Genomic DNA, 57,671 nt, shown 5'->3' with positions numbered 1-57,671 from the left:
CTGAAGAATTTGCTCGCAATAGTTTGTCATATTCATATTCTATACCTGCTAGCCCTTGTGCATCATATCCTGTAAAACCTAAAAATCGCGATAAAAGCGTGCCATAAGGATAATCCCTTGAGTAATCCACTCCACTATATAATCCCTCAATTTGCATGCCTTGTAGTTGAACAGCTTTCTCGTAGGAAATATTTTTCCCTTCAGGTGCTAGCTTTACTAAGTACGCCTTTTTCTGCATCTTTTCCAACAGTTTTTGTTGGTCTACTTCGAGTACCTGTGCTATTTTTGCGGCTGCTCCTGCAATATCTTTACTTTGCGAAGGCATAAAATATAAGGTAGGCGCCAGCTTATTGGTCACAATACTATTACCATCCCTGTCCGTAATATGTCCTCGCTCATTGGCAAATGGAATTTCACGATCCCAGTTTTCTTCTGCTTTCTGTGTCAATTCTTTTTGATCAAATACTTGTAACACAAATAACCGAATAACTATCGCAACAGCTACACACAAAAACAAAACATATAAAATACGTAAACGTTTTTTGGAATGGATAGAAATCCACTTCATTCGACATCACACCTTGTTTTTTACAACGTATGAAATAAAGTGGACTTCTATTCAATGGCTATTCATCATCTACCTGTTCAATTTCTCCTTCGGACGGTGCTTCAACGTCTGGTACGAAGCTTTCAGCAGGTGTTTTCAACTTCACTACAATTGGCGCACTATCTGAAATCACTGTACCTGCAGATACACTTTGACTGACTGCAAAGCCCTCTCCAACAACTTCAATTTCTAGACCTGACATGGATTTAAAAACTAATAGATTACGTAATGACCAGTTTGTAAAGTTTGGCAATGCAATATCCCCTGCTGTTTTCAAAAAGACAAAACTACCTTTGACAAGTTTTTGGCCGCTTTTCGGATATTGTTCTAAAACTTCTCCTCCAGCTCCAACAATTACTGGATTTAATCCATCGTTTGCCAGTTCAACTTGAATAGCTTCTGCATGCTGACCAGTATAATCTTGTATAGCTGTATGATTTACATGCTGAACATCAGCAGGGCTGATATTTAAATGTTTTAAACTATTTTGCATAACTGGCTTAAATATTTTGGAAACTGGTACAGAACCTAGCTCACCTTTAAGCTTTGGTTTTTCCACCGACACATACATAATGAGTTGCGGATCATCATATGGCGCCATTCCTAGGAATGAATACAAGAACTGATTGGCTCCCCATGAATAGGTTCCGTTTGCCTTTGGTATCTGGGCTGTACCCGTTTTACCAGCTACTTGGTATTCATCAAGGATAAAGTCCTTCGCTGTCCCAAACTCTGATGTTAATGTCGAAGCAAGAATTTCACGTACTTGTTTTGCTGTATCTGCTGACACTGGTTGACCTTTTTCTTCCGGCTCATGTTGTTGGATAATTTCACCAGTTGATGAATCTACAATCTTATCGATAACATACGGCTGCATCATCTTACCGTCATTCGCAATCGCTGTCATCGCTTGGATTAGCTGTATCGGTGTCACGGTTGAACCTTGTCCATAAGTCGTTGTCACGCGTTGAATTGGATATTTCGATAAAATCGTACCCGTTGCTTCATTCGGTAAATCAATGCCTGTTTTCTTACCAAAACCGAATTTACCTAAGTAATCAACAAATACATCATCACCAATACTTTTTAATAAATTGGCCATTGCTGTATTAGATGAACGTTGGAAACCTTCTAGATACGTAATTCTGCCCCAACCAACTTGGTTATGATCTCGAATTGTACGATCATGCACTGTATATTGCCCAGAACTAAATTTATCGTACGGCACCCATTTACCAGTGTCGATGGCAGAAGCAAGCGTGAATGTCTTCATCGTCGAACCTGGTTCAATGGTTTCTTCAATTACAGCGTTAAGCCACTTCATATTCGTACTTTCACGTGTATCGGGATTAAAAGTTGGACGCTGTGACATCGCTAATATTTTCCCTGTTTTCGGTTCAGCTACAACAACAATCATGGACTCGGGATTATATTCTTTCTCAACTTGTGTCATAGCATCCTCTACGAAACTTTGAATCGTTTTATCAATTGTTAAAAAGATATTATCGCCATCTTTTGCAGGTGTCACCATTTTTTCACTGCTTGGTAATAAGTAACTAAAGGCATCGGTTTGATATTTTACTTTGCCATTAACACCCGTTAACTCCTTGTCATAGGTAAGTTCTAACCCCATTTTCCCTTTCGTCGTTACGGTGCCGTCCTTATTGTCTTCTTTCAGAGCAAAACCAATTAAATGTGAAGCAAAAACACCATTCGGATAATAGCGTTTTAAATCGCTAACAAACAAAATCCCAGGTAATTTTTCTTCTTTAATTTTGCTCATGACTTCATGGTTAATGCCTCTACCTGCCACGCCAAACTCCACCTGATATGGCAAAGTTCCATCACTGCGGAGCTTCGTTAGCCTTTTATAAATATCCTCTTTATCCATTTTGATATATTCACTTAAGATTTCTGCCGTTTTTTTAGGGTCTACAACATGATGGGGTCTCTTTTCATCTGTAGTAGCCTTATCACTAACTACGGCAATGAGTCGATAACTAAGCGTATCTTCAGCTATAACTTGTCCATTTCTATCAAAAATTTTGCCTCGGTTTGCTGTGATTGCACTTTCTTTGTTATATTTAGCCGCTGCTTTTGCAGCGAGCGCTTGTCCTTCCGCTTCACCTGTCGCCTGTAATGTAATCATTCGCGTGAATAATAGAAAAAAGAGCCCTCCATAAAAAACTAGTAATAGAAAGGCTCCCCATTGGAATCGAAATCTCTTTTTTTTCATTCTCCCGGCACTACCTTTACATTTTTCTCATTTTGAGTTAAACCGAGTTCTTTTGCTTTTTTCCATATATTTTCGTATGTAGAAAGTTCACTTACACGAACTGTTAAGTCAACATTCTGTTTTGCAATCTCATCTGCTTCTGCTTCGATTTTTTGAATGTCCATACTTGTCGTTTGAATCGCTGCTTGATTATTCAAAACTAATACTGACAATACAACTATGATACTCACTAAAGCTAATAGCATCATTTTTTCAAACTTCTGGTTCGTTTTTTTACGACGTATGATAGTGGGTTGTGGACTAGGTGGTGTTATTGGTTGTTGCACATGTTGCTGTTGGTGCTGCCTTACACGTACTGCTGCCATTTACTCACGCCCTTTGTCGTTAATTTTCTCCACCACTCTAAGCTTCGCTGAACGAGCTCGATTGTTAACTGCTAATTCTTCCTCAGAAGGTAGAATCGGCTTTCTAGATATAAGCTTTAAAGTTGGCTTCATGTCATCTGGAATTACAGGTAAATTTGGTGGTAATTCCGGTAAAGATGACGCTTCTTTAAAAATCGTCTTGCATAGGCGGTCTTCCAACGAATGGAATGTAATCACACTAATACGGCCACCTACATTAATCATATCAATCGCATCGACTAATGAATCCTCTGCCGCGCCTAGCTCATCATTTACAGCAATTCGAATTGCTTGAAATATGCGCTTCGCAGGATGTCCACCTTTACGGCGAGCCGCTGCTGGTATACCCTCTTTTATAAGTTCTACAAGCTGTCCTGTTGTTTCAATCGGAGCCGTTTTACGAGCCTCTTCAATTTTACGAGCAACTTGCTTCGAAAATTTTTCTTCCCCATAACGGAAGAAAATACGAACTAAATCTTCGTACGCCCAGTCATTCACGACATGATATGCTGTAAGCGCTGCCGTCTGATCCATGCGCATATCGAGTGGTGCATCATGATGATAGCTAAAACCACGCTCCGGCGTATCTAATTGCGGAGAAGAAACGCCTAAATCATATAAAATGCCATCTACCTCTTGGATACCAAGTGCTAGTAGCTCTTCTTTTAAATAGCGGAAATTCGAATGAACAAATGTTACACGCTCTAAATAAGGAGCTAATCGAATTTTCGCATTTTCAATGGCCGTCGTATCTTGGTCAAAACAAATGAGACGACCTTTATCAGATAATTGTTGTACTAAATATTCACTGTGTCCTGCTCCACCAAGCGTACAGTCCACATATACACCATCAGGATCGATGTTCAACCCATCAACAGTTTCTTTTAATAGCACGGTTGTATGATCGAACATACCAATCGCTCCCCTCAGGCCTTAACCTTTTCAGTCGACGTTTTCACGTCTCAAGCAAAAATTAAAAATCAAAGCCAATCATATTTTCTGCAATTTCATTAAAAGATTGTTCAGACTCCGCAAAATAAGTTTCCCAAGCATCTTTTGCCCATATTTCAATCCGATTCGAGACACCTAACACAACACATTCTTTTATTAAATGAGCATGTTGCATAAGAGTTGAAGGAATATTAATACGACCTTGCTTGTCTATTTCTACTTCCGTCGCCCCTGAAAAGAAGAACCTCGCAAAAGCACGAGTATCTTTCTTTGTCATCGGTAAACCTTTTAATTTTTCTTCGAGTTTTCGCCATTCATCCATAGGATAGCCAAACAAACAATTATCAAGTCCGCGTGTCACAACAAAGGTTTCACCTAAGGCTTCACGAAATTTCGCGGGCACGATTAATCGTCCTTTTGCGTCAACAGAGTGTTGATATTCTCCCATGAACATGCTAGTCACCCCACTTTATTAAATAATGTACCACATCGCCCCACTTTCCTCCACTTTTTTTAAAAAAAACTTGACAATTTCATCTCATATGTGTGTTTAGACCTTTAGACAAGTTTTCATTTTGTGCTAAAGGGCATAAAAAAAGAACTACCCTTAGTAGGATAGCTCTCTTTTTTCCTGTAAAACCGACAGATTTCTTCAAATCTATGTTTACACCCTAGCTATTAATAGCCCTAAAGGCATACGTTTACAAGATTATAAATAAAGGAAATAGTGGTGATTTCCAATATGGTATGTTTTCTTCATCATTTCTTCAATTAACGTAGGTCCAAACTCATTTATATATTGATACGGATTATAAGAACGCTCTTGGAACCCATCATTTGGATACAGCTCATTTTGAAGTGTCATAAATTTTCGAATAGTAGTCTCATGCTTACTTAGCACCGTTTGTTCTACCTTTTGTTGTAAATACTCAAACTGTCTAACATGATTTTCTTTGTTTTTTTCAAGTATTTTATCTAATGACATTTGTTGTTCTGCAAAATAGCGCTCAAGTGTAGCGTATTTTTCTAAAAGCAGTTGTTGCATGTCTGAAATTTGACGCTTCGCTTCAGCATCTTGCACTTCAGCAATAAATTGCTCCTTTAAAGCGATTGCTTTACCATTCCATATATCTTCAACCGTTAAATGATATTCACGCAATAGTTGATCTGCATGGCGCGTAATCATCGTAATATTGAGACGTGGCGCAAAAATTGGCATTTGTAAACCTAATACAGCAAACGCATCCTTTAATGTCGCCCAGTATGCAAGCTCACCAGGTCCACCAACAAACGCTAATACTGGTATCGTCATTTCCTGCATTAACGGACGTGTCACAACATTATTACTTAAATTTTCAGGGTGTTGCTGTGCAATCGTTAAAAGCTCTTCTTGCGAAAGCTTAATATTTGCTGCTAAATTAACAAATTGATGTTGTCGTCTTTCTAATAAAAAACGCTCTCCATCTCTAACATAGAACAAATTAGCTGCATCTTCAGTTGCTAATATCGGCTTACCATAACCCGCTCTATCCAACGCAGCTTCTTTTTCTGTTACTAGTCTTGCAATTTCTTTACTATGATGGATCAGCTGGACAAAGTGGTTACGTTCATATTGACGGAATTTCACATCAGCTGCATCAATCATTAGAAGACCTTCGTCTTTGAACAACGTATTCATTAGTCTAGCAAAGAAATCAGTAAATGTTTCACTCTCGTTTAACGCATCCAAAAGTTGATTGAACAATCTTTCAGTATGCGCTGTTTCACCAAAGTCCTTGATGATCGTATTAATTAATTGAGTCATCGCTTCTTTGTTTAAGTTTGTTGTTGAAGCCATTGTTTTTCTTCTCGAACGCTCACCATACGCACGTTTTTTTATATCCGTATCACGCATTGTAAATGTATGGTTAATTTCCTCTAAGTCATGATCTTCCCCAGCAATCCAAAAAATCGGTACAACTGCTCGTTGAAGCTTTTCACTTTGCTCTTTTGCTAATGTTATGACCGAAATTGCTTTATGAACCGAGTAAAGAGGGCCAGTTAGTACACCCGCTTGTTGCCCACCGACAACCGCAACAGCTCCTTGCTCTAGTTGTTGCAAATGCTCATTCGCTTTATCTGATAAGCCAAGTGGCTCCATAAACTGACGAATTATTGCTGTTAACTCTTTTTGATCACCTGCTCGCTGTTCTAAATATTTTGCTCGCATTGCAAACGACTTATCATTGTATTCATATTCAAAAAACTCATGAATGGCAGTATTTGGCGACCAATAATCTGCTAGCACACGATTTTTTACGGGTACTTGGATTGACTCCAGTTTCATTTAACACAAACTCCTCTACTCACTAAATCATCGTATTCCTTGTAAACATTTTTTAATGCTATTATTTTACCCCTTCTGTCTTCAACATGAAAAGAAAATGCTTATACAGATTGTAAATATTCTACAACAGATTGAATCATACCGACTAGACAAATTAAAAGATACGCTGTACTAAGTACTAAAAATAAAAAACGCCAAATTTTTCGCAAGAGCGGCTTCACTTCAATTTCCTTTTTCGTACGCCAATCAACATATGTAAAAACAATCGCTAGCACAATCGCTAACATGACTAAAAGAGCACCCACATTCACTCCCCACAGCGCACCAATTGCCAATGGCACAGAAAAAAACAGCCAAAACGTCGTGACATCTGATGCGGCACCAAATGCATGAGTGCCTCTAATATTAACCTTTCGACTAACAGCATAGACAATTACAAATAACAGAATTGGACAAAAAATAATAACACTTATGACTATATGTAAAATATCTTTCACTATTGCTCACCGCTCTCTTCCATCGCTAGAACTTGGTGATATAAAGTTCGCAAAGTAGGTAAAAGATAACCTTTTGCTGAGGCTTTCTGTAAGACCGCCCCTACAATCGTATCCACTTCGCTTTTTCTCCCCTGTATGCGATCAGCTAGCATTGAGGATGTATTCTTTCCTGTTTTTTCACACAAAGTTATGACTGCCGAAAATGGAATCGTCTGCTGAATATCTACAAAGGCCTCTGCTAACTCTTGATATATGGTATGCATTAAAAAGAACGCATGCTTATTTGTTAATAATTCACCATTCTTTATTTGCAATATAGCCGTTAATGGATTGATCAAACAGTTTAATACCGCTTTTTCAAAAAGCATTTGTTCGGCATTTTCAACCAGTTCTATTGGGCATAAAGGATTTTGCATCTGTAGCAACTGATGAAATAGTCCATCGTTCCCACGCGCTACCCCTATTTTACATAGACCCATCCCTCTATGTTGGACTGTTGTTAAATTAATTATTTGGGCACCAAAAGAAACCGAGCAAAAGGCTATCGTTTGCTGCGGTAGACGTAAAGCTTCATCAAAATGCGCTAAACCATTTTGCACAAATAGCAATGGCACTTCCTTTGGAACTTCTACTAATTGTTTATAAATATTTTGTAATTGCCGATATTTAACTGCTATTATAATCAAATCTGGTTTCGATACCGTCTTCAACTCTACTGTAGAAGCAATTTGATGCACTGTCTGCGTTCCATCTAACTGAACCCTCGTTAAGCGCTTTAATTGAAGTTCATGTGCTTGTTCCTGTCTTCTCACCACTAACGTTACGTGCATATGAGCTTCTGCAAGGAAACTAGCCATTAGCTGGCCTACTGCTCCAGCTCCAATAACTACTACATTCACAATGTTCGTCACCTCCACTTAATGAAAAGAGGCTATCTAACAGTAAAAGCAAACTTTTAAACAGCCTAAATTGACAAAGCTAATCAACATTTTTCCAACATTTACTACACTCGTCCTATCATAACACAATCATTACTTTGCCTTACGCTATAGAAGGAGGTGCCTCAGAAATACCTCTGAGACACCTCCTTTGCAGGTGTTTCTATTATACAAGATTGGTTGGCAATTACGATACAATAATGGTTGTTTTCATACAATGAAGGTAAACATATAGTCAACATTTGCGTTTACACCTTTATTTCTTTAGCTTCATTTCCTTATAAGCACTGTCGCTCATCTGAAAATGAACGCCATCTCTACTAATAGGCATTTTTCCTCCAAAATGTTAATCTTTCATTAACGAATAACCTTGCTGTAACCATTTCACTAGCTTTTCATGCTCATTTTGTAATTCACGATGTTTAATTTCAAGATTTTGATAGGCTTCCGTTAATTCATCAAAACTCGTTAACGCTAATTTCAAATGGCTTCGCATAGATTGTTGAGGTTGATTGCGAACAGCTAAAAGCGATTGACTATATTGCCCACGTAATGTTTTATTCCAACGAAAACCACATGCTTGTTTTGTACGTCCAAGCTCATTAGCAGCCATTTCAAATGCCTCTAACTGCGTTTTACCGTTTTGCACATTATGCAAGACAATTTCTGCTAATCTTTCATCGTCTTCCTTTGTCCATTGATCTTTTCTTTTTTTCAGTTCCATAATCTATCACCCTCACATTTTTTACTACTATATGCGTTATCAGGCAAAATAGAATCACAGGACGAAAAAAGACAGTGATTATGTTTCGAGCTAATCACTGCCACTATACACTACTTACTGTTCTTTTTTGTTAGAAAATTATTAACTGCCTCGTGATGCGCTTCACTTTCCCATAATTTTGCACATGTGCGAACTTCCTCCATAACGCGCTCATACATATTACGCTCTCGCCATTTACGAAGTTCAATTTCTTTATACGCTTTGTGCACAGCAGGATGGATTTTGCGCATATGTTCAATAAACTCATTCAAAGCAAGTTCCTTCGATCCTTCAAATACACGCATTGCCCAACCAATCTCATATAGTAAGTCAGCCGGATATGGCTTTGCATCCACTAGCATCTTCATTGCGCGGTCATGGCGTAAACCTCGTTCAAATAAGTAGGTTCCACCACCCCAGCCACTTGTAATTGCTAATGTCCCTTGAATAAAGCCACATTTAGCATGACTAGCCACTAAACGAAAATCACAAGCAGTGGCAATCTCACACCCACCGCCTACAGCAGTGCCATTAATTAGCGCTATCGTCGGTACTGGTAATGTAGCAAGATCATATAATATTTCTCCCATCTTACTTAACATCCCAAAGGCTTCATCTTCTGTTTCAAGAGCATGAAACTCCGATAAATCCCCTCCTGAACAAAAAGATTTTTCCCCCGCTCCTGTCACGACTAAAAAACGCACATCGTCATGATTTTGTATATATGTAATTACTTCTCGAAGACCATTCATTACCTCATCATTCACAGCATTACGCTTTTCTTCACGGTTTATGGTAAATGTCATGATCCCATCTTGATTATCAATACTATAAGCCACTATAGTTCCCCCTTTGTCCCCATCAATTATGCGTCGGCTAAATCGGAGCCCACTTGAAAAGACCCTCTGAAATTGTATAACGTTTGCTAAAACCTTATCACTTATTCAGCAATAGTTCGAAACCTCACTGAAGCAAGCTAAATAAATTGTATCACACTATTGTTATAGCACTATATAAATTTAAAATATTTATGAAAAATTCTGTTATTTCAAGCAAACAAAAAGGCTAGTAAAGAGCCATGGTCTCTTTACTAGCCTTTTAAGTGAGCAAACACTGTATTATTTGCTTACTACTTCTTTACCTTTGTATTGTCCGCAAGCTTTGCAAACACGGTGTGATAATTTTGCTTCACCACAGTTTGGGCAAGCTACCATACCAGGTACAGATAGTTTGAAATGCGTACGACGCTTTCTTTTTGCAGTTTTAGAAGTTCTTCTAAATGGTACAGCCATTGATGGCACCTCCTTACAGATCGTCTATTCGTCTGTTTGATCAAAATACTTAGCTAAAGCAGCTAGTCTTGGATCCACTTTTGGTTCGTCAGTTTTTTTGTGAAGCGCTACGTCTTCATCTGTTGCGTAAGACCAATTTTTACCACCTTGCACTTGTCCTTCGGTATTCTCTTTGAATACTTGCAATGGTACCTCAAGAAGCACTAGCTCCTCAATCACTGGCTTCATGTCGATTACTTCACCATCAATATAGTGAATATCACCGTCATCTTCCCCTCTTTTTTCCTCGTCAATCCAGCTGAATATTTCAACTGTCTCAACTTCGATAGGAAACTCAACATCTTCCCAAGTGCGAGCACAAGGTAGTGTTAACGTTGCTGTCACAGTTAGCTGACAAGTCATTTGCGATGCACCGAATGTACATAGCCCTTTTACATGAACGGGCGAAATTGCTCGAATATCCTGGTTTCGCTCCATCACCTCATCCAATTGGACATAGGTATCGATCGGCATTCCGTCTTGACGGTATTTAGATAATTGATGAATTGACCATTTCATTCGTTTAATCACCTCGAGACAACACTGTTGATTATATAATGTGTAAAAATAGATGTCAAGATAATTTCTTGTCACCACTCGAAAACCCACCTATAATTAAGTACATCTAATTTGTATTTAGCCTCTTGCCTAACCGACATTGAATCATCAGTAGTTATAAGCAAAATTTCAGATAGAGGCACTGTAACACTATTTGTAGCATCTTGACTGGTCAAAATCAAGAAGCGAAAAATAAACATAAAGGGGGTTTTACATGTGAAAGCAGTCGGCATTGTTGTTGAATACAATCCTTTTCATAATGGACATGCTTATCATTTGGAACAGGCAAAAAAAGTAGCGCAAGCGGATATAGCAATCGCTGTGATGAGCGGGACATTTTTGCAGCGTGGTGAACCTGCCATGGTAGATAAATGGACACGTACAAAAATGGCACTCGCTAGCGGTGTGGATATTGTTATTGAGCTACCGTATGTCTATAGTACCGCACCCGCAACTGATTTCGCAAAGGGGGCGATTTCATTATTGTCGGCAATCCGCTGTGAGGCATTTGCCTTTGGTAGTGAAAATGGTTCCATTCAGCCCTTTTTGAACACCTATCAGTTAATTTCGCAACACCGTACTGAATACGACTCGCTTATTAAAGAAAGTGTGCAAACAGGTGTTAGCTATCCTAAAAGCTTACATTACGCCTATGAACAGCTTTCTCAAAAGTTCCCTGCACCATACATTGATTTAGCACAACCGAACAACATACTAGGATTCCATTATATTGAAGCAGCTATGATGTTAGGGAGCCCTATAAAACCTTTAACCATTCCTCGTATAGCAGCAGGATATCACGATGCACTACAGGAAGGGGCATCGATAGCAAGCGCAACCGGAATTCGCAAAGCGCTCGCTTCGACAGGATCTTTACAAAGTGTGCAAGAAGTACTGCCGGATGCATCCTTTCATTATTTACAAGATTGGATTTTACAATACAAGAAATTCGCTAGTTGGGAGGCTTTTTGGCCGCTCTTACAGTTTACCCTTATAAGACACAGTGCAAGCGAGTTAACACGCTATGCAGAAGTTACAGAAGGTATTGAACATGCGCTACTAAAAGCAGCTAAAACAAGCAACTCCTTTAGTAGTTTTATGGAGAAAATTAAATCTAAACGCTATACATGGACACGTCTACAACGCATGCTAACACATATTTATACCGGTTTTACAAAAGAGCAACTAAAAAGCTTTCAAGCCCCTTCTACGATTCGCTTACTTGGTATGAGTACAAAAGGGCAAGCATACTTAGGCGTACATAAAAAGGACTTTACATTGCCTTTAATAAGCCGAGTTGCCTCTACGAATGATGCGATGCTTGCAGTAGATATACATGCTGCTGAAGTTTATAGTTCTAGTATAGAACTAGGCGCACAGCAAGCTACATTGCCAAAAGATTATCAAATGCCGCCGATTCGATTTTAACGACACGACCTAACTCAATAAAATAGATGGCTACTCCGTTGCGAGTGGACGCTTTAAACTCCTTCTAAGGGAGGGGGCCTATCTCATTATTATGCTAAAGCACTTATATCAAACGCTCTAGTTGCAGGATAGCTTCAGACAAAGACTTCTGCGGGGACAGCACAGTAAAAAGTGTTAGATTGATTGTCAGCAATCTAACACTTTTTCAGTTTGACCAGTTAAAATATCGCATTATTTTGGTGCTAGCTGTTTTAAATAGGCAATCGCATCATCGACTGTTTTCACAGGGACAATTTTCATTTTCGTCCCAATTTCTTTAGCCGTTTTGACAGCCGTCGCATAGTTTGATTCTAACTCAGGATATTTCGCTTTCATCTCAGGTGAAATTTCATCATCTGGTGCAAAAAATATTTCCATACCGTCACGATCGGCTGCAATAATTTTGTAGTCAATACCACCAATACGCCCAACAGAACCATCGATTAACATTTCACCAGTTCCAGCAACAGCATAGCCTTTTGTTAAATCCTCATCTAATAATTGATTTAATATTTCTAGTGTAAACATAAGCCCCGCTGAAGGCCCGCCAATATCTTCGGTTTTCATCGTAACACTTGGATTAGTTTCAATTGATTTACTCTCTGCATAAGTAATCCCTAACCCAGCTCGCTTTTCCTCTGCTTGTGGAATTTCTTTCAAGGCTATCGTTTCTTGTTGTTCCTTTTTATCGCGTAAAAACTGAATCGTCACTTGATCGCCGAGTTGTTTTTTGGACAAAAGCTCCACAAGCATTTGTTGATTCGTAATTTTTGTACCATCCACTTTCGTTATTTCATCCCCAGCTTTTAAAAATCCATCTGAAGCGCCACCATCTAACACATTTAATACAAATACACCATTGAAGTGTATTTTCGCCTCTAAGCCCGCTCTTTGAAAAGCTACATATTTTGCATTGAATTGAGAATCTGACATTAATTTCAGTTGACGAACATTATATTCCTCGTCATCCTCTAATGGATTTCTTACTTGTTTAATATCCATTATTTTTTCATATTTTTGTGTTTTCGCCCAGAGATACGAAAACGGTGTAGCTTGTTGCATAGCAACTGTCATTAAACTCATCGAACCTGCCTCATCAGCATGATTATTGGCGACAGTGACGAATTTACTAACATCGTATGCACTTCCAGGCTTCATAATATAAGCGTCTAGTCGGTATAACATAACAAAACAAAGCGCGACTAAAAACACTGCATAAAGACCAATTTTTTTCTTCATTGAATGGACACCTCCTAAGACGCACGCAAAACTATTAGTTCATGTTTTTGCCTTTTTTACATATATTGATTTTAGCATTTGCCTATGTGAATGACAAAAAGTTGAAACGAGATGATATCATGTTTGCGACAATTCAAATAGCGCTCTGCATACTTCTTATCCTATTACTCTTGTTGTTCCCACAAACTGCTCATAGTGGTACCGATTTAGGATTAAATCTTTTTATGGAGGCGTTATTCCCTTATTTATTGCCTTATCTTATTTTAACGCAATGGTTACTTCGTTTAACCGCTCCTATGCGTGCAAAAACAAAACGAATTTCTCTATACGTACAAGCCTATCTTATTAGCGCACTTGGTGGATACCCGACAGGAGCCACAACAATTGTATATTTAAAAAATAGTGGTCAATTACACCTAAAAGAGGCGAACTTTTTACTTGCCGTTTGTCATGCCCCAAGCCCTCTTTTCGTACTAGGTTTTGTCAGCCTTGATTTATTAAACAGTAATACGTTTGGTTGGCTGTTTTTATGTTTACTACATAGTTTTAATATTTGTTGCTTAGTAGTTGGTTATTTTTTATTTCGTAAAACCGACCCTCCTACCATTTCTGTACACAATACCGTCTTATATACAGCCCCATTTTCAGAGAGCATAAAAGAAACGGCACCAACCATTCTATTAGTTGGCACAACCATCATTTTTTTCACAACCATTCAAACCATATTACAACAAGGTTTAGATAAAATGTTACCTACTATTCCACAAACAGTTGAGCTTGCAATCGCCGCGATTCTTGAAGTAACAAACGGATTAAAAATGACGGTTACTGAGTTTTCTGATTTCCCATATTTATCATTACTCGTTGTCATAATGTTAACGATGCAAAGCATAAGTATTCATTTACAAATTTTTGTTATTGCAAAATCAGCCAAGCTTTCTGTCAGACCTTACATCAAATTTCGCCTTCTTAGCATAATCATTGTGCCAACAATTTATGCTGCTTTTTTCTTACTATAGTGCCAGTCACCCAAACAATTCTGAATCTTCCTTAAGCCGCGTAAAACGGTTGTATATAAAAAAGACTATAGACTGAACTCGATTTTCTTCAAGTCCGTCTATAGTCTACAGATTATTTGGCAAAACCATATTTTTCTTTTAAAGCTCGTTCAACACAAGCTGGAACCAGTTCACGGACATCGCTTCCGTATTTCGCTACCTCTTTAACAATGCTAGAGCTTAAGAACGAATATTGATTTTTTGTCATAATAAAAAATGTTTCAATCGTTTCATCTAGAAAACGGTTCATCGAAGTAATTTGCATTTCGTATTCAAAATCCGAAACTGCTCGTAATCCACGAACAATAGCTTTGGCATTCTTTTCTTTTGCATAGTCAATCAGAAGACCAGAAGAACTCTCGATTCTGACATTCGGCAAATCCTTTGTAACTTCCGCCATCAATGACATCCGTTCATCTACAGAAAATAATGGATGCTTCGATGAATTGTTTAACACTGCCACATAAACCACATCAAAAACATCTGCAGCACGCTTGATAATATCTAAATGACCAAATGTAACAGGATCAAAACTTCCAGGAACAACAGCAACTTTCTCCAACTTACTCTCCCTCTTCCCCAGCACAACGATAAACCGAAATAATCGTTCCGCCATATGTTTCTTGTCTCTGTAATAGAAAAGCACCAAAGCTAGAAGGCAATTCTACCTCTTTTGCATGTTCACATAAAATAATACCATTGCGTTGTACTTTATCATGCTCAACAAGCACCTGTACTAAATCATAGTATTCTTTATGATGGTAAGGCGGATCTAAAAATACAAGATTAAATGTAATATCACGCTTTAACAGCGCTTTCACAGCACGCTTTGCATCAATGCGAAACAGCTCTGAACAATCTTCATATCGACACTTCTTGATATTTTCTTGTAATACCTGATACGCTTTTGCGTCTTTTTCAATGAAGACAGCATGTTCTACACCTCGACTCAGCGATTCAATTCCTAAACCGCCACTTCCAGCAAATAAATCGAGGGCTGTTCCTCCATCAAAAAATGGACCGATTATATTAAAGATGGATTCTTTTACTTTGTCTGTTGTAGGTCTTGTTGTACTCCCCGCAACAGCCTTTAGGGGCATTCCTTTGCGTTCTCCTGCTACTACTCTCATAGATGTAATTCACCGTACTTTCTGCTACATATAGAAAGCATTTTTGCAGCGAAAGACATCCTCCGCTGCAAAAAATTATTCTTGTTCTTGTGTTAACACTTGAATACGACCATCACTTTTTTGTAATTCTACTAAAAATAGACGTTGTAACCAAGCTTCTTCTACATAATAATGATCCACAATTTTTATAATTGGATCAGAGATTGTGGAATATCTACGTTGATTGAACACGTAAAATCCAGATTCTTTTGGGAAACGGAATGTTCGATTATCACTATTCACATAATAGCCGTTTTTCCCTTCACTAGCTGTATAACCTAGGTATGGTAGCAATGTATCAGCACTGTATAATACTTGACCTTCATATAAAATAACATGAACATCTTTTTTAATTGTGCCATCTACATAAATACTACGCTCATCTTCCAATAATAATGGATACGTACCATTTTCTTGGCTTGCATTCAGTTGGAAATACGAAGTTTTTGCATTCAATACTGTTGATAATAGCTTGTCCATTGAAACTGGCGATATCGGCTCTTGTCCAAGATTGTGCATCGCATCTTTCCATGCTACCTGTTGTTCTGATGTCATGTACTCTTTTAATGTCTTCACAATTGCCTTTGACTTATCTGAGCCAATTGAATCCTTCACTAAATAGGATGCCACAACTTCAGCCAACCATGCCGGTGAATTTTCAAATGTATATTGCGATTGAATTTGCGAAAGAATCACTTCCTGCTCCACCGCTTGAGGTGTTAGCGTCGGTAAAAATAATAAACGTTCATCATGTTGGGCAACAGGATTTTTCTCTTGAATAATCGCTATATGCTCATCATTTAAAAACTTGATATTTTCAAGTGATTTTAAGAAACCGTTTGAAATTGCCTGCTGTGCATAAATTGTTAAAACAGGCGTCTGTTCTTGTGCCTTTAAATTACCAGCCTGCCAATAAATATCACTAACTGCACCGTTTCCACTAAACATCGTATAGTTAACAAGTGATAATTGTTGCTGACCTACTAAAGGTAAACCTGTAATCCACTGACCAACAGTTTTACTATCTGTTGAAATATGAATGACAGAATAAGATACTTCTCCATTCGATAAAGTGGCAAATACATTTTGAAGAAGCATTTTGTCTTTCAGTCCGCCCTCAATAGGGATTATGTATGAAACAGATTGTGATTTTGTTTCGCCTTTAGCAAAATAAGATGCTTCCTCTGATAACCGTTTACAACTATTTTCATTCTCGATAAAACATGTTGGGTTTGTTGCATCGTCTGGCCATTTTATTTTCACCTTTTGATTTGGTAAATTTTTAAAATGATGACGAATATCAAGACTATTTTCACGATACACAATCTCAATTTCTTGAGAATAGTGGAATGGACCACCGTTTCCTGATTCTAAATCAGAAGAATATGCCTGATATTGGAAAAACAACACACCTGTAACGACTAATACTAAAATTGTAAAGAAACTCATTGCAAATTTCATGTGCTTGACCTCCCGCAGCATGATACTATGTGTATTGGAAAGGATGTGCAATATAAATGCCACAACAATTTATAGAATTAGGAGAAGGCTATGGCGATGTTTATGAACTACTTGAAATTATTAAAACGAATCAAGGTCGCTTTCACCAAGCCTTTATACTAACGTCTACAAAAGAAGATAAACAGGTTGCTTCTTTAGCTATTGCTTTAAAACCAGTCGGAGAAAGTAAATTCATGCCGATTTATATTTGTCGCGAAGGGATCCCATTTCAAGAGGACAAGCCTTCAAAGCGTCAAATCATGTTCGAAGAAAGTATTGAACAACTGGGTCGAAAAGCGGTTGTTGTAGAAATAAAGCACTCATCTATATTTTCGGAGCCAAAACTATTTTATCAATACTTAATTGGAATAATGAGACTACATCACTATATCCCAGCATTAAATTAATGTTATAGGCCCGTTTTATAGTCGTATTCCTTCGCTTTATCCGGCTTTGCATTTTCGAACTCAGTTTTAACGAAGGGACGATAAGATTCCACAACGTCTTTCACAAATGGAAGGCGTTGTAATTTTATTGTCATCATTTCAATGTCCTCTCGATCGCAATACAGTACTACATACTTTTGCTTACGAGAAATATAATGAACATGACCATATTTTCGAAGTGATTTCGCATGTTTTAATTGATGGACGTAAACGATTAGCCCTTGTCGTTCGTTCATATAGTTTTCCCTCATTTCTTACATAAAAGCATACCATAGACCGGAAAATGATAGCAACAGAGTTTAGCTGACAGAACGCTCATTTTTCCGTTATAATGGAAAAGCATAGCGCGTTTATCGACAGATTTACATTCTCTCATGCTAGATAAAAGTGCTTTAGCTTAAACATTGCAAGTGAATTCGCCAGCACCTTTTATATTAATTTGATTGTTAAGGAGGACGAATATGGGTAAGAAAACGAAGATAGCTATTGCAATAGCAGCAGCCAGCGCAGCTGCTTGGGCAGGTAGTAAAGCTATTTCTAAACCTCAACAGCGTGAAGGGAAACAAGCATTACAATTTGATCGCCCGATTATTTTGGCACATCGCGGCGGAGCACATTTAGAACCCGAGCATACAATGCTTGCTTTTGAAAAATCGGCACAATTAGGTGTAGACGGCTTTGAAATAGACATTCGCTTAACAAAAGACGAAGAAATCATCGTCTTCCATGATGCTACCGTAGACCGTACAACTGATGGATATGGTGCAGTATCAGAAATGACATTAGAAGAAATAAACGCATTAAATCATGGTTATCAATTCGAGGATTTAGCAGGCGAATATCCTTATCGGGATAAAAAAGTTGACGTTGTTACACTACGTGAACTGCTAGAAAGCTATCCAAATATGTTAATCAATATTGATATTAAAGATGCACCAGATACGTATGAAGGTAGTTTAATGCCTTCAAAACTATGGCGATTAATAGAAGAATTAGGGGTAGAGGATCGCGTTGTTGTCACTAGCTTTTATGGTGAACAAATTGACCGTTTTAATTTATATGCACAAAATCAAGTCGCACTTGGCGCAGGTGAGTCAGATGTTCGTAAAGCATTCGCTTCATTCTCAAGTCAATTTGGACATTTATATCACCCAAAAGTAGATGTATTCCAAATTCCTCCAAAGTCAGGTGTCGTGTCGCTCGATTCACCAAAGTTTATTCAGTTTTTAAACAACTTAAACATTCCAGTTCATTATTGGACAATTAACGATTTAGTGACTATGAATAAATTAATCCATAACGGCGCAAAAGGTATTATTACCGATCGCCCTGATATCGCAGTTGAATTACTACTACAACATGACTAAAGACAAAAGAGGCTGGGACAAAAGAGAAAAAGTGTTAGATTGAACCCAATCAATCTAACACTTTTTTGCTATGCCGTTGTTGTCCGCTACAGCGGTGCTTTCCGCTCAGCACAGTAAGCCGCAACCCTCGCTACGCGCGGAATGCCCGCGTCTAACATTATGTGCTGTTCTGAGCCGGAGTCACCGCCTTCGCTACCAACAACTAGTGAACACTTCTAATTTTTTTAATTGCAAAAGCAAGAATAGCTAAGGTCTCCATATAGCAAAAATTTATGAACAGCTTTCCTCTATTCCTTAAATTTTTTTAGTTATGTCCCAGCCTCTTCTTTTTTTAATACGCTTATGATAACTGATCTAAAATTGCATCCGTTACCTCTCTCATTGTAGCCGTTCCTCCTAAATCTCCTGTTTTTATGCCTTGAGCTAAAGTAGCTTCCATTGCATTTAGCACCTTACTGCCGAGTTCTTGATAGCCTAAAAAATCTAGCATCATTTTACCTGTCCATATTTGCCCAAGGGGGTTAGCAATTCCTTTACCTGCAATATCAGGTGCAGAACCATGAACGGGTTCAAACATTGAAGGATAGTCGCGTTCAATATTTAAGTTAGCTGCTGGGGCGATACCAATACTTCCCATAATAGCACCACCTAAATCTGTTAAAATGTCCCCAAATAAATTGGAAGCAACGATGACATCAAAGTTTTCTGGTTTCATGACTAAAAAGGCAGCTAATGCATCAATATGATTAGTCGTATGCCCTATCGTTTTATAATCTTTCGCAACTTCCGCAAAAACATCATCCCAAAAAGGCATGATGTATGTTAATCCATTCGATTTTGTCGCACTCGTTACATGCTGGCGACGTGTTTTAGCCATTTCAAAGGCATATCGCATAGCCCGCTCCGTCCCTTTTCGCGTAAAAATCGCATTTTGAATGGCGATTTCATCCTGCCCACTATGCATACGGCCACCACTCTCTGAATATTCTCCTTCCGAGTTTTCACGGACAACAACAAAGTCAAAGTTATGTGGATTACGCAACGGCGATGGTAAGCCTTGTAAAAGCTTTGCTGGACGGACATTAATGGACTGCTTCATTTCACGACGAATTTTAATCAGCAAGCCCCACAAAGATATATGATCTGGTACTAAATCAGGCATGCCCACTGCGCCTAAAAAAATTTGATCATAGCCTCGTAATAGTTCAATACCATTATCAGGCATCATTTTACCTGTCTCTAAGTAATAGTCACACCCCCAAGGAAATGTTGTCCATTCAAATTGAAAGCTTCCATCTAATTGTGCAATTTTATCTAAAACTTCTATTGCGGCAGGCACTACTTCTTTTCCTATACCATCTCCTGGTATTACAGCAATTCGATATATTTTCATTTCATTGACCCCTTTTCCAACTTTACTTACACACTTACTATATAATTTTTCTTGTAAAAAAAATAGCAGCAATGTCGTTTGACGTGCTTCTGATTTTATAGAAATAATACACGTTGATTTACGTTCCATGCGCTCAATTTCCGCAAGTATGGCTTCAACTAATTTTTAGCTCGTGCTGTGCATGCAGGAGTGTCGCGCATTCCACTCCATTCAGCTAATATCATATACAAATAAGATTATTTGCTCCTCCCTACAAAAAAGAAGGATTCTTTTATAGATTTCCACAAAAAAAGACACAACACCTCGAGAGGTATTATGTCTATACATGAAGCAATATGTTGATTCGCACTGCTTAAATTATGCTGAACACGAGCAAGAGCCACCTGAGCCACAACCGCTTCCACATGAAGAATTCGATGCAAAGAACGGATTGCTAACCGGTACTTTCACTGCTTCCGATACGGTTTTACCAATAAGCATGCTTATTTCATCAAGCAAATCTTGAAAATCATTTTCAGCTAACTTTAATGCTGAAATCTTTTCATTTAAATCGAGTGCTCGCTTTTGCTGACGAATCGATTTCATAATTGTATGATAATCCGGATGATATTTTCCGAAACGTTGTACATCTTCGTATTGCTCCTTCATGCGACCAAATGCATAAATAGCTTCGACTAATTGCGTATCACTATAGACAGCATTATACGCGAGCTTTAGCGTATGCGCAGGTTCAGAGGAAAGAATCATTTCACAAAGCGCATCGGCCTCATCCAAAATGATTGCCCATTCAGAGGTCATCATCATTTTAATTCCCCCAATCTATTTCCCATCATAACAGATTTTATGGTAATTTTACATTATTGATAATTCTAAATAAAGGAGTTTTATAATTGGGTACATCATCTAAAGGGCAAATTGAAGAATTACTCGCTACTATTTTACATCATAGTACAGCGGAGGATGAGGAAGTATTGCTACACTTGCTCAATGGCATTCGCGATAAACAACAAGGCATACATCGACGGTATATAAATGCCGCTTTACATATGGTAGGCAACTTTGAACCAGAAGTGAGTGAAGTACGAATACCTGTTACACCTGTTATTCATAATACTATTAAAGTCCCACATGGAGGAATTATTGCAACAATTGCTGATGCAGCAATGGGAGGATTAGCTTCACGTTCTGTTGCAGAAGGCTTTAATGTTGTGACTACTAACCTTAACATATCTTATATAGCAACTACGACCAACAAAGAATTAATTGCACGAGGACGTTTTGTTCATAAAGGACGACAAACGCTTGTCATGGAATGTGATATCGAGGATGAGACAGGGCGTAAACTGGCGATTGCTACCGCTTCTTTCTTCGTTATTCAGCGCCGTCCGTCTTAACTTCTAAAAAATAATCTTTAATACATTGTTGGTCGGAAAAAGGGAATTTTTGATTTTTTATTTGCTGCGTTTGTTCATGCCCTTTTCCGGCAACAAGAACAATATCTCCTTTTTGCGCTTTTGCCAATGCCTGATGTATCGCTACTTTACGATCCAAAAAAATTTCATAGTATTGCTGTTCAGAGAAACCTGCAATAATACTTTCATTAATGACGATCGGGTCCTCATCACGCGGATTATCAGTCGTTAAAAAAATTACATCTGCATACTTACTTGCCACAGCCCCCATGGCAAATCGTTTTGCCTTATCTCGATTACCGCCACAGCTAAATACAAGATAAATGGTCTTCTTACTATCGAAAGTTTGTAATACAGCCTGCAATGCTTCAGCTGTATGTGCGTAGTCTACATATACATCAATACCGAGCGGGTTATCAATTCGCTCAAGTCTACCCTCCGGAAGCTTTAGCGCCCACATATGCTCAGCAAGTTCATCAATGGAGAAGCCTAGACGCCACACCGCCATTAGTGCAGCTACTGCATTTTGCACATGATACTTTCCAACAAAAGGTATAGCCATGATGTGCTCACTTGCCGTCGTTTGCAGACAGATAACTGTTTTTCCAACAGATTCACTCACAATTTGGATATGTAAATCATTGTGATTGTCAAAACCGAATGAGCATGATTTTTTCTTGTCGTAAATACCAACGGAGCGACAAAAATTATCATCGCCATTTAACACCAATTTTTTCGATAAATCTGCTAGCCTCTTTTTTGCACGCTTATATGCTTCAAGTCCCCCATGGTCTTCTAAATGATCCTCTGATAAATTTAAAAATACGCCACAGTCAATATCACAATGATCTAGTCGATGCTGTTGCAAACCCATTGAAGATGCTTCTAACACAACGTGTGTCACACCTTGACGTACACATTGTTTTAATATAGGATGTAGCTCTTTTGCTTGCAGTGTTGTTAATTGCTCATATTCAGTTTGTTGTTTTTGTCCATTAATAAAAAAGCCTACTGTTCCAATAACTGCTACATTTTTATGTACAGCTTGTAGTAATTGGCTAACAAAATGGCTCACCGTTGTTTTTCCATTTGTTCCTGTAATGGCGATAACTGATAATGCCTCTGCCGGAAAAGCAGCTAGTTTTGCACTTGCATAAGATAAAAACAATGCGGTATTCGGCACCCACACGAAAGGGATATTTTGATCGTTGAATGGTATGGCAATACTTTCCTCGGATACAACGGCCGCTGCACCCCTTGCCAGTGCTTCTTTGACAAAACGATTGCCCGATGTCTTTTTCCCTTTCCGTACAATAAAGATATCTCCAGGCTTCACCGCTTGTGCATAATCCTCAACACCAGTAATTATTGTGCGAATGGATCCACCGGTTACACTACATGGCCAATCTTTCAATAGCTCAGCTAATTGCAAGGTCTCATTCCTCCCTTCAGTTCTCTATCATATGACGGCCTTTATAACGGTGTGACGAAAAATGCAGGTAGCTCCAAGTGCCAATAAAATGCAATCTTGCACATCATGACCTAGAGTAGAGCTATTCAATTTTTAACACAAAAAAAGATTGTCTTGATGTAATCAAGACAATCTCTAAAATTGTGTGAGTGACTGGCACCTTATTATTCTTCTGAATTCTCAACCGATTCTTCACTCGTATCTTTCTCACTGTCATCCTTTTGCTTCGTCGGTTCCATAAAAATTTGGGTATAGTAATTTAAAAAGACACCTGACCCTACTGCCGAATATTTATCATTTAAAATGACTTTACGATGTTCTGGTGAATTTTGCCAACCATGCATTGCTTCAATAGCATCGAAGTACGCGGTCGCTAGATTTTCATTCGCATTATTAAAAACAATACCCTGTGCATCTAAACGTTTCTTTAAATCACCGTTCGTTGGTGATTCATGACCAGAAAAATTTTGTACCTTCATATCTTCACTGTGTAGTTTTGCCACTTCTTCTAATTTTTCATCAAGTTCCAATGGTGCTAAATGGTGATGAGCTCGTGTGACGTTAATTAAATCATCGAGCTGTCTAGCACTTGCTTCATTAATTTCCTGTTGTAAAAAGGAGGATGGAGGTGTTGGACTCACAAGCTCACCTTGATAAATCATTTCATAAGGCTGATGTAGGACTAACGTCTCGCTATCTGTAAAGCGAACGCCTTGTAGCTCACCTGTTTCGCTATCAACATAAAGCTGTGCAAAAAGCCCGTCAAATTTAACGAGTAGTCTTGTCTGCATATCTTCTTCACTCATAGAAAAAATAAAAATATTTTCTCCTACATTCGCTGCCACTTCATAATCAATAATTGTCATTCGGTAAATATCGTCGCGCTTCTGACCAATTTTAAAAGGTGAAGCATCCAACTTATCTCCGGCTATGTATACTTGTGTCACAATATTATTTTGCACACCTAGCATAAAAAATGTTGACACACTTGTGTTATAAACCCACCATTCGTAACCAAATGATGAAGGCTCTTTTCTTGCTGGTTCACCGTATTGTTCTACAATCATCTGAGTTCCTTGTCCAATAAATGTCGACATCCCACTTTGTGGACGGGACATCGCACCTACATCCGGCTGCTCCAGCTCTGTTTTTGGAATAATATTTGAATTGGCATTCGGTCCTTCGAGCGGCTCATTTTCTTTTGCAGTATTAAAGAACATAAAGCCGATAAACGCAATTGTTGCACAGACAATTAAAATGCGAAATAATGCTTTCATACACGACTCCTTTTCTTCACCATTATTGTAAGTTATTATATCAATTGTAAACGTGTTGACACAATGTTGTCATTGCAACAATGTCGAATATGCTCTATTATAAAAATGAGCGTATACTTTGTATAAAAAGCTAAAGGAGGATTATTAGATGTATTTTGAGAACACTAACCTTGAAAATTTAACAGCTGACCAAGAACTGATTGAAAACATTATGAAAAAAAATGGTTTAGAATGTGACGGTGCTTGGGATTACGAACGAATGACTTTTGACCGTCGTTTTGATACTCGTGAAGGTCGTTACTACCTACGTGTATTCGCCTATGCGCAATCTGGTGATGTTGGAGCACACGATGCAGTTCTAACATTAATGAAACCAGTTCTTGGTAAATACTACTATCCACACGGCGTTGAGTATGGTGCAGATGAAGTTTTCCCAGCTCACCTTGTCAAAAAATGTGACGAAATCTTAAACAAAGTAAGATTAGACTTAGAAGCATTCGCAATTGAATCTCCTTCTAATAAAAAAGCATTGGAGCCAGTTAACGCATAATTAGCGCTAACGACTTTCTCGTGAAAGCCAATGCCTTCACCACTTGCATCTTATTAACGACAGAGTTGCTTTGAAGCGACAACAATCTTAAAAAATGCGAGCTTGTCATAACAAATAGATATGTATCAAGAAAAGACTGGTGGTCCAGTCTTTTTTATTTTGAGTAAAAAAAATATTTCTTCTCATACTAACAATATCTTTCAAATGATGTAGGTGAGATTCTTGATACAATTTCTTAAACAACCTTTTTTTCGTCATCCAATAATCGTTATCGCTTTAGGATTGATTATACTTTGGTTTTTATCCTTATCTTTTCCCATACTTCTTGCCTATGTAACTGCATTATTATTAGAACCGCTCATTATCCGTATGAGCAAACGCTTTCGAAAAAAACGAAAAATTATCGTCTCCATTTTTTGGTTATTATTTTTTTGCATAACGCTATTACTATGTATTTTGGTAGGCTTTATAGGCTGGAAACAATTTTCATCAATTATTATTCATATTCCAGATTATCTTAACCAATTATCAGCACTCTGGATTCAAATTCAATCTAAACTAGCTAACTATACGTATCATTTACCTTTAGATCTCGTAACACAAATTCAATTCATGATTGCACGAGCACTTTCTTCCATTGAAAAATTTGCCCTTTCGTTAACAAATATAAATGTTTGGTCATCATTACTGACACATATACCAAATCAATTGTTTGATATTTTTGTTTATTGGATTGTGTTATATATGTTGCTTTTAGATTTACCAGCCATTAATCGAAAACTTCTGACCCCTATCCCCTTTCATTACCAACAAAAAATACTCTTTATTGGGGAACGAGTGAAAGTGGCGTTATTCGGCTTTTTGAAGGCACAATTACTTGTTGGTGTTTGCATTTTTGCAGTAGCCTTAATCGCATTTTACTTGTTAAAAACACCTTTTCCATTAATATTAGCACTTTTACTTGTCGTATTAGATATTATTCCCTTTTTAGACTCGTTTATTTTGCTAGTTCCTTGGGCAATTTACAAAGCTTTTACAGGTGACTATGTCTTTGCTATTGCCTTAATTGCGCTGACAGTCATTCTTTTCTTAATACGACGCATGATTGAACCAAAAATTATTGGAGACAAGATCGGGCTTTCATCACTTTCCACTTTTATCGCAATGTTTGTCGGCTTTAAAATATTTGGATTTCTCGGTATTTTAATCGGTCCTTTACTCGTTGTTGTAGCACTATCTTTATTCAATCAGCCTTCTATAAAAAATCTCCCACCTACGAAAGAGTAAGGAGGGAGATTTTTGCGTTAAAATCCTAAAATTGCTTTAATAACAGACGTTGTTTCACCTGGTTCAAATAGTATATACAGTAACATGTATACCATAACACCTGTGACTGCTACAAAAAACCAAATAATACTAGTGATTGGTCCAATGCGTTTGTGAAGCTTAATGTTCATTTTTAAACCTGAAATAATACTAACAATCCCAAACACTGCCCCAGCAGTTGCTAAAGTAATGTGGAAAATTAGAAAGAATGTATAATAAGGTTTTAAATCCTCACCGCCACCAAACGCTGTATTACCAATAAAGACCGTACGTGAAGCATAGATGATAAAGAAGCAAAGTGCAGCAACACCAGCAGCTAACATAACTTTTTTATGCGCTTCTACTTTTCCCTTTATAATTAAGCCCCAACCAATTGCTACAAGTACTGCACTTATCACGATAAATGATGTACTTATAGTAGGCAAAATTTGCAATTCCATTCACAAAACCCCTTATACAATATAAATTTCACTTATTACAGCTGATGTTGTTCTCTTTCCCATTTCTGTTGGTGTGCTTTTAATGCATCGGCAGTAATTTTATCAGGATCTTTTTGCTCAGAACGATACCATTTTGTAAAGATAGCCCCGATTAATACACCAAAGATAATTTCTTGCAATATTTTCATAAGCACTCCACCAAGTTGCTGATCCGCCACAGGCTTCATATCTGTAAATAGCTCTGGTCCAGATAATGACAAGCTAGATAAAGTGGAGGCCGGTACACATAGCTCCATTGCCTTTAACCAAGCTTCACCACTCGTATACGTTTCATACATCGCATTCGGTGCGAAAATAATTAATGCACACGCAGGTGTAATTAAAACAGCATTGGCAATAATGTAAGCTAGTTTATGCAAGGGTTTCATTTCAGAGCTATTTGGCATTTTTTGAATTAAAGGCCAGTACATTAACACAGCAGAAACAAATAATACAAAAGTATATGTACCATGTAACGTCTCGTTTAATTTAATGTAGTCTAAAACTGACGGTAAATGATAGAAAGAAAATAGACCAATAAAAACAAATATCGCAACCACTGGTAATGTTAACACTTTAAATAATGGTTTGACAACTGGCGCTTCAATTGCAACTTTCCATACCCACCAAGGAATACCCTTAATAAGGAAAATTGGTACAAGTAATAAAAGAATAGCCATTTGCACCATATGCATCGTAAACATGATATGAGCCATAACATCTATTGGAGAGCCTTTTATAATATAAATCGTAATCATTGCCAATACGAAATAAATCGCTTCACCTTTTTTCAGCGGCTCACTGACTTTAAAATCTTTACGCCATTTCGTTGTCACTAAAAAATAAATTGCTGTTATAAAAATGAGAACCCCTATTAAATACGGGCTCCATAAAGCTTGGAAACCAAATATACTAAGTGGCATACTATTAGCGCTCCTTTACCTTATTTCAGCATACATTGCTAACACCTAAAAGTGTAATGCACGCTAAAACATTCTACTTATTTTGGAAACAAACTTCTACAAACAAAGTTAAGCCTCTGGCACATGTCCTAGATTTAAAAAGCAGACACTATAAAATAACACCTATTTATACCGAGACGTAATCAAAACTTCAGTACTCCCATTATAAAACGCTTACAGCTATACTGCAATGAACGAACGGTGAACAATTCACAAGCAATCAATTTCTGTTTATAAACGAAAAAAGCACGTCTCTGCAAATTGCAGAGAACATGCTCATTTTTGGTGATTACCACCAAATAATTGTTAAAAATGCTAAGAAGAATGTAAATGCGATTAAAATCCCCATCCACATAAAGAAAGCAATCACACCACCGAAGTGTGTTTTTTTGTCTTCTAAGTGCATGAAAGCATAAAGTTGTAGGACAACTTGAACGCCAGCAAGCAATAGAACAAATGGAGCTATAAAGTATTTAGAAAAACCAGCTGCAACGACAGCGAACGCGATAAATGTTAAGAAAATCATAATCGCAAAGTTGATTACTTGTTTACGCATATGAACGGCATTATGATGACGATCATATTCAAATTGAGCTTGAGACTTAGCAACTACAGGTGTATCATGTGATGACATATTATCCGATCACTCCCATCAAGTATACTGCTGTAAAGATAAATACCCAAACTACGTCAATAAAGTGCCAGTATAAGGCAGCCACGAAGAACTTAGGTGCATTATACAAGTTAAGACCACGTTTAGCGTTACGGATAAGTAAAGTTGTAATCCAAACTAACCCTAAAGATACGTGGAAACCGTGTGTACCTACTAGCGTATAGAACGCAGTTGCGAATGCAGATTGGTCAAATGTGAAACCAAGATGCACATAGTGTTGGAACTCATAAATTTCTAGGGCAAGGAAACCAAGACCTAAAAGTAAAGTGATGGCTAACCAAGTTTGCATACCTTTGTAATTAAAATTACGCATATGGTAAATTGCATAAACTGAAGTTAGTGAAGATGTTAATAATAACATCGTCATGGCAAATGCTAACGGTAATTCAAATAAACCTTGTGTTGTGAACTCCATGCCAGCTGGCCCTTTGTTCTTAAGTGCTAAATAAGTAGCAAATAAACTTGCGAAAAGCACAACTTCACAGGCAAGGAAAATCCAGAATCCAACGATTTTATTTTTACCTTCCATCGTTGCTTGTTCAGGATGGTCTGGCCAAGTATGAGGAGTAAATTTAGTATTGTAATCCATTATTTATTTCCTCCTTTACCGTAAAGTTGTTCTTCAATTTCAAGAATGTCTTCTTTGTGTAAGTGGAAACCGTGATCGTCTTTCACAGAACGGACAATCATTGCACCAAATGTAATAGCAAGACCGATAATTAACACATAAATTGACCATGGTTTATCAGCATCTGTATTATAAAGAGCACCAAATGCTGCGATAAATAAACCTAAAGAAATAACGAATGGAATTGCAGAGTTGTTTGGCATATGGATATCACCAATTGGCTCAGCAAATGTCACTTCTTTATTACCTTCTTGTTTTTCAATCCACCATGGATCTAGACCACGAACAAGTGGTGTTTGACGGAAGTTGTAGAATGGAATTGGTTGTGGAATTGACCATTCTAAAGTACGACCATCGCCCCATGGATCGCGACCTGCTGGTTTACCTTTGATAGACATTAAGCAGTTGATTACCATTAAGATAACCCCTACACCCATCATCAATGCACCGATTGTAGAAATATAGTTGAACTGATCCCAACCTTGACCTTCCATGTAAGTGAATACGCGACGTGGCATACCCATTAAACCTAAGAAGTGTTGCACGAAGAATGTTAAATGGAATCCGATAAAGAATACCCAGAAAGTCAATTTACCAAGCGCTTCGTTTAACATACGGTTGAAGAAAATTGGCCAGTAGAAGTGCGCTGAACCGAATAAAGCCGTAACGATACCACCAACGATTACGTAGTGGAAGTGAGCAACGATAAAGTAAGAATCGTGTAATTGGTAGTCAAGTGGAGCAGATGCTTGCATTACCCCAGTAACACCACCCGCAACGAATGACGGGATGAAACCAAGTGCATATAGCATTGGTGTCGTAACTTTAATAGATCCGCCCCAAATAGTTAAGATCCAGTTGAATACTTTCATACCTGTTGGAACGGCGATTGCCATTGTTGCAACAGCGAAGATTGCGTTCGCAGTTGGCCCAAGACCAGTTGTGAACATGTGGTGAGCCCAAACCATGAAGCCTAGGAAACCAATTAAAATTGTTGCGAATACCATTGAAGAGTATCCGAATAGACGCTTACGAGAGAATGCTGGGATAATTTCCGAGAATAAACCGAAAGCTGGTAATACTAAAATATATACTTCTGGGTGTCCGAAGATCCAGAATAAGTGTTCCCAAATTACTGTGTTACCACCCATTGTATGGTCAAAGAAGTTACCACCGAACATACGGTCAACTAACATCATTAATAAACCAATTGTTAATGGAGGGAATGCGAATAAGATTAATGCACTCGCTACTAATGTAGTCCAAGTGAATAATGGCATACGCATAAATGTCATACCTGGAGCACGCATTGTAATAATCGTAACGATAAAGTTAAGACCTGAAATTAACGTACCTGCCCCTGAAATTTGTAAACCAAGTACATAGAAGTCAATACCATGACCTGGAGAATATAAAGATAATGATGCATAAGATGTCCAGCCCGCATCAGGAGCGCCACCCATAAAGAATGACAGGTGAAGGAATACAGCACCTAGGAAGAACAACCAGAACCCTAACGAGTTAAGGAACGGGAATGCAACGTCACGTGCACCAATTTGTAATGGTACAAGCATGTTCATAAATGCGAATAGTAATGGAGTCGCAGCAAGGAATAACATTGTTGTTCCGTGCATCGTTAATAATTCATTGAAAAAACCAGCTGACACGAAATCGTTATTTGGTTTCATTAACTGAATACGCATTAATAACGCTTCAAAACCAGCGATAGCGAAGAACAATGTACCGGCTAATAAATACATTACAGCTAACTTTTTATGGTCAACAGTTGTAATGTAATCCCAGACAGCTGCTCCAAAGCCCTTTTTCTGTGTATATGAGCTCACAACTTTTACCTCCCTCAAAGTTTGTTACATAAACAAAAATTATTTCTCTACTGATAAGCCCATGATGTAAGTTGCAAGAGCTTGAATTTCTTCATCAGTTAAATCACCATAGACTGGTGCAGTACCTTCAGGATTCATCATTAAGTTACCTGGTTTGAATTCTCCTGGATTTTTAATCCATGCTTTTAAGCTTTCTTCATTATGTTCTAAGAAACCTGCAACTCGGTTACGGTCACCGAATGTAGTTAAGTTAGGACCAACGCCGCCAGTACCGCCTACGCCAGATACAGCGTGACAAGCTAAACAGCTGTTAGCAAATGTTGCTTCACCTAGATCAGTTGAATCTTTAGAAGCAGTTTGTCCTTCAGTTGCTTTCATGTTTGCTACCCAAGCATCGAATGCTTCTGGGCTAACTGTTTTTACTTTAAAGTCCATTAGTGCGTGTGAAGGGCCACATAGCTCAGCACATTTACCATAGAATACGCCATCTTTAAGATCTGCTGATTCTTTATCAAATACTAAGTAGAATTTGTTTAAGTTTTCTACGTTCGTATCCATTTTACCGCCAATCGCGGGAATCCAGAATGAGTGCTTAACATCAGCAGCTTTTAAGTTAAAGTAAACTTTTTGACCTGTTGGTACAACTAATTCTTGAGCTGTTACAATCCCTTGGTTAGGGTATTCGAACTCCCACCAGTATAATTTTGCAGTTACGTTTACTGTTAGAGCCGTTTTGTTACCTGCTTCATCTACTTCGTCCATTGCAGCAACATCTGCAAATTTATAAGTAGCTGTAACAACCGGTACAGATAAGATTAATAATAAAATAATAGGAATAACTGTCCAAATTACTTCAAGTGTGTGACTACCTTCTACTTGCTTAGGAATAACATTTTCGCCTACTTTTGAACGGCGGAACTTTAAGAATGCAAGTAAATAGATAACAGATACTACAACTATAACTAACGTCATAATTCCAGTAGCCAACAATAATAGGTTGAATTGTTCTTTACCTACTTGACCAGATGGTTTCAGTGCAGAAATATAATCTTCACCACAACCTGAAAGGAAAACCATCATCACTGCTAGAAGTGAAAAAAGACGCCACTTTTTAAGCCCTTTCATCATAGCTTAATTAAACCCCTCTTTCTTTGTTGTATTTTCATGTGTACCTAGGACATTGGTTCTGTCTATATGAATTCTTGTGAAAGAAAGAATCCCTAAATTTAGCTGAACACCGCAAATATTATAATTGCCACAAATAAGATCGTCATATGATTCAATGAGTAAATAAACATTTTATTTGCCCATTTCATATCATCTTTTGTGGTAAAGCCCTTTAAAGCTAGTATTAACCAGCCTAAGTTCAAAGTAGTCGCAAGCACTAAAAATCCAATTCCAAGCTCAGGTAATAGGAACGGTAACGGGAATAATAAAAGAATCCAGAAAAACATTGAGTACTTCGTTCGTTTAAAACCTTTCACTACTGGTAGCATTGGAATATTAGCTGCACGATATTCTTCAGTACGTTTCATAGCAAGCGCATAAAAATGCGGTGGTTGCCATGCAAACATAATAAGAAAGAGAGCAAGTGCTCCTGGGCCGAGTGCAGGTTCAACTGCTGCAAATCCAATTACAGGTGGAATCGCCCCCGAAATACTTCCGACTATCGTGTTACTAACATGCTTCCTTTTTGACCACATTGAATACAGAACAACATAAGCGAATATTCCTACTAGTCCCCACATGCCGGCTGCAAATGATGCCGTAAATAACAAAATTTCACCTACAATTAAAAATGAGAGGGCAATGGTCAATACAAAATTCGGCTTAAATCTACCTGTAACTGTCGGTCTTGACTTCGTTCGTTTCATAATGGGATCAATATCTCGGTCAATGAAATTATTCATTGCACCAGAACCGCCAATTATTAATGCAGCACCCAGCATGATACAAACGATGACATTAAGCTCTTGCAAGAAATGTCTACCAGTAAACTGAAATGCCAGCCACATCCCTGTAAACGTTGTGACAAGATTCGAGTTAACGATCCCAATTTTTATCAAAGCTAAGAAATCTTTTACAACAGATGTTGATTCTGGATCAGTGTTTCTAGTAGCCGATAACGTACGACCGTTTGACATGTTACCTCTCCTTTCATTTTTGTAAGCATATTCCGCTAACAATAACTATAGCGAAATTTGCGATTGATTTCTAGACGTTTAGTGAAATTTAGATGAAGTTGTAAAAATTAGCTTTGTCTAGAAATATAATTAAAAACAACATATCTATAGTAAAACATTTTCTAAAATGAATTGTGAAGGTTAAAGTACGAAATTATGAACAATTTGTGAAATGGAATCGACATCTAATACTCCCTTCTCTTTACAAGTTGTATTTTAATTGTATTTTAGATATCATCTAGTAGCAGAAACATTACTTTCATGTAATATTGATAGATAAAGTAGGTGACTCATTTTATGCAACACAACAGGTATATGAAGTGGTTTGCTGTTGCCGCTACAGTGGGAATGCTCCTTATTTTACTTGGCGGGGCACTCGTTACAAAAACAGATAGTGGCTTGGGCTGTGGTCGAAACTGGCCAGATTGCAATGGTTCTCTTATCCCAAAAGAAATTACAACAGAAGTTTTAATTGAATTCTCCCATCGTCTTGTTACAGGAGTCGTATCCATCTCAATTCTCGTTCTAACAATTTGGACATGGCGGAAACTTGGTCATATTCGTGAAGTAAAATTTTTAGGTTTTTTATCGATGTTCTTCTTAATTGCACAGGCACTTATTGGAGCAGCTCAAGTATTATGGGGACAAGGAGACTTCATTCTCGCTTTGCATTTTGGAATCTCACTTATTTCTTTTGCAGCCGTTCTGATTCTTTCTATGATTGTATTTGAAGTTGATCGGAAGTTTGATGCTGATAACGTATTTATTGGGAAAAAACTACGTTGGCATACAATTGCTGTCACAATTTATTCTTATTTAGTCGTTTATACAGGGGCACTTGTTCGACATACAGATTCTAGTTTAGTATGTCCTGACTGGCCATTTTGCTACAACGAAACACCGTTTGCTCAACCTAACAATATGTACGAATGGGTTCAAATGGGACATCGACTGGCAGCTATCATTATTTTCATTTGGATTACATACATAACTTGGCACGCTATAAAAGAATACAAACAACAACGTGTTATTTATTATGGCTGGATTACTGCTTTCATCATCGTTATTCTACAAGTTCTAGCAGGTATGTTAGTAGTCCTTACTCGATTGAATTTAACAGTAGCTTTATTACACTCATTGTTCATTTCACTTTTATTCGGCCTTCTTTGTTACATGATTATGCTCGTAGCACGTAGCAACTATAATGAAAAAAATAAATAACTAAAAAGATTCGGCACGTTGCTGTCGAATCTTTTTTATTTTCCATCACATCCTTCCTCCTAACCTCAAAATAATGCGTGGCTTTAATTTTTGCGAAGAAACAACTGGATTATATTATTTTTTTGATGTCTTCGTAGTTAACAAATAGGCACCTTCAGCAATAAAACGGTAGACAATTACAACCTATTTGTGGCTAAGTCAGTGCAATGGCTAAAGACGCTGAATGTCGAGAAAGAAAGTGGGCTTTAATGCTCTTTTCAAACCATCTGTTTTGAAAATGGATTTATAACACACCTTAAGCACTTTCTACTACAAAGAAAAAAGGTTATTAGTGCGCTACAATAGCTACTAATAACCTTTTTTTATCGTTAATTATTCAATTTCAATTAATAAATCACCTGTTGAAATGGCATCTCCCGCACTTGCGTATACCTCTTTCACTATACCATCTTTTGGTGCCTGTACAGTTGTTTCCATTTTCATGGCTTCGGTAATTAACAAGTGGTCACCACGTTTGACAGGGCTGCCTTTAGATACAACGACTTTTAATACAGTCCCTGGCATTGTTGCCCCAATTTGGTTCGGATTGCTTGGATCTGCCTTCAAGGCTATGCTACCATCCACTTCTACCGTCATATCTTGAATGACAAGCTCACGCGATTGACCATTTAATTCAAAGTAAATAACACGTGTACCATCATGCTGTGGTTCACCTATTGATACCAGCTTAATAATTAATGTTTTGCCCTTTTCGATTTCTACTTCAATTTCTTCGCCTAGCTTTAAGCCATATAAAAACGTTGGCGTATCTAGCACTGAAATATTACCGAAGGACTCTAGCGTTTTCGCATACTCATCAAATACTTTCGGGTAAAGTGCATAAGCGAGTATATCTTTCTTCGTAACAGGACGATTTAATTTATCCGCCAATACTTCCTCAAGCTGCTCAAAGTCAACCGCCTCTAACAGTTCACCTGGACGAACAGTAATTGGTTCACGCTCTTTCAATACCACTTTCTGAAGTGCCGCTGGGAAGCCCCCGTGTGGTTGCCCTAAATAACCTTGGAAAAATTCAATAACAGAATCCGGGAAATCAATCGTTTTCCCTCTAGATATAACGGTTTCTTCATTTAATTCGTTTTGCACCATAAATAATGCCATATCACCGACTACTTTAGATGACGGTGTCACTTTCACAATGTCTCCAAATAATAGGTTGACACGTGAATACATGCGTTTTACTTCATCCCAGCGATCGCCTAAGCCAACAGCCTTTGCTTGTTGTTGCAAGTTACTGTATTGACCACCTGGCATCTCATGGACATAAATTTCAGAATGAGGACTAATCATGCCACTTTCGAAATCTTTATAGTATTTACGCACATCTTCCCAGTAATAAGAAAGCTTTTCAAGCGATTCAATTTCTGCACGAATTTCACGTTTGCTACCCTTCATCGCATAATATAACGAGTTAGCACTTGGCTGTGACGTTAAACCTGCCATTGCACCGAGTGCAGTATCTAAAATATCTACCCCAGCCTCGATGGCTTTTGCATATAAATAAATTCCATTGCCACTTGTATCATGTGTGTGCAAATGAATTGGTAGGTTTGTCGCCTCTTTAAGCTCCGATATTAAGCGGTAAGCAGCTTCCGGCTTTAACAACCCAGCCATATCCTTAATCGCTAAAATATGGGCTCCTGACGCCTCTAGCGACTTCGCCATATCTTTGTAATACTGTACGGAGTATTTTGCACGTCCGTCATCTAAAATATCACCTGTGTAGCAAATCGCAGCCTCTGCAATTTTCCCTGCATCTCTTGCCGCATCAATGGCAACTTCCATCCCTTTAATCCAGTTTAAGCTATCGAAAATACGGAAGACATCAATACCCGATGCAGCCGACTCGGCAATAAACGCTCGAATTAAATTATCAGGATAGTTCGTGTAGCCTACAGCATTCGCCCCACGCAATAGCATTTGGAACAGTACATTCGGTATTTGCTCACGTAGTTTCGCTAAGCGCTCCCATGGATCTTCCTTTAAAAAACGATACGCTACATCAAACGTTGCACCGCCCCACATTTCTAGCGAGAAGAAGTTATGCATCATACGTGCTGTTTCATCTGCAATTTGATACATATCTTGTGAACGCACACGCGTAGCTAATAAGGATTGATGTGCATCGCGGAACGTTGTATCTGTTAATAACACTTCATCCTGTTGTAAAATCCACTGTACTAAACCGTTTGCACCTTGCTCATCTAAAATTTGCTTTGTACCTGATAACGGCTGCCCATTCAAATCTACAAGTGGCTTAATCGGCTGAGAGAATATAGGCTTGGCCTTGTTTTCCACCCCTGGAAAACCATTTAACGTCACATTACCGATATAACTTAACAGCTTTGTCCCGCGGTCTTGTCGCACAGGGAAATTGAATAATTCAGGCGTTGTATCAATAAAGCTCGTGTCAAACGAACCTTCTAAGAAATTTTTATGCGTTACTACATTATTTAAAAATGGAATATTCGTTTTTACCCCGCGAATACGAAATTCTTTTAAGTTACGGTCCATTTTCGCAGCCGCTTCTTTAAAGGTCATACCTGATGTTGAAATTTTCACAAGCAATGAATCATAATACGGTGTAACAACGGCACCTTGGAATCCGTTCCCTGCATCTAAACGAACGCCAAAGCCACCACTTGAACGATATACCATTAACTTCCCTGTATCTGGCATAAAATCATTCGCTGGATCTTCCGTTGTCACACGTGCTTGAATCGCATAACCAATCATCGGAATATTCGCTTGTTGCGGTATGTGTATTTCTTCGCTATGCAAGCTGTAGCCTGCCGCTACCTTAATTTGCGCATGGACGATATCAATGCCTGTAATCATTTCCGTAATTGTATGCTCTACTTGAATTCGAGGGTTTACCTCGATGAAATAAAAGTCATCGCCCGCAACTAAAAATTCAACTGTCCCTGCATTTATGTACGAGACATTTTTCATTATTTGAACTGCTGCATCACAAATTCTATTTCTTAAATTTTCTGAAATTGAATTTGATGGCGCAATCTCTACAACCTTTTGATGGCGACGTTGAATCGAACAATCACGCTCATATAAATGCACAATATTACCCATTTTATCGCCTATAATTTGGACTTCAATATGTTTTGGGTGAAGTATGCATTTTTCTACATACACTTCATCAGACCCAAAAGCTGCTTTTGCCTCTGATTTGGCACGTTCGTAAGCAGATGCAACATCGTCCTTTGTTTGCACAACACGCATGCCGCGTCCACCGCCACCTAAAGAAGCTTTAATCATAAGCGGGTATCCATATTGTTCACCAAAAGCTTGTACTTCTTCTACTGAAGCAACTGGACCATCCGTACCCGGAATAACAGGAATATCTGCGTTAATGGCTTGTTCACGCGCTTTTACCTTATCTCCAAACATATCTAAATGTTGTGAAGTTGGACCGATAAATAAAATGCCCTCTTCCTCACAACGACGTGCAAATTCCACGTTTTCTGATAAAAAACCATACCCTGGATGAATCGCATCAACGCCTGCATCCTTAGCGATTGCAATGATGCCTTCAATATCTAAATACGCATCGATTGGTTTCTTGCCTGCCCCTACTAAATAAGCTTCATCCGCTTTAAAGCGATGGAATGCTCCACTGTCCTCACGTGAATAAATAGCGACTGTGTGAATGTTGAGCTCCGTACACGCACGGAAAATTCGAATTGCAATTTCTCCCCGATTGGCTACAAGGATTTTGTTGATTGATTCCATAGGTATCCCCCTTATGTTTGTGATTTCCTTCTTTCTACCTTTTCGAACATGGAAACATTAATCAATATCCCCATAGCTAAAGATAGCAAAATTATAGATGTCCCGCCGTAACTAATGAAAGGCAGCGTGACACCGGTTAACGGGATTAACCCGGTTACACCCCCAAGATTAATAAACGATTGCCAGGCAATCCAGCTCGCAATCCCAGCAGCAATCATACGTGCTAGTGGATCTTTTGTTCGCAATGCAATGGAAAAACCTTTATATACAATAAATCCTAAACCACCTAAGACGATTAGAACTCCCCAAACACCAAGTTCCTCCATTACAATCGCCATAATAAAATCGGTTTGTGGCTCAGGCAAATAACCTAATTTTTGAATAGATTGACCGAGTCCTCTACCTTCTAGACCGCCACCGCCAATTGCATAATAGCTATTGACAACTTGGTGACCCACTCCATTTTCAAAATCAAATGGATTAAAATAAGATTCGATACGTCCTTTACGGTTCCCTTTTAATAATTCACCTTTAAATAGCCAGAGCATGCCTAGAATAGCTGTACCAAATGCACCTAAAACACCAAAAAACTTCCAAAACGTTTTAAAAGGAATACCACTTGCTGCGACCACAGATACAGCGATACCACATAAAATAATAACTGCCCCTAAATCTGTTTCAAAGGCTACACCAGCTACAACAAGTATCCACAGGAAAATCGGATAAAAAATCTCTGTTGGCTGAAGCTTTTCAAATGTATATTTTTGAGATTTCCGATAAAATGCTGCTGCAAAATATAAAATTATAAATAGTTTCGCATATTCGGAAGGCTGGAAATTCCCCAATCCTGGTACACTAATCCAACTTTGAGAGCCTACTTCCTCTGCCCCATTACCAGCTACTTTTACCCAAGTAAAGAGCACAATTAACACAATCGTCAGTAACAACATAATATTCTTATTTGCATAATGCTTATAAGGGAAAAATGCTGCGGCCACAAATCCTAAAGACGCGACTGCTAAGTTAATGAGTTGTTTTTGATAAAAATAATCAGGTGCTTGTTCTTTGTGGACGATTGCCACCATCATACTTGAGCTATAAATCATTACTAAGCCAAATAAACTTAACAACAAAACCGTAAAAAATAATGGGTAATCAAAATTTTGAGCATATCGTTTTAAGTATTGTTTCATTGGAAAACCTCGTTCTAGAAAAAAAACTCAAATCGCAAGCAGCGTTTGAGTTTTTTCTTTTTATTTGTCTGTATACGCGTCATGTAGTACAGAAAGTTCCTTCTCGAGTGAGTCGAGAATGGCCTTGCCTTTTTCGCGTTCAATCAGTCCAAGCTTCACAGCAAAGTCAATTTCACGTGAAAGGCCGAACATTTGTGTATCTAATACTTCTTCATATAAAGGGCATTGTGGCATCGTTAAATGATCCATTTGTACTCGAATGAGGCGAGCAATTTTATCTGCATCAGCAACTAAAAGCTCCAAAGCCTTCTCTTGAAAGGAAGTTTGTGATTTCGTATCCATGAGGACGCCCCCATTATCTGATATTTCTTCGATTCTATCTTAATAAAGTTTATCTTTTAGTCGGTAAAATTGCAAGTGTCTTCGTTGGAAAATAAACAATCCGAATTATATTTCTTTATTATCTCCTTGCATTAGCGTTATACTAATTCATGGATATACAAGATTTGAGGAGGATTTCTATTATGGAAACAATTATTCCTATTAAGGGTGCAGTTTCGTATCAACTAACATTAGATCCAACAGTTTGGATTTTTGACGATCGTAAATTAGACTTAAATACGTACTTCCATGCAAGTGAAGTAGAGGAAGATGCGGATACAAAATATATGCGCGAAGTCGGTGCTCACTGGTCACGTGAAATCATGGAAGGTGCTACTTTCCCACCAACATTAAAATCAGAACGAAAATTCGACCGCAAAGGAATGGAAACGGGCACGTTCGGTATCGAATTAAGTCACTTCTTGAAAAATGCTGAAGTTAAACCCGAAGCGACAAAAATCGTCATTGAATGCAAAAACGGGGAAGAACATGCATTTACAATTGAAGAAGCACAGACATTAATTTTTAAATACAGTCAGGACGGCAAACCTTTAACCGAAGATGGACCCGTTCATGTATTATTTGGAGACGGCTCCAATGTAGATAGCCCTATCAAAAATGTGTTAGCCATTCGTGCGGAATAGGGAGGGAATGCGATGCGCGTAAAATGTGTCATTTGCGATACTATTAACCAGTTAGATGATGATTTACCGTTAGCAAAAAAACTACGTAATCGTCCGATTCATACGTATATGTGCGACACATGCCATGATCGAATTAAGGAAAATACAGTGGCACGTATTGAAACGGGAAATTTCCGCTTTTACCGTACCTCACCACAAATGGACAAAGAATTTTAAGTGACAGGCACTCATACAATTTAAAAAGCGCTCGCCTCTAGCAGATTTAACAGTACAAAACGCAAAACCCTATTCATACAGGTTTTGCGTTTTTTACTTAACCATTATTTTTGATAATCACTTTTTCCAGCAATTCGACAACTTGATACATAATTGTCGCGAAGAAAGCGATAATGAGCAGTGACATAAGGACAAGATTAAAGTTAAATACTTGGAAGCCATAAATAATTAAATAACCAAGCCCCTTGGAGGCAACTAAAAACTCACCGACAATCACACCAACCCATGACAAACCAACATTCACTTTCAGAGTCGAAATAATTGTAGGAAAAGAAGCAGGCAAAATCACCTCTTTAAAAGTTTGCCAACGAGTTGCCCCAAAAGTTTGTAACACTTTACTGTAATTGGGATCGACACCTTTAAAAGCAGTGTACACAACAATGGTAGTAATGATGATAGATATTAGTGCACCCATTGCAATAATCGAAAAATAACCTGGTCCAAGTGCAACGATTAAAATCGGCCCCAACGCCACTTTTGGCATGGCATTTAATATTACTAAATACGGATCTAAAATTTTGGATAACATCGGAGACCACCAGAGGACAGTTGCAATCAAGGTCCCTAATAATGTTCCGGCAATAAAGCCGATAATCGTCTCCATTAACGTCACACCAACATGTAATGTGAGTGAGCCGTCGCTTACTTTTTCAATAAACGTTTGCCATACATAGGTTGGTGAGCTAAAGATTAAACGGTCAATCCATTCAAGCCTCGAGAGCAGCTCCCACCCCCCAAAAAAGACCAGTAAAATAATGATTTGATATAGACGAACGAAGCGCTTTTCCTTCTTTAGCAATTGTTGATATTGTTTAAACAATGTATTATCCAAGACTCTCCAGCTCCTTCCAAATCGTTTGGAATACATCTGAATAAGCTGGATGTTGCCTTACATCGAACGGAGATAATTGTTGTAACTCAGAAGGTATTTCAAACACTTTGTGTAACATGCCTGGATTAGCCGAGAAAAGAAATACCCTTTCACTCATAGCAATTGCCTCACCAATATCATGTGTGACAAGAATCGCCGTTTTCTGATAGGCCTTTAGTGTTTCAACAACTAAATCTTCAAGCTTTAACTTAGATTGATAATCGAGCGCTGAAAAAGGTTCATCTAGCAATAATATTTTCGGATTAACCGCTAAAGTCCTTGCAAGTGCTACGCGTTGACGCATTCCTCCGGATAATTCCCTCGGATAATAACTTCCGACATGTGGCAACCCAATTTCATGTAAGAGCGCATTGGCCGTTACTTTATGCGTTTTATTATCCCGCTGCATGATTTTCAAACCAATGGTGACATTGTCCTCAATCGTTTTCCACGGGAATAGATAATCTTGTTGGAGCATGTAGCCGATAAGTGCCTGATTATGTGGCGCAATAATTTCGCCATCAATAAAAACCTTGCCTTCCGTTGCAGGAAACAACCCCGCAATAATGGACAAGAGTGTCGTTTTTCCACAGCCACTTGGTCCTATAAAAGAAACAAACTCCCCTTCACGAATATCTAGATTAATATCTCTTAAAACTTCCTTTGCCTGCGTACTAGAAAAATAACTATGGTGAACATGATCTAGTTTTAAAAATTCCATTTACTCTGCAGCCTTTTTTGCAAACTTTGTATTCACAAGCTCTTCATATTTTACTCGTTGAGGAAGTTCACCTGCTTCCTCCATAATTGTTTGTAAGTTATCCCACTCTTCTTCATCCAAAATTGGATCTGTTGCATAAGAGCCTTGTGATTTATAACGTTCGACCACCGTCTCAATTAACGCTACATCAACATTTTCAAAATACGGCTGAATTATTTTTGCCACTTCTGCCGCACTTTTCTCTTGTACAAAATCTTGTGCTCGCTTCAGCGCATTAGTAAATCCTTGCGCTGTTTTAGCATCATCCTTTAAGTAACTACTTTTCGCCATAAAGGACGTGTATGGTAAATGGCCTGATTCCGTGCCAAATGAAGCAACAATATAACCTTTCCCTTCTTTTTCAAACACACTCGCTGTCGGTTCAAACAACTGAACATAATCTCCTGTTCCAGAAGCAAAGGCTGTAGCGATATTTGCAAAATCAATATTTTGAATAAGTGTTAAATCTTTCGTAGGATCAATACCATGCTTTTTCAAGACAAATTCGCCAGCCATTTGTGGCATTCCACCTTTACGTTGCCCTAAAAATGTAGATCCTTTCACATCTTCCCATGAAAAATTATCCATCTTTTCACGGGCTACTAAAAATGTTCCATCTGTTTGTGTTAATTGTGCAAAGTTTTGAATCGGATCGTTCGCACCTTGAGCTGTTACATAAATGGATGTTTCTGAGCCAACTAAGGCAATATCAATGCCATCTGAAAGTAACGCTGTCATCGTTTTATCGCCACCGGCAATCGTTTGTAGCTCAACAGAAAGTCCTTCCTCTTCAAAAAAACCTTTTTCCAGCGCTACATATTGCGGAGCATAGAAAATCGAGCGCGTCACTTCTCCGACCTTTACTTTTTCTAGCTCCGCTTTATTACACGCTGCCAATGAAAGGAGCAACAAAGCAATACTACTAAATAACAAACCTTTTTTAAGCCAACGCATTCCATTTCCTCCTTGATTGATAAATAGCCTATCGAGACTAACTTATTCACGTTAGAAGATTTAGGTGCCAACCATTTTGTCATATGTCATTCAATTGATTGAACATAGATGCACAGCTGTTCTTTCATAGGTAGATTGCCTAAGACGTAAAAATTTTCTCTATTAAAGAAAAAAAGCCCTAGCAAATAAATGCTAAGACTTTTTTATGCCCTTAAAACTTAAGGTAAGTTTTATGGTAAAGGAGCCAAGCTACTATCATTGATTGGCAGCTTGTTGCTCTTCTCTTTTTTCTCGCCACATACGTGTTTTGTATACAATCAAAATTAACGCCGCTACGATGAGGCCTTCAATCATAGGTAGGAATAACGCGAAAAATGTCAACATAATACACCCCAAAAATAGGAACACATAAATGACAATATTTTGAGATAGCTTTAACTTTTTTGCAAAGCCTAATTTATAGACAATTGCAGAAAGTACAAAGACAAGAAGAAATACAACATAGCCTGCAACTTCATAGCTTGGTAAATTTTCATACAGAAATCTTGTAATACCAGCCATTCTCCCATAAACCTTTGTTGTTTCCTCTGCATTTGTTGATGCAGCAACTTGAATAACATTTAGTTCACCCAATAAAGCGGACTTTATATCCAAGACTCCCTCTCCCTTTCATATCAGCGGAAAATTATTGTTCAGCGTTTTTTAATTTTTTCGCTGCTTTCTCACGTTCGTTTTTATCTAGAATTTTTTTACGAAGGCGAATTGATTCAGGTGTGATTTCTAAGTACTCATCATCACCTAGGTATTCAAGCGCTTCTTCTAGAGATAAAATACGTGGTTTTTTAATAACATTCGTTTGGTCTTTATTTGCTGAACGGATGTTTGTTTTTTGTTTCATTTTTGTAATATTTACAGTGATATCAGCGTCACGAGTATTTTCGCCAACAATCATACCTTCGTAAATGTCTGTACCTGGCTCCAAGAATAGTGTACCACGGTCTTCAATCTGCATCATACCATAAGTTGTTGATTTACCAGTTTCCATTGAAACTAGTACACCTTGGTGACGACCACCAATTTTCCCTGGTAATAATGGTTGGTAGCAATCAAACGTATGGTTGATAATACCGAAACCTTTTGTCATCGACATAAATTCAGTTGTATAACCGATTAATCCACGAGCTGGTACTAAGAACGTTAAACGCACTTGTCCACTGCCGTTGTTCACCATATCAAGCATTTCACCTTTACGAGTACCGATAGATTCAATAATAGAACCAACATTTTCTTCAGGTACATCGATTTGAACACGTTCGAATGGTTCACATTTAACACCATCGATTTCACGCACGATTACTTGTGGTTTTGATACTTGTAATTCAAAACCTTCACGACGCATATTTTCAATCAGGATTGATAAGTGAAGCTCACCACGACCTGAAACTGTCCAAGCATCTGGAGAATCCGTATCTTCAACGCGTAAAGATACGTCTGTTTGTAATTGAGCACGTAAACGCTCTTCTACTTTACGAGAAGTAACCCATTTCCCTTCACGACCTGCAAATGGAGAATTGTTTACTAAGAAAGTCATTTGTAAAGTTGGCTCATCGATACGTAAAGGCGTAAGCGCTTCTTGATGTTCAACAGGGCAAACTGTTTCTCCTACGTTGATATCTTCCATACCAGAAACGGCGATTAAGTCACCAGCTTTTGCTGTCTCAACTTCTTCACGTTTTAAGCCGAAGAAACCAAAGATTTTTGTTACACGGAAGTTTTTCACTGTACCGTCTAATTTCATCAGAGCAACTTGTTGACCTACAGAAATTGTTCCGCGGAATACGCGACCAATTCCGATACGTCCAACGAAGTCATTATAGTCAAGTAAAGCTACTTGGAATTGTAATGGTTCTTCTGAGTTATCAACTGGCGCTGGGATAGCTTCAATAATTTTTTCAAATAGACATTTCATATTTTCTTCTTGTTTAGATGGATCAGCATCTAAAGAAGCCGTACCATTTACACCTGAAGCATACACTACTGGGAAGTCTAATTGATCGTCATCTGCACCTAATTCGATGAATAACTCTAATACTTCATCTACTACTTCAAGTGGACGAGCTGAGTCTTTATCTACTTTGTTCACTACTACAATCGGTGTTAACTTTTGCTCTAACGCTTTTTTCAGTACGAAGCGTGTTTGCGGCATACAACCCTCATACGCATCGACAACTAGTAAAACGCCATCTACCATTTTTAAAATACGTTCTACCTCACCACCAAAGTCGGCGTGTCCAGGCGTATCAAGGATGTTGATACGAGTTCCGTTATAGTTGACAGCAGTATTTTTTGCTAATATTGTAATACCACGTTCACGTTCGATATCGTTAGAGTCCATTGCACGTTCTTCAACACGTTCGTTTGAACGGAATGTACCAGATTGTTTTAATAATTGGTCGACTAAGGTAGTTTTACCATGGTCAACGTGGGCGATAATTGCGATATTGCGAAGATCTTGACGTAAGTTTGTCATTATTCCACTCCATATTCTTTTTTCGAATGTTTAACTGTGATATTATAGCACAAGAAGGATGTAAATGTCCTTATTAGAATTTCTATCATTCTAAAAAAATATTTTTAATCACAATTTTACTATAAATTAGGAGGCTCGGTTATGAATCGCGGAAAAATCGTAATGGCCATTTATGCACTAGCAGCTGTGCTAGCAATGTGTTCTATCGGGTATTCAGTAGCAGCAAGTAATATTTGGGGAGTAATAGCAGGTATTGTCGCTACTTGTGTCATTTTCATGACAGCTTTTAAAATGAAGCGTAAACTTCGCGAACAAGGCTTACTTTAATGTTAGTATTTGCTTTCTAACAACCTATATGTGTCCAAAATGACACAATATCACAGAAGGAGCTATCCAATATTGGACAGCTCCTTCTGTGATATTGTGCAAAAAAAGAGGCATTGTCCATGATAGACAACGCCTCTTTTGGCTATCTATTATTAATATTGCTCAATAAAATTGTTAAATGCTTAGCTACTATTCTTCCCAGTCTGCACGCAAACAAGCGATGCTTTGCTTTAACGGTCATTTGCCAAATAATCTAACGTTGCTTGACCTAAAACATTGGCGGCAATCCGCAATGAACGTTCATCAATATCGAATTTTGGATGATGGTGTGGATAGACTTCTTGCCATTGTGGATTTTTTGCCCCCGTAAAGAAAAATGCCCCTGGTATTTCCTCTAAATAGTACGCAAAATCCTCACCACCCATAGTTGGGTCAACAAATTCAACCGCTTCGACATCCGCTACTTTTCTTGCTGACGCCATCACATGCTCTGTTTCTGCTGCATGATTCACCACTGGCGGGTAACCACGACGAAACTCATATTCATAGTCCGCTTTTGTTAAATAACAAGTTGCCTTTAATAGCTCCTCAATTTCACGCTCCAGTAAATCGCGCTCCTCCTCATGGAAGGTACGGACAGTCCCTTTCATATAGACTTGGTCTGCAATGACATTAAAAGGATTTAACGCCTCAATATGACCAATAGATACTACCGCAGGACGCAATGGATTAATACGGCGTGCAACAAGCTGTTGTAAATTTGTAATAAATTGCGCTGCCAGCAAGATGGAATCCTTCGTATCACTTGGATTCGAACCATGACCACCCTTTCCTTTAATCTTCATATAAATGCCATCAGCCGCAGCCATAAATGGCCCAATTGCTGTTTGCACCTTACCAAGTTCTGTTGGTGCCCATAAATGTGTACCAAATATTACATCCACACCTTCTAAACAGCCATCAGCAATCATTGATTTCGCCCCACCTGGTGCAAGCTCCTCTGCATGTTGATGAATAAAGACAATTGTCCCCGCTAAGTTATCCTTCATTTGATTCAATGCCTTCGCCAAAATTAATAATGAAGCGGTATGTCCATCATGACCACATGCATGCATGCGCCCTTTTATTTTTGATTGGAATGGCAAACCCGTTTCTTCTGTAATAGCTAAAGCGTCAAAGTCTGCACGTAATGCCACCGTTTTTCCTGCCTTAGCACCAACTAACTTCGCTACAACACCGTTCCCCCCAACACCTTCACGTACTTCATGTCCTAAAGCACGATGAAATGCAGCAATTGTTTTCGGTGTTTCAATTTCTTCAAAGGAAAGCTCTGGATTTTCATGGAAATGACGACGAAGCTGAATCATTTCCTCTTCATATTGTTTTAATAAACCAACTAACTGCTCTTGCTGTAATACTGCCATTAGTAACACCCCTTATTTTAAATATATATAATCTCCAGGTCCCAGTGGTAAGCCAAGTAGGAACCAAATGGCGAACAGTATAATCCAACCGATTGCAAAGAACACAGAAAATGGTAGTAACGCGGAAATTAGTGTCCCCATACCGATATTTTTATCGTAGCGTTTGGCAAACGATAGCAAAATAGCAAAATACGGTAGCATTGGTGTAATGGGATTGGTAATAGAGTCTCCTACCCGATAGGCCATTTGCGTAACAGCAGGGGAATAGCCTAAGTAAAGGAACATTGGAACGAAAATTGGCGCAAGTAAAGCCCATTTCGCAGAAGCGCTGGCGATAAGTAAGTTAACGAAAGCACATATTAAAACAAACCCTATCATCATTGGTAAACCTGTAAAATTTAATGCTTGTAAAAGTTCCGCTCCTTTAATAGCTAAAATAGCACCGATATTACTCCAGTTAAAAAAGGCAATCATTTGTGAAGCAGCAAATGCTAAAACAATAAACGGAGCCATATCTGCAATCGATTTAAAAATTTTCTCAGCCACTTCTTTGTCATTTTTCACTTCTTTTGCCGCAATGCCATAGGCAAGACCTGGTAAAAGAAAGAAGAATAACATAATTGGCACAATACCCGACATAAATGGTGAATTTAAAAAGCCTCCTGTTTCCGGATCACGTAAAAGACCGTTAGATGGAATGACCGTAAATGCAATCACTGCAATATAAATGACTGTCACCAATCCTGCCCATCGTAAACCGCGCTTTTCTAAAGCTGTTAGCGGCTCTAACTTTTCAACAGTGCCTTCAAAGTTGCCAAAACGAGGCTCAGTAAACTTTTTGGCAACCCATGTACCAACCCCAATTAATAAAAATGTCGAAGCAATTAAAAAATAATAGTTCATCGTTGCTCGACCTGTGTAGCCAGAATCTGCAATCTGCGCTGATGATTCCGTAATTCCCAATAACAATACATCAAGTGAACTAATTAAAATATTGGCACTAAAGCCTCCAGCTACTGCGGCATATGTAATAATTAAACCTGCTAGTGGGTTTCGACCAATGCTCATAAAAATCATCGCTGCAATTGGCGGTAAAATAATGAACGCTGCATCGGCAGCTAGATTCCCCACTAAACCTGTGAAAATAATAAATGGCACGATTAATTTTGTCGGAGCTGACAGCACTAGCTTTTTCATTACGGCAGATATAAGCCCTGTTTGCTCGGCTAAACCAATACCAATCATTGTCACAATCACTAATCCCAAAGGAGCGAAGCCTGTAAATGTTGAGACCATTTGCGTTACGATTAAAATAAGACCTTCTTGACTTAGCAGATTTTTTACTTGAATAACATCTTCAGTGCCTGGTTGAACTGCTGAAACACCAAACAACGATAATATCCATGATAAAACAAGCACAATACCTGCTAAAATAATAAATAGCGTGATGGGGTCTGGTAGTTTATTACCCGCCTTTTCAATACTATCTAGCATTCTATCAATCCAAGATTTTTTTACTGTGTCTAAATTTTTTTGCATAAGCCCCTCTCCTTCTCTGTGTTATTCGACTTGTGCTATTCATCTTAATCCTCATTTAAGACATTGATAGCATGCGTCCTTAATACAAAGAAACCATATTTTTAGAATATTTTCAATATTTAATTTATAGTTAAGGAGCTTACTCTATGTATAAAATTAATGTTTTCACCGCTAAATTATCTCTCTCATGGGTAACGCAACTAGAGAAAATCAAGCCATCTTTTTGCCATTTCCATTACCATTCCTACACAGATTTTGAGCATTTAAATGCGCTGCTGAAGCAACATTTACTAGCTGGAGATGGTGCACTTTTTAGCGGGCAAATCCCATACTTTTTTTCGCAAACATATTTTCCAAACACGGCTATTCCCATGCTCTATTTTGATATTTCAGAGCGAGATTTTTACCGTGTTTTAACAGAGTTATTTTATGATAATACAATTGCTATGAATCGGATTGCCATTGATTTTTGTTATGAAGAAAACGAATACCTCGGCATTCATGAATGGTCAATCGGTAGACAGCCATATCTATTTAGTCAAACAATGAACGAGTTCGCAAGTAACGATATTGTTGAGAAGGCTGCTAATTGGCATATTCAGTTACATCGCGACAATAAAGTAGATTTAAGCTTTACGCGTATTGCAGAAATGCGAGAGCGATTGGCACAGCTAAATATACCGTTTATCGCGTTTCACCCATCACGCCATGCTATGCAATTAACATTGGATCAATTGGTCAATCAGCTTCAGCTTCGACAACTTGAGCAAAATAAAGTAGTCGTTGTTCATATTTTAATTCCGATTGATAAATCCAATATCGATGAATTGGAATATCGACAAATTGCTTTATATAAAGCCATTTTAGATTTTAAGCAACGCTATGCAAGCACCTTTATCGTGCATCGTGAAGCTTCTTATATGGCCCTTATTACAACCTATCAGCAATTTTTAATCACAACCGATGATTATACTCATTGTCAACTTGTAGATTTTTTAGATGATACATTACAATTTCCAGTAAAAATAGGTTGGGGTATCGGTAACTCTTTAACGGAAAGTCAGAAATACGCAAAAAGGGCTGCAACGCTCTGCTCTTCCAAGGAAACGCAAGGCTATATTATTGAACATGAAAAAGAAATTGGTCCGTTGCTAAACGGCACTTTATTGCAGTTTGATAACGAAAAACAACAGCTCTTACAAAAATTAAGCGTTACCCATGATATTCCTTTATTACAATTGCAAAAAATCGAGGCTGTTATCGAAAGATTAGCCACAACAATCGTCAATGGCGAACTGTTAAGCAAGCATTTAGGCATTACTGTGCGCTCTGCAAACCGCATTTTAAAACAACTGCATGAAAAAAATTTAGCTGTCGAATTACCAAGCACTACTTCCACCACTCGAGGTCGTCCGAAAAAATACTATCAGCTCGATTTAAATTAGCGCATACAAAAAACTGTTTAGGAATCAACATTCCTAAACAGTTTTTTAAAGTTATACATCATAAGGCACAATATATTTTTCTAATAATTCATGATGAATAGAAGGATTTGCAATAATAAAAGTATCTTGATGTAGTAAATCTACAGTTCGTCCATGTAAATTGGTTGCAATAGCCCCAACTTCATTTGCAATAATTGTTCCGCCGGCAATGTCCCATGGAGATAGCCGCATCGAAACATAAGCGTCTAATTTTCCACTAACAACAAAGGCAATTTCCATTGCTGCAGAGCCATAAGAACGCGTACCTCGAACTTTACGAACTAGTTCAATTACTTTTTCATGATGTATATGACGATTTGGTGCAACCCAATGTGCATTAATGCCAATAACGGACTCTTCAATGGTCACAGGTTGTAACTTGCGTAACGGTGACGCATTATACCAAGCACCCTGTCCAGCAATTGCATGAAATAAATCTTCGCGCATTACATCATATATGTAACCAAGTTTTCCTACTCCATCAATAAATATTCCAATTGAAATCATAAAGTGGCGATGTTGCTTTACAAAATTCATCGTTCCATCAATCGGGTCGATAATCCATACAACGCCATCTAATGACTCAACCTTTTCCCCCATACCCTCTTCGCCTATAATATGGTGGGTAGGATCAAAAGATTTAATTTTTTCTATAAAAAACAATTCTGTTTCACGGTCTATATTTGTAACAAGGTCATTCGCATTCGATTTTGTCTCGATCACTAAATTATACGAAAATGCATTACGAATACGGTTCCCCGCTTCAACAATAATACTTTTAGCAAATTGATCGATCTGCTTTAAATCCATAAAAACCCACCCCTCGAATATAGAAAAACATTTACGCACGTCATACAAACTTGCTTATCCTTGGTATTCAAGCAATTAAACGATTGTAGCTACACACTTTAAACTTACTCTGCTTCTAGTCAGTAAAATACCTTAAACACTATCCACAATAAGTGCAAGCGTCATGTGCAATATGACGCCTTTAAAAGCTTTGCATGTGCAGCGTCAAATGAAAAAGATGAAAACTCCATTATCTAACAATGGTATATTGTCTATTTTACCCTTTATAACAACAAAAATCACCTGCTGTCGGAATATTCAGCAAGTGATTTTCATATGGGGGTTAATTTTTTTTTACGCATAGGCGTGCAAACTTTCCAGCTCCATCTGTATTTCAGCTAGACGCTTTTTGCTTTTTGCGATTGCACCTTCGTCTTTCTCATTCATCGCTAAGAAAAGTGAGGCAAGCTCATAATCTAATTCTAATTGTAAAATGCGTTCATATTGCTTTTCAATGTCAACTTTACGTATAATTTTTACGACTTGTTTCATAAAAGTCACGTCCCTTTTTTATTTTTTTCCAAAACCTTATACGATTCGCTAAAGTTCTTGTTATAAGATTTTTTCCCATATTTTTAATAAAATAAACCTTATAATCGAAAGGAGTTTTTAAAAATGCCTACACTAAAATGGACTAATAAAGATTTTAATGTGTTTCAAATAAATGGTTTAGAACAAAGAATGGATGCCTTAAATTCCTGTGTAAGACCAAAGTTCAATAAACTAGGAGAGAACTTCTCTGCTTTCTTTTCCAGTCATCTTGGAGAAGAATTTTACCCCCATGTTGCCAAACACGCCCGCAGAACGGTAAATCCACCAAATGATAGTTGGGTTGCCTTTGCTCCTTATAAAAGAGGCTATAAAGCATTGCCTCACTTTCAGATTGGTCTTTGGAGCACACATTTATTCATCGTCTTTGCTATTATTTATGAAGCACCGCAAAAAAATTTAATGGCACAACGTTTACTAGCCAACAAATCCTTGCTACAACAGCTTCCGAATGATTTTATTGTTTCTGGGGATCATATGTCACCAGAGGCAATTCCCATGGAAGACGCGAAGGAAGATAAACTAGATGAATTGCTTATCCGTTTACGTGATGTTAAAAAAGGGGAATTTTTAGTTGGCCGTCACATTCCACGAGAAGAAGCGATAAAATTGTCTGTTAGTCAATTCCAACAATTAGTAGAGGAAACATTCACGACATTACTTCCGATTTATAAAATTATTCAAGAAAAATAAAATGCCCTACCCATTTTTGAAAATGTGGCATTAAAATCTTACAAGAACAAAATGTCTTAATAAGTTAAAGCAGTACTGGAATTTATAAGGTTTAACAATTTTGGACGAGGTATTTATCCATTAACCATTACTATCAAACGTAGCTAAAGGACTGAAACATCTTCTTTGAGGTTGTTGAGGATTTTTGCACAACAAGAATTATTAATACTTGTTGTGGCTATGTCACTGTACGTTATTGGAGAATCCAAAATCTGTGAACATTTTTAAAAAAATTGATATTGCTGTAGTTTATGCAGACAACTATAAATTAACACTATAATGCTAGTGATTTCTTAAGAAGAATAATTATTTTAATAAAACATTATAAATAATAAAGTTTCCAAATCCGCTTTGCGTTCAACGGGCACAGATATACACAATCCATTATGTACTTCTGTCTCGCAGAAGGCATGGCGGGTTTTAAAAAAAAAGCATGCTAGAGTATTCCCTAGCACACCATTTTCAAGCCAACGTTTAACGTCTTTGCTTTGGTACAACTTTAATTATCGTACCATCATCCGCTTCTTTTGCTTGCTTCACTACTGGATAACTAACATATCCACTAGCCTCTTCAAATTCGCGATAAATCGTTTTTTCTTCTGCTTGAGAAGGCACAATTTCTTTAAAGCGACGATATTTCGCCAGCATCACTTCACGTTTAATGCCCTTTTCATACGCAAGTTCGATGCCTTCGAAAAATTTTACAACATCGACAATTTCTTCAGTTGACCAATCAATTGAAAACGGATATGAATATTCCATTTGGACTTAACCACCTTTACATTAGTGTCCCCATTTTACCCGGATACTTTCCGCTTCTGCAACCATTCTTGTAATTAGCTCGTCCACTGTTGGAATATCATGGATCATGCCAGTCACTTGTCCTGCCCAACCAATGCCAGCATCCTTTTCTCCATCGTAAATAAAACGTTTATTGGCACTGCCACTAATATAGTCTTTTAAAGCCTCATAAGTAGGTGTTTCACGCTCTATTTCTAAAATTTTTGCTGTGAAGTCACTCCGTAACGCGCGTGCAGGCGCCCCAATAGATCGTTTAATAACTGTTGTATCTGCCTCAGAGCTCGCGAGTAATGCGTCTTTATAGGCTTGTGAGGCATCCACACATTCCTTCGTCGCAATAAAGCGCGTGCCCATTTCAATGCCCTCTGCACCAAGTGCATGTGCGGCCATCCAACCGCGACCATCGCCAATACCACCAGACGCAATCACAGGAATTTTCACACTATCCACCACTTGAGGTACGAGCACCATTGTCCCAACGTCATCACGCCCAAGATGGCCACCACCTTCTTGTCCAACAACCATTACGGCATCTGCCCCTAGTTCTTCAGCTTTCTGAGCCTGTCTACGCGCTGCAACCAGCACTAACTTTTTAATGCCAGTTCCTGCAAGTAAATCAAAAATCGGTGCGGGATTACCGCCCGTCATTGTGACAACAGGTACATGTTCTTCAACAGCCACTCGCACCATATCTTCATAGCCTGTGCCATGCATCCCAATAGCAAAGTTTACACCAAACGGCTTATCTGTTAATGTTCTTAGCTTTTGAATTTCCGCACGTAATAAGTCTGGGTCGCGTAAACTCATCGCCGTTATTTGCCCTAAACCGCCAGCATTTGACACAGCTGCTGCTAAATCAGCATATGCTAAATAAGCTAATCCCCCCTGAATAATTGGATATTTAATCTTCAATAGTTCGGTAATACGTGTCTCCCAGTTCATCGAATCTCTCCTTTCGTTCCATACTATCTTCTCGTAATCACGAAAAAATCCTTTTATTTTTTTAATTAAAGTCTATTTTTTCATGTCGTTAGGTGCTATAATTCATTTGTTTTCTTAGATATTATAAAAGTGAGGTGGTACCTGCGTTGTCACAATTAGAGACTCCATTGTTCGACGTATTACTAAAACATCGGAACAGACATCCAATTCAGTTCCATATTCCAGGCCATAAGAAAGGGCACGGTATGGATCCTGCTTTCCGAGAATTCGTCGGCGACAACGTTTTATCAATTGATTTAATCAACATTGCTCCACTAGACGATTTACATTCACCAAAAGGTGCTATCAAGGATGCGCAAGCACTGGCAGCAGAAGCCTTTGGTGCTGATCATACATTCTTTTCCGTTCAAGGTACTAGTGGCGCCATTATGACGATGATACTGACCGTCGTCGGTCCAGGTGATAAGATTCTAGTACCACGGAATGTTCATAAATCCATTATGTCAGCGATTGTTTTCGCTGGTGCAATTCCTATTTTTATTCATCCTGAAGTAGATAGTGAATATGGTATTTCTCATGGTATTTCGGCGGAAGCTGTAGAAAAGGCTTTAAATGCTTATCCGGACGCAAAAGCTGTCCTTGTTATTAATCCAACTTATTACGGTTTCTCTGCGGATTTAAAACGCATTGTCGAAATTGTCCATCGCCGTAATATTCCAGTCGTTGTCGATGAAGCACATGGCGTGCACATTAAATTCCATGACGAGCTACCATACTCAGCAATGGAAGCAGGCGCGGATATGGCTGCAACAAGCGTACATAAGCTTGGCGGTTCCATGACGCAAACTTCAATTTTAAATGTACGTGAAGGACTAGTTTCTGCTAAGCGCGTACAAGCAGTCTTTTCTATGCTGACAACAACATCCACATCCTATCCATTACTGGCATCGCTCGACACAGCTCGTCGTCAGCTTGCAATTCATGGCTATGATTTAATTGGGGATGCACTACGTTTAGCAAAAGATGCGCGTAAACGCATTAACCAAATTCCACATTTAAAATGTGCAGGTAAGGAAAAGCTTCACTCGTCCGCAACATACGATATGGATCCACTAAAACTGTTAATTAGTGTAAAAGATTTAGGTATATCCGGGCACCAAGCCGAGGAATGGCTTCGTCACAATGCCAATATTGAAGTAGAGTTATCAGACTTATACAATATTTTATGCTTAGTGACATTAGCAGATACAAAAAAGGAGATTAATCTTCTTATCAATGCTTTAAGCCGTATGTCAAAAGCTTTTGATTCAGAAGCTGCTGTTACTGAAACAGTTGTCAATGTACCTGAAATTCCAGCACTTGCAATGTCACCTCGTGATGCTTTTTATGCAGATACAGAAGTAGTCCCTCTTGCAGAAGCAGACAATTGTATTTGCGCTGAATTTATTATGGTCTACCCACCTGGAATACCTATTTTTATTCCCGGGGAAATAATTACACAAGAAAATATTCGTTATATTCAAATGAATATTGAAGCTGGTTTACCAGTTCAAGGACCCGAAGATACAACATTACAAACAATTCGTGTTATTAAAGAACGCAGAGCAATTATTTAAAAAACAAAGCTACCTCTTCATTTTAGAAGGGGTAGCTTTTTATAGTTGAATCATACAGGTGTCAGCTTACTTACATATTCAACTTCAACACTAAAATAATTTTAAGTATTTGTAAAAAATTACCTTAATTTCACAAACCTATAAATCCCCATTCTTTTCTATCCATATATTTTTACCCTTTCATTCAATTGAATGACTTTCCTTAAATTGAAAAAATTGTATTAATAATTGTATAAAGCAAAAAAATAGCTTATGTGCTGTCCTTTACTTACAATATTTATAAAGGGAGTGAATTGTATGAATACATGGGATGAACGATTTAACACAATTGAATACGTCTATGGTGAACAGCCAAATGCGTTTATAGAAAACTATGTAGATTTTTTAGAGGGGTATGTTAATGTTGCCGCATATGCTGAAGGAGAAGGTAGAAATGCCGTTTATTTAGCTTCTAAAGGGCATGTGGTAACGGCTTTTGATTATGCAAAAAGCGGTCTTGAAAAAACAGCACAGTTAGCAAAAAAACATGGCGTTACTGTCAACACACAACTGCAAGATTTACTGCAAGATGAACTACCAGTAGAAACATTTGACGCTGCCGTGATGGTATTTGGTCATTTTCCCGCAGAACAGCAACATGCCGTTTTTCAACGCATCGTCAATTCGGTTAAACCCGGCGGTCGTATTATGATGGAATTATATTCCACGTCTCAATTGTCCTATGCAACAGGCGGTCCACAAAATATTAATTTCCTATATAATCCAGCATCTGTGCTTACGTGGTGTCAGCCCTATAAAATTATTCATTTCTTTACCGGTGAACAAATACGCCATGAAGGTACTCTACACACAGGACTTGCACATACCATTCAATTAATCATTGAAAAAAGTTAACTATGCTTGTGTCAAGCGAAAATGCTATTACCCTTTACAAGCCCATTATGCCTTGTAAAGGGCTTTCTTTTATAAAAATAGATAGACAAAGAGCGGACAGAGAAAAGCTCCTATAATCGCTGTTAACCCCATAGAAAGCGAACCAACCGATAATTCTTGCTCACCATACTCTCTTAGTTTTACAAGCCCAACACCGTGCGAGGCACTTCCTACTGCTACACCTCTACTGACAGCAGAATCAATCTTTCCATATCTCAATACGAATGGCCCAATAATAGCGCCAACAAAACCTGCAATCATAACAAAAACTGCCGTTAAAGGAGGAATTCCGCCAATTGTTTCACTTACCTGCATACCAACAGGCGTTGTTAAAGATTTAGGTAACGCCGTCAGCATCCAACTTTCTTTAACACCTATCCATTTTAGCATAACAAAAATGGTTACTAATCCAGTTATCATCGCTAATATGATACCGGATAAAATAGAGACTTTATATTTCATAATAATGGCTCTCTGATTATAAAGCGGGTAAGCAAGGGCAACAACAGCCGGCCCCAACATTTTTTGTAGCCATTCTCCTCCTACCATATAGGTTGAATATGGAATATTAAAAACAAGTAAGATAGCTGCACTGACAATAGTTGTCGTCACTAATGGAATTATTAATGGATGGGGAAACCGTTGATACAGCTTTGTAAATAATATAAACAGTCCAATCGTACCAAGTACAACAATAAGTTCAATCAACAGATAATTCTCCCTTCCCTTCTTCAATAGTTACTGCATGTTCTTTCTTTGTTACTTCTCTTTTTTCAATTAGTT

General features: G+C 38.1%; 59 protein-coding genes (2 of these 59 cut by a window edge). 15 read left to right on the top strand and 44 right to left on the bottom strand.

Translation table 11 applies throughout. The features are described 5' to 3' along the window. The 12 genes from MHH88_RS04610 to MHH88_RS04555 form a co-directional block, all read right to left on the bottom strand. Nucleotides 1-568, bottom strand: partial view of a stage V sporulation protein D gene (locus MHH88_RS04610; protein WP_069510263.1) — the beginning only. Its footprint begins 1,349 nt before the window's first position; 568 of the gene's 1,917 nt are visible here — the first part of the coding sequence; the start codon lies at nt 566-568; its stop codon lies beyond the left edge, outside the window. Nucleotides 569-626: 58 nt separating this feature from the next. Continuing rightward, on the bottom strand, nt 627-2,843 hold the full coding sequence (locus tag MHH88_RS04605) for a penicillin-binding protein (RefSeq protein WP_339261696.1): 2,217 nt from the start codon (nt 2,841-2,843) through the stop codon (nt 627-629). After that, a complete protein-coding gene (ftsL, locus tag MHH88_RS04600) occupies nt 2,840-3,208 on the bottom strand; it encodes a cell division protein FtsL (protein WP_069510267.1) in 369 nt (122 codons plus the stop codon). Before ftsL ends, MHH88_RS04605 begins: the two co-directional genes overlap by 4 nt. Continuing rightward, the gene (gene rsmH, locus MHH88_RS04595) at nt 3,209-4,159 is read right to left on the bottom strand and encodes a 16S rRNA (cytosine(1402)-N(4))-methyltransferase RsmH (protein ID WP_103977325.1); all 951 of its coding nucleotides are present in this window, start codon (nt 4,157-4,159) and stop codon (nt 3,209-3,211) included. A gap of 61 nt (nt 4,160-4,220) precedes the next feature. Beyond that, nucleotides 4,221-4,652 carry a division/cell wall cluster transcriptional repressor MraZ gene (gene mraZ / locus MHH88_RS04590; RefSeq protein ID WP_024362148.1) on the bottom strand — a complete coding sequence of 144 codons (432 nt, stop codon included), beginning with the start codon at nt 4,650-4,652 and terminating at the stop codon, nt 4,221-4,223. Nucleotides 4,653-4,907: 255 nt separating this feature from the next. Beyond that, nucleotides 4,908-6,524, bottom strand: coding sequence for a bacillithiol biosynthesis cysteine-adding enzyme BshC (bshC, locus tag MHH88_RS04585; RefSeq protein ID WP_339261695.1), 1,617 nt, complete (start codon nt 6,522-6,524; stop codon nt 4,908-4,910). 101 nt (nt 6,525-6,625) lie between these two features. Then, nucleotides 6,626-7,021, bottom strand: a complete 396-nt coding sequence (locus MHH88_RS04580) for a DUF3397 domain-containing protein (protein ID WP_339261694.1) — start codon at nt 7,019-7,021, stop codon at nt 6,626-6,628. After that, a complete protein-coding gene (locus MHH88_RS04575; RefSeq protein WP_069510278.1) occupies nt 7,021-7,920 on the bottom strand; it encodes a 2-dehydropantoate 2-reductase in 900 nt (299 codons plus the stop codon). Before MHH88_RS04575 ends, MHH88_RS04580 begins: the two co-directional genes overlap by 1 nt. Before the next feature lie 385 nt (nt 7,921-8,305). Continuing rightward, a complete protein-coding gene (locus tag MHH88_RS04570; protein WP_024362152.1) occupies nt 8,306-8,683 on the bottom strand; it encodes a transcriptional regulator in 378 nt (125 codons plus the stop codon). Between the two features lie 110 nt (nt 8,684-8,793). Then, a complete protein-coding gene (locus MHH88_RS04565) occupies nt 8,794-9,561 on the bottom strand; it encodes an enoyl-CoA hydratase/isomerase family protein (protein ID WP_069510280.1) in 768 nt (255 codons plus the stop codon). Nucleotides 9,562-9,840: 279 nt separating this feature from the next. Then, nucleotides 9,841-10,014, bottom strand: a complete 174-nt coding sequence (gene rpmF, locus MHH88_RS04560; RefSeq protein ID WP_010858320.1) for a 50S ribosomal protein L32 — start codon at nt 10,012-10,014, stop codon at nt 9,841-9,843. 24 nt (nt 10,015-10,038) lie between these two features. Beyond that, nucleotides 10,039-10,572, bottom strand: coding sequence for a YceD family protein (locus tag MHH88_RS04555; protein WP_069510282.1), 534 nt, complete (start codon nt 10,570-10,572; stop codon nt 10,039-10,041). A 255-nt stretch (nt 10,573-10,827) separates the two neighbouring features. Between MHH88_RS04555 and MHH88_RS04550 the strand changes: the two genes are divergently transcribed. Then, nucleotides 10,828-12,039: a nucleotidyltransferase gene (locus MHH88_RS04550; protein ID WP_339261693.1), complete on the top strand. Its 1,212-nt coding sequence runs from the start codon at nt 10,828-10,830 to the stop codon at nt 12,037-12,039. 231 nt (nt 12,040-12,270) lie between these two features. Here the strand turns inward: MHH88_RS04550 and MHH88_RS04545 are convergent, their stop codons facing one another. Beyond that, nucleotides 12,271-13,317 carry a SepM family pheromone-processing serine protease gene (locus MHH88_RS04545; RefSeq protein WP_339261692.1) on the bottom strand — a complete coding sequence of 349 codons (1,047 nt, stop codon included), beginning with the start codon at nt 13,315-13,317 and terminating at the stop codon, nt 12,271-12,273. Nucleotides 13,318-13,358: 41 nt separating this feature from the next. Between MHH88_RS04545 and MHH88_RS04540 the strand changes: the two genes are divergently transcribed. After that, complete coding sequence (locus MHH88_RS04540; RefSeq protein WP_339261691.1) at nt 13,359-14,336, top strand: hypothetical protein; 978 nt, start codon at nt 13,359-13,361, stop codon at nt 14,334-14,336. A 112-nt stretch (nt 14,337-14,448) separates the two neighbouring features. Here MHH88_RS04540 and coaD read toward each other — a convergent pair whose 3' ends face one another. From coaD to MHH88_RS04525, 3 genes are all read right to left on the bottom strand, one after another. Next, complete coding sequence (gene coaD / locus MHH88_RS04535) at nt 14,449-14,991, bottom strand: pantetheine-phosphate adenylyltransferase (RefSeq protein ID WP_069510287.1); 543 nt, start codon at nt 14,989-14,991, stop codon at nt 14,449-14,451. After that, the gene (rsmD, locus tag MHH88_RS04530; protein ID WP_103977329.1) at nt 14,939-15,505 is read right to left on the bottom strand and encodes a 16S rRNA (guanine(966)-N(2))-methyltransferase RsmD; all 567 of its coding nucleotides are present in this window, start codon (nt 15,503-15,505) and stop codon (nt 14,939-14,941) included. Before rsmD ends, coaD begins: the two co-directional genes overlap by 53 nt. 75 nt (nt 15,506-15,580) lie before the next feature. Then, nucleotides 15,581-17,005: an RNA polymerase II gene (locus MHH88_RS04525; protein ID WP_339261690.1), complete on the bottom strand. Its 1,425-nt coding sequence runs from the start codon at nt 17,003-17,005 to the stop codon at nt 15,581-15,583. Between the two features lie 56 nt (nt 17,006-17,061). Between MHH88_RS04525 and MHH88_RS04520 the strand changes: the two genes are divergently transcribed. After that, nucleotides 17,062-17,451, top strand: a complete 390-nt coding sequence (locus MHH88_RS04520) for a hypothetical protein (protein WP_025218748.1) — start codon at nt 17,062-17,064, stop codon at nt 17,449-17,451. Nucleotides 17,452-17,453: 2 nt separating this feature from the next. Here the strand turns inward: MHH88_RS04520 and MHH88_RS04515 are convergent, their stop codons facing one another. Further along, a complete protein-coding gene (locus MHH88_RS04515) occupies nt 17,454-17,726 on the bottom strand; it encodes a YlbG family protein (RefSeq protein WP_024362162.1) in 273 nt (90 codons plus the stop codon). Nucleotides 17,727-17,951: 225 nt separating this feature from the next. Between MHH88_RS04515 and MHH88_RS04510 the strand changes: the two genes are divergently transcribed. Continuing rightward, nucleotides 17,952-18,857, top strand: a complete 906-nt coding sequence (locus tag MHH88_RS04510; protein WP_339261689.1) for a glycerophosphodiester phosphodiesterase — start codon at nt 17,952-17,954, stop codon at nt 18,855-18,857. A 340-nt stretch (nt 18,858-19,197) separates the two neighbouring features. On the opposite strand, the gene MHH88_RS04505 is transcribed toward MHH88_RS04510, so the two are convergent. Beyond that, on the bottom strand, nt 19,198-20,250 hold the full coding sequence (locus tag MHH88_RS04505; protein WP_339261688.1) for a tartrate dehydrogenase: 1,053 nt from the start codon (nt 20,248-20,250) through the stop codon (nt 19,198-19,200). A 357-nt stretch (nt 20,251-20,607) separates the two neighbouring features. Continuing rightward, nucleotides 20,608-21,054 (bottom strand): YlbF family regulator, encoded by a 447-nt coding sequence (locus MHH88_RS04500; protein WP_069510296.1) that lies wholly within the window; start codon nt 21,052-21,054, stop codon nt 20,608-20,610. A gap of 86 nt (nt 21,055-21,140) precedes the next feature. Between MHH88_RS04500 and MHH88_RS04495 the strand changes: the two genes are divergently transcribed. After that, nucleotides 21,141-21,644, top strand: coding sequence for a PaaI family thioesterase (locus MHH88_RS04495; RefSeq protein ID WP_339261687.1), 504 nt, complete (start codon nt 21,141-21,143; stop codon nt 21,642-21,644). On the opposite strand, the gene MHH88_RS04490 is transcribed toward MHH88_RS04495, so the two are convergent. Together MHH88_RS04490 and MHH88_RS04485 are read right to left on the bottom strand one after the other, a co-directional pair. Beyond that, entirely contained in the window at nt 21,622-23,094 is a 1,473-nt protein-coding gene (locus MHH88_RS04490; protein WP_103977331.1) for a UDP-N-acetylmuramoyl-L-alanyl-D-glutamate--2,6-diaminopimelate ligase, read from the bottom strand. The two genes, MHH88_RS04495 and MHH88_RS04490, sit on opposite strands and share 23 nt — an antisense overlap. 203 nt (nt 23,095-23,297) lie before the next feature. Then, nucleotides 23,298-24,410 (bottom strand): CAP domain-containing protein, encoded by a 1,113-nt coding sequence (locus tag MHH88_RS04485; RefSeq protein WP_069510301.1) that lies wholly within the window; start codon nt 24,408-24,410, stop codon nt 23,298-23,300. 148 nt (nt 24,411-24,558) lie between these two features. Here MHH88_RS04485 and MHH88_RS04480 point away from each other — a divergent pair, with 148 nt between their 5' ends. Continuing rightward, nucleotides 24,559-24,960: a YugN family protein gene (locus MHH88_RS04480; RefSeq protein ID WP_024362169.1), complete on the top strand. Its 402-nt coding sequence runs from the start codon at nt 24,559-24,561 to the stop codon at nt 24,958-24,960. Between the two features lie 222 nt (nt 24,961-25,182). Continuing rightward, nucleotides 25,183-26,247: a sporulation integral membrane protein YtvI gene (gene ytvI, locus MHH88_RS04475; RefSeq protein ID WP_103977332.1), complete on the top strand. Its 1,065-nt coding sequence runs from the start codon at nt 25,183-25,185 to the stop codon at nt 26,245-26,247. 17 nt (nt 26,248-26,264) lie between these two features. Here the strand turns inward: ytvI and MHH88_RS04470 are convergent, their stop codons facing one another. From MHH88_RS04470 to cyoE, 7 genes are all read right to left on the bottom strand, one after another. After that, entirely contained in the window at nt 26,265-26,726 is a 462-nt protein-coding gene (locus tag MHH88_RS04470) for a DUF420 domain-containing protein (protein ID WP_069510303.1), read from the bottom strand. A 35-nt stretch (nt 26,727-26,761) separates the two neighbouring features. Beyond that, nucleotides 26,762-27,688 (bottom strand): cytochrome c oxidase assembly factor CtaG, encoded by a 927-nt coding sequence (gene ctaG / locus MHH88_RS04465; RefSeq protein WP_103977333.1) that lies wholly within the window; start codon nt 27,686-27,688, stop codon nt 26,762-26,764. A gap of 328 nt (nt 27,689-28,016) precedes the next feature. Beyond that, nucleotides 28,017-28,361 (bottom strand): cytochrome C oxidase subunit IV family protein, encoded by a 345-nt coding sequence (locus tag MHH88_RS04460; RefSeq protein WP_069510307.1) that lies wholly within the window; start codon nt 28,359-28,361, stop codon nt 28,017-28,019. Between the two features lies 1 nt (nt 28,362). Next, nucleotides 28,363-28,989 carry a cytochrome c oxidase subunit 3 gene (locus tag MHH88_RS04455; protein ID WP_024362174.1) on the bottom strand — a complete coding sequence of 209 codons (627 nt, stop codon included), beginning with the start codon at nt 28,987-28,989 and terminating at the stop codon, nt 28,363-28,365. After that, complete coding sequence (gene ctaD / locus MHH88_RS04450; RefSeq protein WP_069510309.1) at nt 28,989-30,872, bottom strand: cytochrome c oxidase subunit I; 1,884 nt, start codon at nt 30,870-30,872, stop codon at nt 28,989-28,991. The genes MHH88_RS04455 and ctaD overlap by 1 nt, the downstream gene beginning before the upstream one ends. Nucleotides 30,873-30,911: 39 nt before the next feature. Next, nucleotides 30,912-32,000 (bottom strand): cytochrome c oxidase subunit II, encoded by a 1,089-nt coding sequence (coxB, locus tag MHH88_RS04445; protein ID WP_339261686.1) that lies wholly within the window; start codon nt 31,998-32,000, stop codon nt 30,912-30,914. 98 nt (nt 32,001-32,098) lie between these two features. Next, nucleotides 32,099-33,016, bottom strand: a complete 918-nt coding sequence (gene cyoE, locus MHH88_RS04440) for a heme o synthase (RefSeq protein WP_024362177.1) — start codon at nt 33,014-33,016, stop codon at nt 32,099-32,101. A 336-nt stretch (nt 33,017-33,352) separates the two neighbouring features. Here cyoE and MHH88_RS04435 point away from each other — a divergent pair, with 336 nt between their 5' ends. Then, nucleotides 33,353-34,276, top strand: a complete 924-nt coding sequence (locus tag MHH88_RS04435; RefSeq protein ID WP_069510314.1) for a heme A synthase — start codon at nt 33,353-33,355, stop codon at nt 34,274-34,276. A 372-nt stretch (nt 34,277-34,648) separates the two neighbouring features. On the opposite strand, the gene pyc is transcribed toward MHH88_RS04435, so the two are convergent. The 3 genes from pyc to MHH88_RS04420 are packed head-to-tail and all read right to left on the bottom strand — an operon-like array spanning nt 34,649 to nt 39,618. Continuing rightward, nucleotides 34,649-38,083 carry a pyruvate carboxylase gene (gene pyc / locus MHH88_RS04430; protein ID WP_339261685.1) on the bottom strand — a complete coding sequence of 1,145 codons (3,435 nt, stop codon included), beginning with the start codon at nt 38,081-38,083 and terminating at the stop codon, nt 34,649-34,651. An 11-nt stretch (nt 38,084-38,094) separates the two neighbouring features. Beyond that, nucleotides 38,095-39,276 carry an FtsW/RodA/SpoVE family cell cycle protein gene (locus MHH88_RS04425; RefSeq protein WP_069510316.1) on the bottom strand — a complete coding sequence of 394 codons (1,182 nt, stop codon included), beginning with the start codon at nt 39,274-39,276 and terminating at the stop codon, nt 38,095-38,097. Between the two features lie 60 nt (nt 39,277-39,336). After that, nucleotides 39,337-39,618 carry a YlaN family protein gene (locus MHH88_RS04420; RefSeq protein ID WP_024362181.1) on the bottom strand — a complete coding sequence of 94 codons (282 nt, stop codon included), beginning with the start codon at nt 39,616-39,618 and terminating at the stop codon, nt 39,337-39,339. A 182-nt stretch (nt 39,619-39,800) separates the two neighbouring features. Between MHH88_RS04420 and MHH88_RS04415 the strand changes: the two genes are divergently transcribed. Together MHH88_RS04415 and MHH88_RS04410 are read left to right on the top strand one after the other, a co-directional pair. After that, a complete protein-coding gene (locus MHH88_RS04415; protein ID WP_069510318.1) occupies nt 39,801-40,301 on the top strand; it encodes a hypothetical protein in 501 nt (166 codons plus the stop codon). A gap of 12 nt (nt 40,302-40,313) precedes the next feature. Then, nucleotides 40,314-40,517, top strand: coding sequence for a YlaI family protein (locus MHH88_RS04410; protein ID WP_024362183.1), 204 nt, complete (start codon nt 40,314-40,316; stop codon nt 40,515-40,517). A gap of 97 nt (nt 40,518-40,614) precedes the next feature. Here the strand turns inward: MHH88_RS04410 and MHH88_RS04405 are convergent, their stop codons facing one another. The 5 genes from MHH88_RS04405 to typA form a co-directional block, all read right to left on the bottom strand. Beyond that, a complete protein-coding gene (locus MHH88_RS04405; RefSeq protein ID WP_081327894.1) occupies nt 40,615-41,409 on the bottom strand; it encodes an ABC transporter permease in 795 nt (264 codons plus the stop codon). Further along, entirely contained in the window at nt 41,402-42,169 is a 768-nt protein-coding gene (locus MHH88_RS04400) for an ABC transporter ATP-binding protein (RefSeq protein WP_069510322.1), read from the bottom strand. The genes MHH88_RS04405 and MHH88_RS04400 overlap by 8 nt, the downstream gene beginning before the upstream one ends. Next, nucleotides 42,170-43,162, bottom strand: coding sequence for an ABC transporter substrate-binding protein (locus MHH88_RS04395; protein ID WP_069510325.1), 993 nt, complete (start codon nt 43,160-43,162; stop codon nt 42,170-42,172). It lies immediately after the preceding gene. Nucleotides 43,163-43,417: 255 nt separating this feature from the next. After that, nucleotides 43,418-43,816 carry a YlaH-like family protein gene (locus MHH88_RS04390; protein WP_024362187.1) on the bottom strand — a complete coding sequence of 133 codons (399 nt, stop codon included), beginning with the start codon at nt 43,814-43,816 and terminating at the stop codon, nt 43,418-43,420. A gap of 31 nt (nt 43,817-43,847) precedes the next feature. Continuing rightward, nucleotides 43,848-45,692, bottom strand: a complete 1,845-nt coding sequence (gene typA, locus MHH88_RS04385; RefSeq protein WP_025218736.1) for a translational GTPase TypA — start codon at nt 45,690-45,692, stop codon at nt 43,848-43,850. Nucleotides 45,693-45,833: 141 nt separating this feature from the next. Here typA and MHH88_RS04380 point away from each other — a divergent pair, with 141 nt between their 5' ends. Then, the gene (locus MHH88_RS04380) at nt 45,834-46,019 is read left to right on the top strand and encodes a DUF5325 family protein (RefSeq protein ID WP_024362189.1); all 186 of its coding nucleotides are present in this window, start codon (nt 45,834-45,836) and stop codon (nt 46,017-46,019) included. Between the two features lie 230 nt (nt 46,020-46,249). Here the strand turns inward: MHH88_RS04380 and MHH88_RS04375 are convergent, their stop codons facing one another. Next, on the bottom strand, nt 46,250-47,443 hold the full coding sequence (locus MHH88_RS04375) for an amidohydrolase (protein WP_339261684.1): 1,194 nt from the start codon (nt 47,441-47,443) through the stop codon (nt 46,250-46,252). 12 nt (nt 47,444-47,455) lie between these two features. Then, nucleotides 47,456-48,982, bottom strand: a complete 1,527-nt coding sequence (locus tag MHH88_RS04370) for an AbgT family transporter (protein WP_339261683.1) — start codon at nt 48,980-48,982, stop codon at nt 47,456-47,458. 146 nt (nt 48,983-49,128) lie between these two features. On the opposite strand from MHH88_RS04370, the gene MHH88_RS04365 reads away from it, so the two are divergent. Further along, nucleotides 49,129-50,427, top strand: coding sequence for a hypothetical protein (locus tag MHH88_RS04365; RefSeq protein ID WP_103977336.1), 1,299 nt, complete (start codon nt 49,129-49,131; stop codon nt 50,425-50,427). Between the two features lie 51 nt (nt 50,428-50,478). On the opposite strand, the gene MHH88_RS04360 is transcribed toward MHH88_RS04365, so the two are convergent. Next, nucleotides 50,479-51,276: an inositol monophosphatase family protein gene (locus MHH88_RS04360; protein WP_069510335.1), complete on the bottom strand. Its 798-nt coding sequence runs from the start codon at nt 51,274-51,276 to the stop codon at nt 50,479-50,481. 333 nt (nt 51,277-51,609) lie between these two features. Further along, nucleotides 51,610-51,807 (bottom strand): hypothetical protein, encoded by a 198-nt coding sequence (locus MHH88_RS04355; protein WP_024362194.1) that lies wholly within the window; start codon nt 51,805-51,807, stop codon nt 51,610-51,612. A gap of 123 nt (nt 51,808-51,930) precedes the next feature. Here MHH88_RS04355 and MHH88_RS04350 point away from each other — a divergent pair, with 123 nt between their 5' ends. Next, the gene (locus MHH88_RS04350) at nt 51,931-52,557 is read left to right on the top strand and encodes a DUF1054 domain-containing protein (protein WP_339261682.1); all 627 of its coding nucleotides are present in this window, start codon (nt 51,931-51,933) and stop codon (nt 52,555-52,557) included. A gap of 513 nt (nt 52,558-53,070) precedes the next feature. Here the strand turns inward: MHH88_RS04350 and MHH88_RS04345 are convergent. Further along, nucleotides 53,071-53,358, bottom strand: coding sequence for a UPF0223 family protein (locus MHH88_RS04345; protein ID WP_339261681.1), 288 nt, complete (start codon nt 53,356-53,358; stop codon nt 53,071-53,073). A gap of 21 nt (nt 53,359-53,379) precedes the next feature. After that, entirely contained in the window at nt 53,380-54,339 is a 960-nt protein-coding gene (locus MHH88_RS04340; protein ID WP_069510341.1) for a nitronate monooxygenase family protein, read from the bottom strand. Between the two features lie 146 nt (nt 54,340-54,485). Between MHH88_RS04340 and MHH88_RS04335 the strand changes: the two genes are divergently transcribed. Together MHH88_RS04335 and MHH88_RS04330 are read left to right on the top strand one after the other, a co-directional pair. Then, on the top strand, nt 54,486-55,955 hold the full coding sequence (locus MHH88_RS04335; protein WP_024362198.1) for an aminotransferase class I/II-fold pyridoxal phosphate-dependent enzyme: 1,470 nt from the start codon (nt 54,486-54,488) through the stop codon (nt 55,953-55,955). Nucleotides 55,956-56,252: 297 nt separating this feature from the next. After that, nucleotides 56,253-56,849, top strand: coding sequence for a class I SAM-dependent methyltransferase (locus MHH88_RS04330; protein WP_339261680.1), 597 nt, complete (start codon nt 56,253-56,255; stop codon nt 56,847-56,849). Nucleotides 56,850-56,918: 69 nt separating this feature from the next. Here MHH88_RS04330 and MHH88_RS04325 read toward each other — a convergent pair whose 3' ends face one another. Both MHH88_RS04325 and MHH88_RS04320 read right to left on the bottom strand, forming a co-directional pair. Beyond that, the gene (locus MHH88_RS04325; protein ID WP_339261679.1) at nt 56,919-57,596 is read right to left on the bottom strand and encodes an LrgB family protein; all 678 of its coding nucleotides are present in this window, start codon (nt 57,594-57,596) and stop codon (nt 56,919-56,921) included. Next, on the bottom strand, nt 57,589-57,671 hold the final stretch of the coding sequence (locus MHH88_RS04320; protein WP_339261678.1) for a CidA/LrgA family holin-like protein. The gene runs 361 nt beyond the window's last position; the window shows 83 of its 444 coding nt (coding positions 362-444); its start codon lies beyond the right edge, outside the window — the gene reads right to left on this strand; the stop codon is at nt 57,589-57,591. The genes MHH88_RS04325 and MHH88_RS04320 overlap by 8 nt, the downstream gene beginning before the upstream one ends.

This window comes from Lysinibacillus sp. FSL K6-3209 (assembly GCF_037976175.1).
Classification (GTDB): Bacteria; Bacillota; Bacilli; order Bacillales_A; family Planococcaceae; genus Lysinibacillus; species Lysinibacillus sphaericus_D.
This window is presented reverse-complemented; position numbering and strand designations above follow the sequence as displayed.

Coding starts and splice junctions, on each gene's coding strand:
- MHH88_RS04355 (WP_024362194.1), bottom strand. CDS start 51,807: ATGAAACAAGTCGTAAAAATTATACGTAAAGTTGACATTGAAAAGCAA.
- typA (WP_025218736.1), bottom strand. CDS start 45,692: ATGACAAACTTACGTCAAGATCTTCGCAATATCGCAATTATCGCCCAC.
- MHH88_RS04485 (WP_069510301.1), bottom strand. CDS start 24,410: ATGAAAGCATTATTTCGCATTTTAATTGTCTGTGCAACAATTGCGTTT.
- MHH88_RS04345 (WP_339261681.1), bottom strand. CDS start 53,358: ATGGAATATTCATATCCGTTTTCAATTGATTGGTCAACTGAAGAAATT.
- MHH88_RS04410 (WP_024362183.1), top strand. CDS start 40,314: ATGCGCGTAAAATGTGTCATTTGCGATACTATTAACCAGTTAGATGAT.
- pyc (WP_339261685.1), bottom strand. CDS start 38,083: ATGGAATCAATCAACAAAATCCTTGTAGCCAATCGGGGAGAAATTGCA.
- MHH88_RS04350 (WP_339261682.1), top strand. CDS start 51,931: ATGCCTACACTAAAATGGACTAATAAAGATTTTAATGTGTTTCAAATA.
- MHH88_RS04455 (WP_024362174.1), bottom strand. CDS start 28,989: ATGGATTACAATACTAAATTTACTCCTCATACTTGGCCAGACCATCCT.
- MHH88_RS04370 (WP_339261683.1), bottom strand. CDS start 48,982: ATGCAAAAAAATTTAGACACAGTAAAAAAATCTTGGATTGATAGAATG.
- MHH88_RS04525 (WP_339261690.1), bottom strand. CDS start 17,005: ATGAAATTTGCAATGAGTTTCTTTACAATTTTAGTATTAGTCGTTACA.
- bshC (WP_339261695.1), bottom strand. CDS start 6,524: ATGAAACTGGAGTCAATCCAAGTACCCGTAAAAAATCGTGTGCTAGCA.
- MHH88_RS04460 (WP_069510307.1), bottom strand. CDS start 28,361: ATGTCATCACATGATACACCTGTAGTTGCTAAGTCTCAAGCTCAATTT.
- MHH88_RS04545 (WP_339261692.1), bottom strand. CDS start 13,317: ATGAAGAAAAAAATTGGTCTTTATGCAGTGTTTTTAGTCGCGCTTTGT.
- MHH88_RS04360 (WP_069510335.1), bottom strand. CDS start 51,276: ATGGATTTAAAGCAGATCGATCAATTTGCTAAAAGTATTATTGTTGAA.
- MHH88_RS04415 (WP_069510318.1), top strand. CDS start 39,801: ATGGAAACAATTATTCCTATTAAGGGTGCAGTTTCGTATCAACTAACA.
- MHH88_RS04555 (WP_069510282.1), bottom strand. CDS start 10,572: ATGAAATGGTCAATTCATCAATTATCTAAATACCGTCAAGACGGAATG.
- ftsL (WP_069510267.1), bottom strand. CDS start 3,208: ATGGCAGCAGTACGTGTAAGGCAGCACCAACAGCAACATGTGCAACAA.
- coxB (WP_339261686.1), bottom strand. CDS start 32,000: ATGATGAAAGGGCTTAAAAAGTGGCGTCTTTTTTCACTTCTAGCAGTG.
- MHH88_RS04395 (WP_069510325.1), bottom strand. CDS start 43,162: ATGCGTTGGCTTAAAAAAGGTTTGTTATTTAGTAGTATTGCTTTGTTG.
- MHH88_RS04515 (WP_024362162.1), bottom strand. CDS start 17,726: ATGAACGAACGACAAGGGCTAATCGTTTACGTCCATCAATTAAAACAT.
- cyoE (WP_024362177.1), bottom strand. CDS start 33,016: ATGTCAAACGGTCGTACGTTATCGGCTACTAGAAACACTGATCCAGAA.
- rpmF (WP_010858320.1), bottom strand. CDS start 10,014: ATGGCTGTACCATTTAGAAGAACTTCTAAAACTGCAAAAAGAAAGCGT.
- ctaG (WP_103977333.1), bottom strand. CDS start 27,688: ATGCCACTTAGTATATTTGGTTTCCAAGCTTTATGGAGCCCGTATTTA.
- rsmD (WP_103977329.1), bottom strand. CDS start 15,505: ATGAGAGTAGTAGCAGGAGAACGCAAAGGAATGCCCCTAAAGGCTGTT.
- MHH88_RS04605 (WP_339261696.1), bottom strand. CDS start 2,843: ATGAAAAAAAAGAGATTTCGATTCCAATGGGGAGCCTTTCTATTACTA.
- MHH88_RS04470 (WP_069510303.1), bottom strand. CDS start 26,726: ATGGAATTGCAAATTTTGCCTACTATAAGTACATCATTTATCGTGATA.
- MHH88_RS04480 (WP_024362169.1), top strand. CDS start 24,559: ATGTATTTTGAGAACACTAACCTTGAAAATTTAACAGCTGACCAAGAA.
- MHH88_RS04435 (WP_069510314.1), top strand. CDS start 33,353: ATGCAACACAACAGGTATATGAAGTGGTTTGCTGTTGCCGCTACAGTG.
- MHH88_RS04500 (WP_069510296.1), bottom strand. CDS start 21,054: ATGATGATGACCTCTGAATGGGCAATCATTTTGGATGAGGCCGATGCG.
- MHH88_RS04330 (WP_339261680.1), top strand. CDS start 56,253: ATGAATACATGGGATGAACGATTTAACACAATTGAATACGTCTATGGT.
- MHH88_RS04400 (WP_069510322.1), bottom strand. CDS start 42,169: ATGGAATTTTTAAAACTAGATCATGTTCACCATAGTTATTTTTCTAGT.
- MHH88_RS04540 (WP_339261691.1), top strand. CDS start 13,359: ATGTTTTTGCCTTTTTTACATATATTGATTTTAGCATTTGCCTATGTG.
- MHH88_RS04380 (WP_024362189.1), top strand. CDS start 45,834: ATGAATCGCGGAAAAATCGTAATGGCCATTTATGCACTAGCAGCTGTG.
- MHH88_RS04520 (WP_025218748.1), top strand. CDS start 17,062: ATGCCACAACAATTTATAGAATTAGGAGAAGGCTATGGCGATGTTTAT.
- rsmH (WP_103977325.1), bottom strand. CDS start 4,159: ATGTTCGATCATACAACCGTGCTATTAAAAGAAACTGTTGATGGGTTG.
- mraZ (WP_024362148.1), bottom strand. CDS start 4,652: ATGTTCATGGGAGAATATCAACACTCTGTTGACGCAAAAGGACGATTA.
- MHH88_RS04505 (WP_339261688.1), bottom strand. CDS start 20,250: ATGAAAATATATCGAATTGCTGTAATACCAGGAGATGGTATAGGAAAA.
- coaD (WP_069510287.1), bottom strand. CDS start 14,991: ATGGCGGAACGATTATTTCGGTTTATCGTTGTGCTGGGGAAGAGGGAG.
- MHH88_RS04420 (WP_024362181.1), bottom strand. CDS start 39,618: ATGGATACGAAATCACAAACTTCCTTTCAAGAGAAGGCTTTGGAGCTT.
- MHH88_RS04510 (WP_339261689.1), top strand. CDS start 17,952: ATGGGTAAGAAAACGAAGATAGCTATTGCAATAGCAGCAGCCAGCGCA.
- MHH88_RS04365 (WP_103977336.1), top strand. CDS start 49,129: ATGTATAAAATTAATGTTTTCACCGCTAAATTATCTCTCTCATGGGTA.
- MHH88_RS04340 (WP_069510341.1), bottom strand. CDS start 54,339: ATGAACTGGGAGACACGTATTACCGAACTATTGAAGATTAAATATCCA.
- MHH88_RS04570 (WP_024362152.1), bottom strand. CDS start 8,683: ATGGAACTGAAAAAAAGAAAAGATCAATGGACAAAGGAAGACGATGAA.
- MHH88_RS04375 (WP_339261684.1), bottom strand. CDS start 47,443: ATGGCAGTATTACAGCAAGAGCAGTTAGTTGGTTTATTAAAACAATAT.
- MHH88_RS04425 (WP_069510316.1), bottom strand. CDS start 39,276: ATGAAACAATACTTAAAACGATATGCTCAAAATTTTGATTACCCATTA.